We start from the raw sequence: 55,159 nt of genomic DNA, 5'->3' as shown, positions 1-55,159 counted from the left end.
ATTACGCTGGACGGTGTGCCGCTGGTGCATGATTTCGCGATCGCAGGCTCCTATCTTGTCTTCTGTGTGCCGCCCGTCCGTCTTAACGCGATTCCCGTTCTGCTGGGCATGAGCAGCTTTAGCGATGCGCTGGAGTGGAAGCCGAATTTGGGGACGCAAATTTTGGTGGTCGATCGCCACACGCTGACGCTGGTGAGCCGCAGCGAAGCGCCCGCCTGGTATCAGTGGCATTTTGGTCATGCCGAAATCGATCGCGATGGACAAATTGCTCTGACGATGGTGCGCTATGCCGACTTCGCGACGAATCAATATCTTCAGGAAGTGGCGACCGGAGAAACGCGCACGAAAGCACCCGGAGCGCTGTGGCGACTGTGCATCGAGCCGCATACGGGAAAGTTGCGATCGCAAGAAGTGCTGCTCGATCGCCCCTGCGAATTTCCCGTCACGCAAATCGCCCCAAATGCGAACCCGCTCACGTATTTGACGCTGCATCGATCGAACGCAGACGTGCAGCGCGATGTGTTTGGCTGTATCGGGCGGCTGAATCTGAACACGGGCGAACTCGTTGAGGCAGACTGCGGCGAAAATCGCTATCCGAGTGAGGCGCTGTTTGCTGCGGATATGCTCGATCCTGCTCAAACTTGGGTGTTGAGCTTGGTGTATGACGGTCGGTTAGATAAAAGTGAAGTGTGGATTTGGGACGACAACCGCCTGGGTGCTGAGCCGATTTGCCGCCTTGGACTGCCCGAAAAAATTCCCCTCGGATTTCATGGAACTTGGCAGCCCGATCGATCGTCACACATGAAGTTGTAATCAAGAAGGACGGGCGATCGATGAAGACTGTGTGAACCGAACCAGGAGTTACTGTAGTTGGTAGCACAACTGTCTTGAGATCGATCGGCTTAAACTTTAAGAAATCATTACACTTGAGATCGATCGTCTTTGGTGACAAGGGGTGAACGGGCACATGGATTCCTCAAACGCTTTTTCGCAGAAAATTCGTGCTGAAGCGGAAAGTGCCGCAGCTTCCTCAGACTGCTTCAGCACCAGTCCGGCAGCGTTGATGCCGCTGCTAAGAATTTTGGGAACGATTCCCCCCGAACGAGTTGGCCTACATGGAGAATATGACCACAGCGGCCTTGCTAAGCGAGTTTCTCGTTTGCTGAGCGAACAGTTTCAGCCAGCCGAAGTTGCACACCTGCGAATTTCACAGCGCGGAACGGTGGTTGTCATTGTGGGCAAAATTGCCAGTCCGCGCTTGATGGCGCGGTTGGTCAGTGCTGCCCTTGCTGTGCGTGGCGCTGCCGATGTCGAAATTAACGGCGTCAGCATGATTCGATCGCTGTGCGTTTCTGCGATCGAACCTGATTGTGAATTTTCCTCTCAGTCGTTTGCCTGCTGATTGAGTGTTGAAAATTCAGCGGTGCTTACACCAGCGGTAGCAACTTGATCCTCGTTCGCTTTTCCCACACGCTACTTTTTAGCTTCAACTGCCGATGTCCGACATTTATCACCCCTCCTGTCGGACATCGCGACCCAAAAGGTACGGTTCTAAGCTGTTCGTCGATCGAGTTCTCCCGGTATCGTCATAGATATCAAGCTGCCCTGCGCGATCGCGCAATTTGCTGTGTACAAGTGGTATTTGCCAACGCTAAGTGAACTGATCGAGCAAAGCGAACCGCTGTCGATCGCCGTCAAGCCTGCTTTACAGCAGCAGGTGCAGGCCGAACGCCGCTGGTATAGCGCGATCGCTGCCCTGCATATTTTGCTGCAAGAAACGCAAGCAGGCGTTTTGCTGGCTGGTCCCGTTCCCATCTTGGAGCAGGGTGCTTTGCTCGATCGCCTCTCGTGCTGGACATTCACGCCTGAGCCGCTGAGCTTGGCGACCTGGATGCCGTTTTTGCCGCCCGCCGATCGCTGCTCAGAAGTCGCCGCCACCCCTGCAACGCTGCCGCTGCTGGCCGACGATCCGCAGGCAGGCGAACAGTTTTGCGTCGTTCTGACACCGAGCTTTAGCGTCGCGCTGGCGTTTGGGGAAGGAGTGACGAATGCGCCCGCTTTTCGCTTTTCGTTTGACCCAGATGTGGTGTGGCAGGCATGGCGATCGCTGCGGTCGCGCCTGCTGCTCGCCCAGCCGCAAAGCGTCAGCCGTCTTGATGTGCTGGTCGATCAGTTTCAGCCGATCGCACCCGACTATCGACTCGTCACGCGCTTTAGCCATTTGCTGCTGACCTGCCTGCCCGACGCGATCGAGTGGGAATCAACGCCAGCATCCGCCGCACCTGCGGTTGAAACCAATTCCGATCCGCTCGACTCGGCGGCTGATGTCGAACTGTTGCAGGCGATCGCGCACGAAGTCCGCACGCCGCTCGCTACCATTCGCACGCTGACGCGCCTTTTGCTGAAGCGGCAAGACCTCAGCCCCGATGTCCTCAAGCGCCTCAAGCTGATCGATCAAGAATGCACCAAGCAGATCGATCGCTTTGGCTTGATCTTCCGCGCCGTCGAACTGGAAACCACGCCTCACAAACAATCGATCGCGCCGCTCGGTGCAATTTCGCTGACGCAGGTGTTTGAGCAAAACATCGCCCGCTGGCAGCAAACCGCTATGCAGCGCGGCCTGACGCTTGATGTGTCGCTGCCGCAAAAGCTGCCCCTCGTGGTCAGCGATTCCGCCATGCTGGATCAGGTGTTGACTGGCCTGATCGATCGCATCACGCAGACGCAGCCGCCCGGCGGCCACATTCAGCTTGAAGCAACCTTGGCCGGACACCAGTTAAAGCTGCAATTCCAGTCGCAGCCTGATATCGCCACGACAAATGGCAAATCGAAGTGGACGCCGACGCTGAAATCGATCGGCCAACTGCTGATGTTTCAGCCGGAAACCGGAAATCTCAGCTTGAACCTCAGCGTCACCAAAAATTTGTTTCAGGCATTGGGCGGCAAGCTGATTGTCCGCGAACGTCCGCAGCAAGGTGAAGTGATGACGATCTTTTTGCCGCTGGAAACTCGCCGAATCGAAGAATAGCGCAGTCAGTCCACCAACAGTGGCAATCCGCTCGATCGCAGCAGGTCAAACACGGCATCCATCTTCGCTTCTGGCGGCACAAACACAACAAATCCATCTCGCCCCCTGGTCAGCAAAACGCGATAGCTGTTCAGCCGCAGCCGCAGCGGGTCGCGCACATTTTTCTGACGAGAACTCGTGCGCCACTGACCTTCGCACCACAGCAGATCATCGCCCCAGCCGACGATCGCAAAATCCACCTCTAAACCCTGACAGGCAAACTCCGTCACCACGCTATCGAGCGCACGGCAGGACAACGGGGAATCCGGCGGATCAATGTACCAAGGCCCCGCTTTGAGGCGCTGCGTTGCCATGTAGTCGTTGGCAATGCCGTGATGAACCAGATTGCGGGCGCGAGAAGAGGCCAGCAGACCATAGCGCTTATCCGGTTGAGACAAGTAGCGATCGCGGCAGTATGCCTTTGCCGCCTCTAAATCTCTAGTTAGGTAAGCGTTGTATCCGGTCGCGCTTAGTCGCGGCATGGTTGCGGCAGCGGCAGCAATGTCGCCTGTCAGCAACTGCGCCACCCAAGTTTGCAAATCTTGGGCGAGATGGGTACGCAGGGAAGTCGTGAGATTAAACAGATCATCAGTGTGCAGGTTGGCATCCGGAACTGAAGTAAAGTAGCCCGCCTGCTGCGGCGAACAGTGAACCTGCCAAGGGCAAGCAGCCACTTCGAGGGCGCGATTCCACTGCTCTGTGCCTTCTTCTTCACCCACATGAATTTCTTGGCCTTCCCCAATTAAACCCAGGACAACGCACCAGTCTGGAGTTCGTTCGGCAATTCGCAAAACCGCCCCCGCAGCCGCGCTGGTAATGCCGTATTTCTCGGCCATGCGATCGGCATCCCAAGCCCGCTGTGCTTCATCAAACACGATAATTTGTTCGCGGGGTGCTTTTTGTTTACGGACTTCGTGATCAATATAAAAATTGCGAATTGACTGCACAAAAACGCGACTTTTCAAGGCATATTGCAGCACGGTAATCAGCGGCGCATTGCCAGATAAAAAGACGGCTTTTTGATCGATCGAAGTTTGATAAACAAACTGAAGGCCGACCAGCGTTTTTCCTGCTCCCGGTACGCCCGTAACCAAAACGAGATGCCGCTCTCGGTTCGCTTGGGCGCGATCGACGACTTCATTGAGATACGCGATTAAATCAGGAATTCTGGCACTGTGAGCGCGTTTAATATTTGGCAGCGGTTCCTGCTCAAAAATGGATTTCGCCGCCTGAATAATCGTCGGCAAGGGTTCATAGTCCGCCTGCACCCAAGCTTGCGGATCGATGTTGCCGGACGCCGCGATTGCGCCTTTCCCATTCAAATCATTCAGCAGTTTCGCAATTTCATTGGGATTGAGCATCAAAATATCGCCGCGCTGTTCGCTCGGTTTCTGGCGACGAGTCGGCACAACGATCGCCTGAATGGGACAGCCCACCGACTGGCTGTGATACTGACTTAAATCTCGTGCATAAGCCGCCACCTGATCTAAATCCGCCGCGCTTGCCGTTGACTTTTGCTTAAACTCAAAAACGAAAATTCGATCGTCCGCCAGCAATACTAAATCCGGTCGCCTGCCGCCTTCTCTGGGCAATTCGTATTCAAAAATCAACGTCCAGTTTCTATCACGTAAGTTGACCAGTTGCGATCGCAAAATTTGATAGCAATCTTGCCAGGCCTGCTGCTGCGTTGCGGTCGATCGCTGTCGGTAAAGCTGCTGGTAGTTCGTTTCGATCGCCGCCAGCCAATCGGCTTCATCCGTATCGAGAAACTGAGCGATCGTGCCCATCCAGCCGTAGGGCAACGATTGAAGGAGAGAAAGCTGATTCATATCAGCAGTGTGCCGATCGATCGCTGGACTTGTCATCTACCGAACAGCCACTTTGCTTCAGCTTGGAGCGAGTCTGACCAGCATGATCAGCTGATCCAGCGCACTTTCCAGCATGGCAATCCAGCGATCGCTATCCTCAAGCCGTTTGGCGCGGGCTTGCTGCTCTAGGGCAGCGGCGGCAGTTTGAATTGAGGTCGCGCCAACGTTGGCACTTGCCCCTTTGATGTGGTGAGCGTCGCGCTCGATCTGCCAAAAATCTTCTTGAGCGATCGCCTGCTTTAGGTGCGCGAGATAGGCAGAGCTATCTTCAGCGAATACTTGCAGCAGTTCCCATTCAAATTCAGTGCTGTCGTCTGAAAGGCGGTGCAAATGTTCCCAGTCAATTTGCTGCCGCAGCGCGTCGAGGTCAGGTGGCTGCTTAGACGGAGCGGCATCGGGCGGGCGGGTAGAGTCCTGCCAAGCGCGGGAGTTGGGGCGCGAAGCAGGATGATTATTTTCTGTCATCCCAGTAGCGATCGCCTGCGTTTGGTCTTGTCCAATTGTCATTTCACGTATCGTCAGAAACCGTCAGAAACATGGCTGTTGGCTCTCATGGCTGTTGGCTCTCATGGCTGTTGGCTCATGGAAAGATTGGCAGCAGCAAAGTTTGTGAGGTCTGCCTCAGCATTCCCAAAGTGCCGAGGCGATCAACGCTCCGATCGCAAAATTTCTCAGATCTTTACACGCTTTTCCAGTTTTGTCAGGTTCTCAAGGCAAGACGACCGGAAAATTCAGCCATTTTGCTGAATCGCGCGATCGGTTCAACTGACTTATTTGGCGATCGCCTCAAACTGCTTTTCCCAAGCGGTCTGATTGCCTTTGGCGACCTGCACGATCGGCGACAGAGCAATGATTTGGCAAACCGCCCAGTTGACAAACGACATTGGAAAGCGCATTGGACGAGCGATATCGAGAAACAGAACAACGCGGTAGTCGTTCGTTTCATTCCAAACTTCATGTGGAAATGTGTCATCAAATATTAAACTTTTGCCTTCTTCCCAATAGGCCATTTCACCGTTGATGCGGATGCGACAAGCGGTTTTAGGTTCGGGAACTTTTAGACCCAAATGATAGCGAATCAAGCCTTTGTGCTTGCCGCAGTGTTCAGGAATGTGCTTTCCGGGCGCAAGAATTGAGAAAAAGGCCACCTTGAGACCCGGAATTTTTTCGAGCAGCTTGGTCGTTTCCGGACAGCGATCGCAATTGTGCTGCGATCGAAACCCAAACGCGCAAAAGAAATAGGTTTTCCAGCGATCGTCATCCGCGATATTGGCTTGACGTGGCGAAATATCTTGAAAATTTGGCAGGTCTTTGGCGTGAGGCATGACGCGATCGAGTTCGGCGCGAATCACGTGCCAGTTTGCTTCGAGATCGTTTGCCCAAGGAAACTGTTCAACCGTGAAAAAAGTGGAGTTGCCGACTTTGGAATAGTGCGGCACCTGCGCTTGCAAAAAGTCGATCGTTTGACGAATCAGTTTCATGAACCGTTTAGCAATTCAATCTATAAAAATAACGACAGCCGAAAAAAGTGACGACAGCCGAAGCCGCTTTGCTCCAATTTGCACTGCGGCTGGCTGCAAAATATTTTAGAGTTTGGCAGGCTAGCGGTCTTGAGACAGCAGCGGACGCACGACCAAAAAGCCCGCCCCAAACGCCGTAATCACGATCGCTGCAATAATCAACACCAACCACACTCCGCTCATTTCGCGCTGGGACGGTTGCGATCGATTGCGCGATCGCGGTTCCGCCTGCTCAATCACATAGCCCCGCTCTCCCCCAGGCGATGCGGTTTCGGGACGCCACGATCGCGGCGATCGCGCGTTGGCGGCTTCGGGCGACTGCGGCGGCAAATTCCAGCTTGGCTGAAACGCTTCGGCAGACTGTCGCAAATTGATGGCCGACTGAGCAAGCTGCTCAATTTCCTGCCGCAAGTGCTGATTGTGGCGAGCAAGCTGCTGATTTTGCGTGTTCATCGAATCGAGCAGCGTTTTGGTCGCTTGCAGTTCGGCAGCAAGTTCTCGATACACCGTGATGGGCACCGAGGGGGCATAGCCTGCGCTCGCAGTCGATCGAGCGGTAGTTTGGGCGACGGCATCAGACTGAGGTTGAGATTTCATTGCAGTTCAAACGGTTGAAGCGAGTTTCGTGGTCAGTTTTTACAGAAATTAGACAGAGAATGCCTTAGAAGGCGTCGCAAATGACAGCAATTTAGCACTGAATTGTCAAAAAGCATGAGAGAAATCCGCAAATTTTGCAAAATTCAGCCAAGCGGCCAGAATCACAGGCAATGTCGGCTGCAAACTCAATGGCAGAAACCGCATTGCTCTCTAGATTTGCCTGTTGACCGAACATGAGATTAAGAGCGCGATCGCCGCACCAATCAGATTGCAGCAAATCGTTACCAAAAGCAGCTAGCATGGCGATCAACAAGGTGTTAGGAAGGTTAAACTGCCCCCAACACCCGCTCCCCGACCCCCGACATCCCCAAAAATGCTTCGCCTCCGTCGCCTGCTCTTAACCTGCCTGCTGATCGTGTCGATCGCCCTGAGCGGCTGTAGTCCGGCTGCATTTCGCACCGAGGCCGCGCAGATTCCGCGCTTGGTGGTCAGCGGATTGTCTGATCCCAGCACGTTTAATCCGGTGACAAGTACTGAAGTCAGCGATGTGTTTGGCTTGATTTATGACGGGTTGCTGTCCACGAATGGCGAGACGGGCGAGCTAGAACCGGGATTGGCCGAAGCGTGGGACGTGTCGCCCAATCAGCTTCGGATTGTGTTTACGCTGCGTGAGAATTTGAAGTGGTCGGACGGCGAGCCGTTTACGGTTGATGATGTTGTTTATTCGTTCAATAACATCTACTTCAATCCGAAGATTCCCAGCAGTTCGGCGGATATTTTGCGGATTGGTGAGCAGGGACAGTTTCCGCAAATTCGCAAGCTGGATAACCGTCGATTTGAAGTGATTACGCCCGAACCGTTTGCACCGATCGTTCGCTTTGTGGGCGGCATTGAAATTCTGCCCAAACACATTGTTGAACCGCTGGTGACTCAAACGGATGCTCAGGGTGCGCCGCGCTTTGTCAGCGCATTGGGAACCGATACGCCACCTTCACAAATTGTCGGGACGGGACCATATCGAATGGTGGAATATACTTCGAGCGAGCGCATTGTTTTAGAGCGAAATCCGTTTTACTGGCGCAAAGATGCTCAGGGAAACCAACAGCCGTATATCGATCGATACGTCGTGCAAATTGTGGAATCAGTAGATGCTGGATTGGTGCAGTTTCGATCGGGTGGACTGGATTTAATCGGCGTTTCAGCCAACTATTTCGCTTTAATGAAGCGGGAAGAACGACGTGGCGGCTTCAGAATCTATGAAGGTGGCCCCTCGCTGAGTTCTAACTTCGTGATGTTCAATCTCAACCAAGGTCGGCGCAACAATGTTCCCGTTGTTGATCCAATCAAATCGCGCTGGTTTAACACGCTGGAATTTCGACAGGCGATCGCCTATGCGATCGATCGTCCCCGCATGATTAACAACACCTTCCAAGGCTTAGGAACGCCGCAAACTTCACCCATTCCAGTTCAAAGTCCTTACTATCTTTCACCAGAAGAAGGCTTGCCTGTATACGAATTTAACCAGGCCAAAGCGAAAGAACTGTTGCAAAAAGCAGGCTTCAAATACAACGCGCAAGGACAACTGTTGGATGCAGACAATAACCGCGTCAGCTTCTCGCTCACGACGAATGCTGAAAACAGTTTGCGCGTCGCGATGGCCGCACAAATTAAGCAGGATTTGTCAAAAATTGGCATTGATGTCAACTTTACGCCGATCGCCTTTAACACTTTGGTAGACAAGATGGGCAACACGTTCGACTGGAACATGATCCTCTTGGGCTTCAGCGGGGCAGGCATCGAACCGGATGGCGGACGCAACGTTTGGTCGGTGAACGGTCGCCTGCACGCCTTCAACCAAAGTCCCGGTGAAGGTCAAGCACCGCTCGAAGGTCGGGTCGTGGCCGATTGGGAAGCGCAGATCGATCGACTCTACGTGCAAGGCAGTCAGCAGCTCGACGAGAACAAGCGCAAAGCAGTTTATGCCGAAGCGCAAAAGCTGATTTTGACACAAGTGCCGTTTATCTACCTGGTCAACCCGATTTCGATGAGTGCCGTGCGCGATCGCGTCGAGGGAGTGCGCTACACGGCGCTGGGCGGTTCACTGTGGAACATTTATGAGTTACGGGTGCAACAAGATTAACATCCGTAAATTTAACAATTTGTTAATTGATTTTGGCCGTTTTTGCTAATAGCGAAACGCAGATTTCTTCGCAACAATCATTCACAGTAATTCTGGACGAGCTTGGCTAAGCTGGAAGAATACTTCCCCAGGATGATTTATGACCGCTGCATCCCTTACATTCGATCGCCCTCGCTGGCAAACTGTCATCATCTTTGCTTTAGGTTTCTGGTTCAGCAGCAGCTTATTTTTGGATTTGATTGTGATGCCCACAATGCTGGTATCTGGCATGGGTGCAGACCCCAATTTCGCCACCGCAAGCTACTCGATCTTCTGGCTGTTCAATCGGCTGGAACTGCTGTGCGCTGCCGTTGTGCTGACAGGTGCACTGATCCTGCATCGCACGCGCGTTCTGCATCGTCCCGGTGTTGTTTGGGCGATCGCCCTACCGCTGTTGCTGCTGACGATCGCGGCCTTCTACACCTACGCGCTCACTCCGGCGATGAGTTCGCTGGGGCTGGAACTGGATTTGTTTAATCCGGCGACGCAGGCTCCCGCTGCAATGAATCAACTGCACGAAGGCTACTGGTCGCTAGAAGCGCTGAAGCTATTTGCCTGCGGTGCTTTGCTGAATTTCTACTATCGCACACAGGGCTAAATTGCTGGCGATCGCCAGAATTTGATTCAAAAACCGCCCCTTCAATTCTCCATCTGCGGAAGATTGAAGGGGCGGTTTTTACAGCAGTTGATGAGGCGAATGATTAGGCAAATACAAAGATGTCTCGGCGCGTCAGGTTGAGGTTGCGATCGAGGCTGGCGATTTGAGTTTGGCGCGTTCTGCCCGATCCGTCTGAGTCAAAAAACAGCGCACCGCGATTGGGGTCATAGATGAAGCGATCGCTGCGATCGGAGGCACTTGCGCCAACATGAAAGCGACGAGCGCTGAGCGTTCCACGACCGAGATTGCGCCCAAACCCTTGCTGCGACACGCCGATTGTATCTTGGCCGACGCTAAAATCTTGAATGCGATCGGGACCTTCGTCGCGAAACTCAAAGCTAAAGCGATCGCGCCCAGCCTCACCGATCAGCGTGTCGCGGCCTCTGCCGCCCAACAGTTCATCCTCACCGTTGCCGCCCAACAGAACATCATTGCCGCTAAATCCCACCAGGCGATCGCTTCCGCCCAAGCCCAACAAGCGGTTGCGGAAACTGTTGCCGCGCAAAATATTATCGACGCTGTTGCCGCGAGCGTTCAGCCGCCGATCAGCAATCAGCGTCAGATTCTCCAGATCGCGCGAAAGCTGAATGCTAAAAGGCGATCGCACGGTGTCGATGCCGTTGTCAGGTGCTTCAATGATGCTGTCAGCGCGGTTGGTGAGGGTGTAAACGTCATCCCCTGCCCCGCCATACAAGCTGTCGATTCCCGCTTGCCCATCCAGCGAATCACTGCCATTGCCGCCAAACAGCGTGTCGTTGCCGTTTCCACCGAACAACGTGTCATTGTCGTCACCGCCATCTAATAAGTCATTGCCGTTATCGCCCGTGAGCGTGTCATTGCCGCTATCACCCGTAAGCGTGTCATTGCCGTCATCGCCAAAGACAACATCATCGCCCGCCCCGCCATCGGCAATGTCATCGCTGGCGTCAGCGCGAATCACATCCCTGCCACCAACGCCAAAAATTCGATCAGGTTCAAAGGTTCCTTGCAGGACGTTGTCGTTTTCGTTGCCGATAATTTCTGCCATTCTGCCTAACTTTTCACTCCTCACTCAGAAATGGCTTATTCTTCGTTCACGCAAGCCATTCACTTCAAGGCACTATACCCTCGATCGCGCAAATTTCACGTAACAATTCGCAAATTCTCAATCCGCTTTGGGATCGCAACGAATCTCCACCAAAAAGCCATCCGGATCAAAGAAATAAATGCCGCGTCCGGTCGGTCGGCTGACAGGTCCATGATCGATCGCAATCTGATTCGATCGCAGCACTTCAACCGCCGCATCAAACAAGTCTGGATCAATATCAAAGGCTAAATGTCCTGCCCGTGTAAACACTTTGTCTGGATTAGGATCAGGCGGCTGCAATTCCGGTCGCCAAAACAAATCGATCACCGTGCCATCAGGCGTGACAAAATTCGCTGCTTTTCCCGCTTCAAACAGTTCCTTTAACGTTTCGGGAACTTCTTCACCTTGCAGTTCTCGCAGTCCCAACACTTCCCCATAAAAATGACGCGATGCCTGCATATCTTTGACGTTCAGCGCGATGTGATGCACCCGCCGCAACATGCCGATCGCCAACGTAGATGATATTTGCATCGTTTCCGCTCCCAAAAATCGCTATTGTTCAAAATTATGACGTGGAGCGCGATCGATGGAAAAACCGCAGGTTGAAGTCACCACTTGGTATTTGGAAATGAAGTCACCCGCTCAACTGCGTGCGGCTTTGGTCGATCGCCCGGATCTGACGATCATTCGATCGCAAATTCCCCTGCCTGCCTTTAGCCGCTGGCTGTATGCAACGGTCGGCGAACAATGGCACTGGCGCGATCGACTCGGCTGGAGCGAGGACAAATGGATGGCATATCTCGATCGCCCCGCCCTGCAAACCTGGGTCGCATATGTGGCGGGAACGCCAGCCGGATATATCGAACTGGAGGCGCAAGCCGAAGGCAGCGTCGAGATTGCTTATTTCGGCTTGCTGCCCCCATTCATCGGTCAGCGCATTGGCGGGCATTTGCTGACCGTTGGCATTCAAAAAGCTTGGCAGATGGGGGCGCAGCGCGTCTGGGTGCATACCTGCTCGCTCGACGGTGAATTTGCGCTGAAAAACTATCAGGCTCGTGGCTTTGAGCTTTACGACACGCAAATTCACCGTGAGGCGATCGACTCAACTACAGTCGCCAAACGCGCAGGCGATCGTTCAGCCAGTCCGTATTCACAAAATAGCGTCCGTCCGGGCTGAAGCTGAGCAACGGCGGGAATGAAGAATTGGCAGCGAGATTATGCAGCGGGCGATTTGTTCTCAGATCGCGAAGCTGAATGTAGTTGCGAAAGCCGATCGCCATCCGCTGTCCGTCGGGATGAACGGCGAGTGACTGAATCTGAGCCGTTCCGGGCGTTTGCAGTAAGTTACGGGTGAGTGTGCCGCTGCGGGCGTTCCACTCTTCCAAACGATTTCGCTTGGCAACATAAACGCGCAATCCATCGGCACTGATGGCGATCGCAGTCATTCGCTCGGTTGCACCAGCCGGAAACGTGACGATCCGCCGACCGCTGTTCAAATTCCAAACCGTCGCCGTACCCGTGCTGCTTCCAGCAACGAGAATGTAGCCGTCCGGCGTGATTGCTGTGTGCGTCGCCCAATTGCCGCCGATATAGCGGTGCTGCTGCGTGGTGAGATCCCACAGGCGAATGCCAAAATTGCCGTTGAAGCCCGTCGCATCGATCAAGGTGCGGTTGTTGGCGGCGATCGCCACTCGTCCCTCGCCGCGCGACGGATAGGACAGCGTGGTTTTCACGGTTCCGCCAAAGTCGCGCAGTTGAATCGTGCCGTCCGATCGACTGGTGACAAGCGTTTGTCCATCCGGCGACACGGCCACCCAGCTAAACCAGGTATTATCAACATCCGAATCGATGCGGAGGTCTTGCACCAGTCCGAGGTCTTGAAAAACGCGAACCGTGCGATCGCGTCCGCTCGTAACGAGCGTGCGGCTGTTGGGACTGAAGGCAAAGCTGGCGATCGGGCCATCATGGGCAAGTACGGTGCGAACAAGCTGCGGACGAGCAGCAACAGGCGTGGCGGGAACAGGCTGCGATCGAGCGCTTTGCGGCAGGATGGCGGGTTGTGCCAGTCCCAGCAGAGCGGTCAACAAGCAGAGTTGCCCCAAGCGTTGAGTTTTCATAGCAGTGACAGGGGGTCGAAATTTAGTTTTCAGCAGGCGGATTGCCGTTCGACACTGCGATCGAACAAAGCGAATGAACTGGCATCGATCGACATTGACTCAATCACCTGATAGATCAGCGATTCAAGCCGTTCCGTTTCTTCACTGTGCAGCAAGTAGGCTAAGCTGTGTGACAATGTTGAAATTTATGTAACAAGGTGGTGCAGAATTGCCGTTCGGCGTAGCGCGATAATGTAGTCGGGCGGCTCGCTCCTTCGCCTCCTCTGGGCGAAGGAGCGAGCCGCCGCATAAAGCATTGAGTCCTAGCTTGGCGAGAGAGACATGAAAATTCTGGTGCTAGCTTGGGAGTTTCCGCCGCGCATTGTCGGCGGCATTGCGCGACATGTCGCCGAGCTATATCCGGAACTGGTGAAGCTAGGCCACAAAATTCACCTGCTGACGATCGAATTTGGGCAAGCCCCCGCCTACGAAGAAGTTGATGGCATCTGCGTTCATCGCGTTCCGGTCGTGGGCAGCTCAAACTTCTGGCAGTGGATCGGCAACATGAACGAAAGCATGGGGCGACACGGCGGAAAACTGCTGCAAGAAGAAGGCCAGTTCGACATGATTCATGCACATGACTGGCTGGTCGGAGATGCCGCGATCGCCCTTAAACACATTTTCAAAACGCCGCTGGTTGCCACGATTCACGCGACGGAATGTGGACGACACAACGGCATTCACACGGACATTCAGCGCTACATTCACGGCAAAGAAATGCAGCTTGCCCACGAAGCTTGGCGCGTCATCGTCTGCACAAACTACATGCGCTTGGAAGTCGAGCGCGTGTTGCGATGTCCCTGGGACAAAATCGATGTGGTTTACAACGGCATCTTCGCCCAGAAAAAACAGCGTCATCCCGACTTTGACTACTGGGAGTTTCGCCGCCGCTTTGCCAGTGATTCCGAAAAAATCATCTACTACGTCGGACGCATGACCTATGAAAAAGGCGTTCAAGTTTTGCTCAATGCCGCTCCTCGCGTTTTGCGCGAAATGAACGGAGCCGCAAAGTTTGTGATCATCGGTGGCGGCAATACCGAATCGCTGAGGCGGCAAGCGGGGTTTCTCGGCATCTGGGAAAAATGCTTCTTCACAGGCTTCATGTCCGATTCGGATCTCGACAAATTTCAGACGATCGCGGACTGCGCTGTTTTCCCCAGCCTCTATGAACCGTTTGGCATCGTTGCCCTGGAAAGTTTTGCGGCTCGCGTCCCCGTCGTCGTTTCGGATGCAGGCGGTTTACCGGAAGTTGTGCGCCACACCAAAACAGGGATCGTGACGCAGACGGGCAACGCCGACTCGATCGCCTGGGGCATCCTCGAAGTCCTCAAAAATCCGAGTTATGCCCAGTGGCTCGTCGAAAATGCCTACGAAGACCTCGATCGCCGCTTCCGCTGGGACAAACTCGCGCAGCAAACCGAAGCGGTGTATGGTCGAGTGCTGCATGAGCGATCGCAAATCGATTGGTAGTTTCTGCGTGTTAGCCGCAAGTTGGTGATGGGAATGTTAAGAGCAGCATTCTCAAAGGGGAGCATTAAATGGCAAGCGCAGGGCTGAACAAGTGGATCGTGAGCGGCAATTTGGCGGCAGATGCAGAAGTGAGAACGGTTGAGTTACGCAGCGGTGAAACGGCACAGGTGGCAAAAGCAACGCTCTACGTGCGCCGAGTGCGCGATCGCAAAGAATCCTTTACGGTTTCGCTCAGCATTTGGGAGCGATCGATCGCGTGGCGCAAACTGCAATACCTCAAGAAAGGCTCGCTGATCATCTGCACAGGCAGCATCGACATCAATCCCTACATTTCCAGCAAAGGCAACCTTCCTAAAGCAGGCTTAGAAATGAACGTGCTAGACATCGATCTCGACATTGTGCGCGACGGCAGCGAGGCGGAAGCAGGTGAGGCGATCGCCGTGTAGGAGCATCAGACCATCCTTGATTGAGCCAAGCCCACAGCCACAGAACAATTACAGTCCGTTTTTGGCAATGTGATTGGCAACATCGCGGACGCACTGCCGAATCGCCCGTTCATTGCCGCTGTAGTCCAGCGAAATGCTCATCACGTAGGTTTCACCAGCAATCTTCATCGCCAGCGTGGTTCCCAAAACCTTGGAGTTTTGTCCGGTTTTTTCACCCAGCCAAATTGCCGATGTGGGCTTTAGTCCGTCGTGGCCGAGAACCAAATCTTCTTGACTTGCCATCGCATCGATCAGCACTTCATCACCCGGATGCTGCTGCTGATAAATTTGGCGCATCATCTCGGTCAATTCGTCCATTGAAATTTCGTTGGGGCCAACGCCAGCATTAGCGGGATAGGTCGATTCCCCGACTAGCTTGGTATTGACGCGAGTGATGTCGAAGCCGCGATCGCTCATGATTTCGTTGATGCGATCGCGGCCAACATATTCAATCAGTTGATTGGTGGCGATGTTGCTGCTTTGATTAATCATGCGCTGAAGAATGCGTCGGAGCGGATATTCTGCTCCGACCCAGATATCCGAAGCGTCCTCGGTATAGTTGCCGCGAGCCACGAGAATTTTGTTATCGAGATTGATATTTTCCGCGTGGATTTTCTCCATCAGCGCGACGGCAACCGGAACTTTGATTAAGCTGGCAGGGCTGGCAGGCGGAACGCCTCCATTCAGACGGCGGCACTCACCTTCCAAATGGCAAACGGTAATGTGAACGCTGTCGATCGGCAGTCCGGTTTTCTCGGCGATCGCTTCCAAAAAGCTCGATCGTGCCGTGTCGTAATTGTAAGCAGCGTGATTCAGGTACGTTTGATATTCTGCCTGCTTCGCTTTGGCGTCATCTGCGAGCAGCGAACTCGGCGTGACTGACTCAAGCGAATTGACCGCCTGCTGCCATTGAGCATGGATGTCGCCTAGCGTTTTTTCCGATTCGTCTCCGGCTGCATTCGCCTGTTGCGTCAGGACTTGCGCCTGCTCGGAAGCTTGAAAGGCTTGGTTCCAATTTTCTTTTGCCGTTTCTTCGACACCGATGCGAATTTCGATCGCTTGCAGCATTTGCAGCGTTTTCGTGGGCGTTGAAAACACCCCTGCGCTGGTGAGACTGGGAATCGATCCGGGCTGTCTCAGTTCAGCCTGGAGGCGATCGCGCATTTGGTAGAGGTCATCCAGCGACTGAATTGGCGGAACCTGCGGCAGCGATGTGTACGGCGTTTCGATCGGCGGCGCAAAAGCACGCTTGGTAGGAAAGAATACGGCGACTAGCATACCCAAGCTGGCCGGAACAAGCAGCAGCGGCCAATAGTTGCGACGCTTCTGAAGGCGAGTGCGGCGCTTATGAACCGGACGGCGATGCAGGCGGTGTAGTAGCATGTTTCAGTCAGCTTAATCAAACTCAATATACGGCGATTTTCAAAATTCGCAAGTGTATCTCACGATAAACGGGCGAAAAGCCTGGAAAACCATTGGACGATCGGAAAAGCCAGCCAAAATCCACTAGAGTAAAGGGTGAAAATGACGCAGCAAAACGACTCCGCCTCGGATGGATTTGACCGTAGTGTGAAGCATTAAGGCGTGAGCATAGCAGAATTTGGCTGCAATAAGGTGTATTTGTTGAAGCATTGAGGTTGCCAGATGGGATCGATTCGCGAGTTGCATCAACAACTCCTGACAAAAGAGCGCTCTGCGGTGGAAATTACTCAAGCCGCGATCGATCGCATTCAGGCACTTGAACCGAAGCTGCACAGCTTTTTGTGCGTCACGGCAGAGCGGGCGATCGAGCAGGCCAAACAGGTGGATGCCCAAATTGCCGCAGGCGAGGCGATCGGACTTTTGGCGGGAATTCCGATCGGAATCAAAGACAACATGTGTACGCAAGGCGTTCCCACCACTTGCGCCTCACAAATTCTCAAAAACTTCGTGCCGCCCTATGAATCGACGGTGACACAAAAGCTCAATGCCGCAGGCGCAGTCATGGTCGGCAAAACGAACCTGGACGAATTCGCGATGGGCAGTTCAACCGAGAATTCGGCCTTTCAAACAACGGCAAATCCTTGGGATCTCACACGCATTCCTGGCGGATCGTCGGGCGGTTCGGCGGCGGCAGTGGCAGCGGGCGAATGTGCGATCGCGCTCGGTTCCGACACAGGCGGCTCGATTCGTCTGCCTGCCTCGTTCTGCGGCGTGGTCGGCATGAAGCCCACTTACGGCCTAGTGTCGCGCTACGGACTGGTGGCTTACGCCTCATCGCTCGACCAAATTGGCCCATTTGCTCGCAGCGTTGAGGATGCGGCGATTTTGCTGGGCGCGATCGCCGGACATGACCCGAAAGATTCGACCAGCCTCAAAGTCGAAATTCCCGACTATGCCGCCAACCTGAAGCCCGACCTGAAACCGGGATTGCGAATTGGCGTGATTCGCGAAACCTTTGGCGAAGGCTTGGAGGGCGCGGTTGAGGATGCAGTGCGGAAGGCGATCGAGCAATTCGCCAGCATGGGCGCAGAAGTGCAAGAAATCTCCTGTCCCCGCTTTCGCTACGGCTTGCCCACCTACTACATCATCGCCCCGTCTGAAGCATCCGCGAATCTCGCCCGCTATGACGGCGTGAAGTACGGCCTTCGCACCGAGGAAGCCGACAACCTCATGTCGATGTACACGCAAACTCGCGCTCAAGGCTTTGGCGCTGAAGTAAAGCGGCGAATCATGGTCGGCACGTATGCGCTTTCAGCGGGCTACTACGATGCCTACTACCTGAAGGCGCAAAAGGTGCGGACGCTGATCAAGCAAGATTTTGAGCGGGCATTTGAGCAAGTCGATGTCCTCGTCTGCCCGACTGCACCGAATACGGCGTTCAAGGCGGGTGAACGGACGGAAGACCCGATCAGTATGTATCTGACCGACCTGATGACGATTCCGGTGAACTTGGCGGGACTGCCTGCGCTGAGTGTGCCCTGCGGATTTGACGCTCAGGGAATGCCGATCGGTCTGCAACTGATTGGAAATGTGCTGCAAGAAGAGCAGCTGTTGCAGGTTGCTTATGCCTATGAGCAGGCGACCGAGTGGCATAAACAGATGGCGGCGATCGAGTAGCGATCGGGTGGAGACGCAAGTTGCGTCTCCACCCGATCGCTGAATCGTTAATCTCCGCGAATTTCTACCAATTTCTCGCCAGATTGCAGGAACGCTAATGCGTCCGGTAAAGTCGAGTTGAGAATTTCGCGCAGTCGAGCATTTGACGTATTTCCACAAGTCAACCAAATAATTTATGGGGGCGCTTCAAGCCGTTCAACCAAATCTACAAAATCGCTATCTTTCGTCAAAAAGATAACTGCTTGGGCTTTTGCCGCCTCAAAGATTTCTAGATCTTCAGCATCCCTCAATCCAAGGGCGCGCAGGGTTACTGCGGTAATTCCAAATGTGTCTGTAATCCAAGTTGCGATCGCAGGCGACAAATGGGCATCAATCCAAATTGTGGTCACGCAACCAAGACGGGATGATTCAGTTTCCGTGAAGCATAAGCAAGCGACGCTTTTAAATCATCCATTTCTAGATCGGGTAGTTCCTCCAGAATTTGTTCAGCGCTTAACCCTGCTGCAAACAAATCTAAAACATCAGACACGCGAATTCTCATTCCTCGAATACAGGGACGACCCCCACACTGTTTTGGATTGACCGTGATTCGTTCAAGCAGTTGTGACATCTGATAATTTGACATTTGATACAACCTTCTAAGGAAAATACCTGATGGGATTGGCGCCACATTCAGCAAATTCCTTCCAATTTTCATCCGTGACTCCCACGTACTGAATATGGTTTAGGTAGATTTTGTATCTTCCTTCCCATTCTGTAGCCTCCACCCCAGCATGGGTTGCTATGTACAACGAATTTGTATTATCTTCATCATCGCGGCGATAAATGATTACGCGATCTATTGAATGGTTTGGATTAAGATCCCAGTTTCCTGTTGAACCTGTGTTATCTGAATTAATTTCCAGATCGATACCACGAGTAAAAATAACTATCACCTTTTCACCAGGCTTTATAAAATTTCGCGCCTTCACAAACAAAACCTCATAGATAGAATTTCCAGCACTTGCTCAAATCGTACCGAGTTATTTAAAAAACTAAGTATGTCTTCGACACTATCACAATCTGAACGGTCTAACAAACAATTTATGTCGTGACTAAAGCAGGTATTTGTCTGCTGCCGCTGGACGCTTCCCCAGCAGTCTTGCAGTAAAGATGCCGCCCAAGAAGCCGAAGAGGTGGCCTTCCCAGGAAATGCCGTACTGACCAGGGAGGACGCCAAAGATCATGCCGCCGTAGAGGATGGCGACGAGGACGGAAAATCCGATCGCCACAAAGCTGCGCTCAAAATAGCCCCGCGCCAACAGAAAGCCAAAGTAGCCAAAAATAACGCCGCTGGCGCCGATGTGCAAAGCGGGTGCGCCAAATAGCCAGGTTCCCAGGCCGCCCAGCAGAGCCACGATCGCCGTCACGATGAAAAAATCGCTGGTGCGTCTGAGCATGACCAGCCAGCCCAAAATGATGAACGGAATCGTGTTGCCAATCAGATGCGGAATGTTGCCGTGCAGAAGGGGCGCAAACAAAATGCCGCGCAGTCCGATGATCGTGCGCGGAAAAATCCCGAACTGATTCAGCCAGCCGCCCAAAAACAAATCGACAATTTCGATCGCCCAAGCGAGGGCAACCAGTCCGCCGATGATCGCAACATGCAGCTTGAACTCACGGGCGATCGCTTTCATTTCACCGCTGCTCATGGCATCCCTCTGACAAGAAGTAATTCAGTTCTAACATCTGCGTGTGAAGGTGGAGTGACAAACGCATCACTCCACATCCCGCTTCAGCTTCGTCAGCCTGTATTTCGCATTCCGGCTGCGATGCCGTTGATCGTCAGCAGTGCGCCTCTGAGCAGTTCGCCGCGACTGTAGCGCGATCGCACCACGCCCGTTGCCGCACTGGATTTGTGCTGCCGCAGTCGCTTCAGCAGCGAGACTTGCAGGAATCCCAGAGGGACGATCGTGCCGTTGCGAAGCTGAACCGATCGCTGCAAGTCCGGGTCGCCATCCAAGAGGCGCGTGTGTCCGGTGATCGTGAGGACGAGATCGCGGGTGAGGTGGAATTCGTCGGAGATTTGGGCGAAGAGGCGATCGAAGCGATCGACATCTTCAGCGGGCGTCAGTTCGCGGACGTAGTGATTGGCGATTTGCAAATCGACTTTGGAAAGCGTCATTTCGCACTTAGAAATCGCCATTTTGAAGAACGGCCACTTGTAGTAAAAGTAGCGCAGCAGCTTCAGATTTTCTTCCGGGTCTTCGTCCAGAAATGCCTGAATCGCCGTGCCAACGCCATACCAAGAGGGCAGCAAGAAGCGCGTCTGCGTCCAGCTAAACACCCAGGGGATCGCTCTGAGGCCAGAGAGTTCTTTTTTGCCGCCGCTGCGACGGGCGGGACGCGAACTGATTTGTAGCTGACTGATTTCTTCGATCGGCGTCACCTGATGGAAAAAATCGATAAAATCGGGCTGTTCGTAAATCAAGGCGCGGTAGTGCTGGCGCGATCGCGCTGCCAATTCTTCCATCACCTGATGCCAGGGTTCGATGTCGTCAAAGCCGTTGCGGAGGACGCTGGCTTGAATCACGGCACTGGCGATCGTCTCCAGGTTATACAGCGCCAGTTCCGGCAGCGTGTATTTCGAGGCGAGAACTTCCCCCTGCTCGGTGATTTTGATGCGACCGCTGATGCTGCGTCCGGGCTGGGCGAGAATCGCTTCATAGGCGGGGCCGCCGCCGCGACCAACTGAGCCGCCGCGACCGTGAAAGATGCGGAGCGAAATGCCAAATTCGTCGGCAAGCTGCTGAAGGGCTTGCTGGGCTTTGTGGATTTCCCAATTGCTGCTTAAGAAACCCGAATCTTTGTTGCTGTCGGAATAGCCCAGCATGATTTCTTGCAGCGCGGGTTCCGATCCGCCCGAATAGCCGCCGGACAGATAGGCGCGGTAGAACGGTAGCTCAAACAAATTCCGCATCACGGTGGGAGCGCGTTTGAGGTCTTCGACCGTTTCAAACAGCGGCACAACATGGATGGCGCTGGCTCCCGTTGCCGGATCGTAGAGTCCGGCTTCTTTTGCCAATAGCAGCACTTCCAACAGGTCGCTGCTGTAATTACTCATGCTGATCACGTAGGTCTGGCAGATTTCGACGCCAAACTCTTGATGCAGGCGGCGCACCATGCGGAAGGTTTCGATCGCCTCGTTCGTTTTGTCTGAGAAATGTAGCTCAGCCGGAATCAAGGGACGGCGGGTTTGCAGTTCGGTTGCCAGCCAGAGCGATCGCTCCTCCTCAGTGAGATCGTTGTACGGCTTGTGCAGGATTTGCAGATACTCGACGACTTCGTTGAGCGTGTCCGAGTGGCGACTGCTTTCCTGGCGAATGTCGAGGTGCGCCAGATTGAAGCCAAAAATTTCGACCTGACAAATCAGCTTGTCGAGTTCTTTGCAGCTTAATCCGGTTTCTTCGAGGCTGCGCTGAATCAGGCGCAACTCGGCCAAAAATTCTGCACCCGACATGAAGTGCGTAGCGGGATTGGGATCGATCGATTCTTGCAAAATGTCGCCCCGAAAAAGCTGCTGCGATCGATCGAGCGTGTTTTCCAGCCGCTTTTGAATGTAGGCCAGCTTCAGCCGATAGGGTTCTTGGCGGAAGCGGATGGCGTGCTGCTCGTAGACATCGGGCATCTGCATCTGCTGCTGCTCCAGCGATTCGAGCAGTTCCGGTAGGACATCGCTCCAGTGCAGCGAAAGGCTGAGCAGATTCGAGAGATGCTTCACCGAGTCGATGTATTTGCCGACGACGAGATTGCGCTGATAGCAAGCGGTTTTCCAGGTCACGTCGGGCGTCACGAATGGATTGCCGTCGCGATCGCTGCCCACCCACGATCCGAACTTGCAGAAGTTGTAGCTGGGCGGGCGGAGGCGCGGAAAGGTGCTTTGCAGCGATCGCCGCAGTCGATAGTAAAGCTCAGGGATCGCGTCGAACAGCACTTCCTGGAAATAGTGCAGCGTGTAATCGACTTCATCCAAAACGGTCGGCTTGAACTGGTGCAGTTCATCTGTGCGCCACCAGAGGCGAATTTCCTCGGTCAGTTGGTCTTGCAGCGATTCAGTTTCCCAAGACGACGAGAGGCCGATCGCCCGCAAACTTTCTTCTGCTTGATCCAACTGCCGCAGAATTTTTGCCATCCGCCGCTGCTTGTCGCGAATCGTGTGGCGGACGATTTCGGTCGGGTGGGCGGTGAAGACCAAGCGGATGTCAAGATTGTCAATTAAATTTTGGATTTGTCCGGGCGGCACGTTCAGGTGTGCCAGCTTGGGGAAAAGCGTGTGAAAAGTTCCAGCTTCGCGGCGGGGCGGATTTTGCAAACTTTTCTCCAGCATATCGACCTGAAGGCCGCTGCCCTGCGGTTCAACGTCTGACGAGAACAGCATTTGCTCGATCGGATTCATGTCGCTGGCGGCTTCGTAAGCAGCGCGATATTGCTGCTGCTGGCCGCGCTGTTCGTAGTGCTGCTCGACGATGTTAATCAGTTGAAAATAAAGCGCAAAGGCGCGGGCGGCGCGAATCGCTTCGTTCAAATCGAGATTTTCGATTAGCTTGACAGCTTCATTTTCGATCGAGTCGGGGGCTTGACCTTCGGGGGAGGAGAGCGATCGCAACTGCTTAAGCAAATCCACCAGCGACTGGCCGCACTCTTGCTGCAAAACCGCTTCCCACAAATCTTCAACGACCTTCAAACGGTGGCGCAGGAACAGATCAGATGCAGCAGTGGAAAGGTCATCAGCCGATTCTTTCTCGATCGCCGTGTCAGAAAGAAATGCTTCATCGGACGAGTGGAGGCTAGAACTCATGAATCTGTCCTGACAAAAATATGCGTAGATGGAGGGGTTTGAGCAAATCAGAAGATGGCACGGAGCGGCAAATCAAGAGCGATCGAAATCAGTGGAGGAATCGAGAAACGGCAGGCGATCGCCCCGCAAAATTTCTTCACTTGCTTCGCTGGCGGATTTGACGAGATTGGCGATCGTTTTGCCCGCCAGCAAACCGATTAGCAGCGGTGCAGTTGCAAGACTGAGCAAAATTTCATTGGGAATTGGGCGTTGAGAAGTCGGCATTGGCAGGTGGTGAACTATCTATCTTGTGGCAAATCTGCGGATGAAATTTGTATCGAAAGTACCCGTTTTTGAAAACACTACCTTTGAGCGGGCAGCGCTTCTCGCTGAAGCGACAGATTTGCAATGGCTCTATTGTCACATACGGGTTTCAAATCAGGGCTGTCGATTCCAAAACCGAAAGTGCCCAGGTTGGTAGAATGAATGCTGGCAATTTGGCACAACACCCATGACCCTACACTCCCTCCAAACCGCGCTGGCTGAAAAAACCGCCCTCAAAATCATCAGCGGCTTGACGAATTTCGATTCCGATCGCGTCGCTGCCGTTGTTCGCGCTGCCGACCAAGGCGGAGCTACGTTTGTCGATATCGCCGCCGATCCTGAACTGGTCAAGCTTGCCAAGTCGCTGACCGATTTGCCAATCTGCGTGTCTGCGGTTGAGCCAGCTCAGTTTGTCGCTGCTGTTGCAGTGGGAGCCGACCTAATCGAAATCGGTAACTTCGATGCCTTCTACGCACAAGGGCGCAGATTTGAAGCCGAAGAAGTTTTGGCGCTGACGCAAGAAACGCGATCGCTCCTGCCCAACGTCATGCTGTCCGTCACCGTACCGCACATTTTGACGCTCGATCGCCAAGTTCAACTCGCAGAACAGCTTGTTAAAGCTGGAGCCGACCTGATTCAAACCGAAGGCGGAACCAGCAGTGCGCCCGCCCACGCCGGAACGCTTGGCCTGATCGAAAAAGCCGCACCGACATTAGCCGCTGCCTACGAAATTTCTAGAGCCGTCAGCGTTCCGGTTTTGTGCGCCTCCGGCTTGTCGAACGTGACGGCTCCTCTGGCGATCGCCGCAGGTGCGTCGGGCATCGGCGTGGGTTCTGCGGTCAATCAGTTAAACAGCGAAGTGGCGATGGTGGCTGTTGTGCGGAGTTTGGTCGAGTCGATGCGGTTTGCGGCTGCACCCGCTCACAACTACCCGCGCTAAGTCACGGCTCTCAAGTTTGCAGGGCGATTTGCTTTCACAGCGATCGCTCTGCCGCCGTCAAATCCTCTGGCCTGATGTCGCGTCTTAGCACCACTCCGGTTGACGAGCGAATCAGGCGCGGCAATGTGCGCTGGTCGATCGTTTCTTGCGTGAGCGGATCGATCGTCGTGTAGATTGTTTCTGCCGTTTCCAGCCTGACATCGATCGTTGTTAGCGTTTTGCGCGGCGGCAAATTGCCGTTCAGCAAAGCTCTTGCACCGCTGCCAAGTAAGCCACAGTAGAGCAGTTCCAGCCTGCCCACGTGACCCGGATAGTAAGCGTGATTGTGGCCGCTGATGTAGGTGTGGACGTTGTGACGTTCGAGCAGCGATCGCAAGCTTTCTGCCGAATTCAAAAATTCTCCGGGGGCATCGCGCCCAACGGCAACCGCATACAGCGGCAAATGTCCGATCGCAATTCGCAGCTTGGCGGCTTGGGCGGCAGGCGAAGCAAGGCTGCGATCGACCCAGGCTAATTGCTCTGGCGGAATTTGGGCAGAAGACGCATCCCAGACTAGAAAGAAAATGCCGTTCTGCTCAAAGGTGTAGTAGAAAGGAAAGCTGGCGCGATCGACAAACCGCAAGCCGGGATCGTGAGCGTTCCAGTAGTTTCTCGCCTCAGTGCGATCGCGCTCGAAGGTGTAGCGGCCATTGGCGATCGCGCTGGAAGCGTCGTGATTTCCTAAAGTGAAACCGAACGGCAATCCGGCTTGTCGGAGTGGATTGGCGACGTGGCGATCGAAGCTTTCCCACATGGCGCGAATTTCAGCGGTGGTGAGGCTAGTTTTCTGTCCGGCCACCATGTCGCCGCCGCACAAAACGAGGTTTGGTCGCCACTGGGTAATTAAGGAAATGGCGCGATCGACTTCCGGTTCATAGTCGGTCGAACCGTACTGGCTGTTGAGATCGCTAATCACCGCAATCCGCATCGTGTCAGGCGCGATCGCGGGACTGGGCGCAACTTGGGCGATCGAGTCGCTGCTGTCGCGGATGCAGGCGGACAAGCTGGCGGCGGCAAGCAAAAGGACGTGGCGACGCTTCATCGATCGAGCCGAAAGGACATGACCAGCATAGAAAAAAACGGGACAGAATAATCTGTCCCGCTAGTCTCTCTTCGTGGTGTGTGCGGTCAAATCTGGTTACTCGGTCGGGGCAGGATAAGCGCCCGGACGCACATCGATCGATTGGTCTTGGCCGTTGCGCCGAATCGCAATTTGCACATTGCCACCGACTTGACTGTTTTCGACGATGCGCTGAACATCTTCCGATCGAGCGATCGCCTCGCCGTTCACCTGCCGAATTACATCTCCTGCTTGCAGTCCTGCTTGGGCGGCGGGTGAGTTTGGCACAACGCGAGCAATCAGCACACCTTGATCTTCAGTCACGTTCAAGTCGCTGCTGGAATCGCTGTTAATCTCCTCCTTCACTTCGGGCGAAAGCGTCACCATTTCCACGCCGAGGTAGGGATGTTGAGCTTTGCCAGTAGTTTCAAGCTGCTGGGCGATGCGCTCGATCGTATTCGTCGGAATCGCGAAGCCAATTCCCTGAGCATCCGCACGAATGGCCGTGTTCATGCCGATCACTTGTCCACGCTGGTTCAGCAAGGGGCCACCAGAGTTACCCGGATTGATCGCAGCGTCGGTTTGGATGAAGGCGACGCGGCGATCGGGCACACCGACCTGACCGCTCGATCGCCCTGTGGCGCTGACAATTCCGGCTGTTACGGTGTTGTCAAGGCCGAGCGGATTGCCGATCGCGATCGCCCATTCACCCGGACGCACCTGATCAGAATTGCTCATCTGCACAGTGGGCAAATCGTTTGCGTCGATTTTGACCACTGCGACATCTGTCACCGGGTCGGCACCCACAACTTGGCCTTCGAAGCTGCGTCCGTCTTTGAGCGTGACGCGAACCGTGTCTGAACCGTCCACAACGTGAGCATTGGTGATGATGCGTCCATCACCGGAAACGATGAAGCCAGAACCCACGCCGCGCTGGACTCGTTCTGAAGGCAGGTTGGGAATCTGGTTGCCAAAGTAGCGGCGCAAACGCGGATCTCGAAGAACGTCTGGCACTTCCGTCTGAACGGTGCGCGTCGCGTTGATGCGGACAACCGCAGGTCCAACTCGATCGACCACGTTCGTCACAAAATTAGGATCGGCTTGAGGCACGATCGCAGGCGGCACTTGAGCGATCGCCGCAGTTGAGGACGAATGAAGCGGTGAATTCGGATTCCAAGCGAGATAAGAGCCGCCTGTTGCCAAGCCTGCACCCAGCAGGACAAGTGAGAGAAACTGAGCAGAACGGTTGGGGGAAGAATATGAAGTCATTGCAGTGGCGATCGAAGAGAAGTCGTGAAGCAAGCATTTGCAAGGTTGATATTCATTAATCTATCGATCGAATTTGTCACTGGTGTGACAGCAAGGCTACGGCTTGACGACAGTTTTAGCAGCGGCACTCAAACAAAAAAGGGGCGCTACGGCTGTAGAACCCCTTCAAGAAATGATGGAATATCCCAAGATTAGATGCGACGCAAATCTGTGTAGTTCGTCAGCAAATCATCCGAGGAAAGCGTGTCGCCTTGGGCCTGCGGCGTCCATAAGACTTCAACGGCCATCAGCTTATCGCTGGAGACTGCACCTAGCTGGCTCAAAGCGCGACGGGCATCATCAGCACCGTTGATGGCAGGAAGCTGAAGTTTGCCTTGGGCAGCAACCAGCAGAGTCACAACAATGAACTCACCCGGCGAATCAGAAGTTTGCGCCAGCGCACCGCCCGCTGCGGGCAGCGTTCCAGCAGGGGAAGTTCCGCGTAGCTGATTGTTGTAGTTCGTCACGGTTTCTTCCGCAAATTTGCTGCGTTCGGCAAGCGCAAGACGATTGAATTGAAGTTCAGCGGCTTCCAGACGAGCTTGCTGCGTTTCGCCTCCGGCATAGACCCAGTATTCGGGATGACGCAGCAGGGCAAGCGTCGTTTCTTGCAGCACTTGGGTCAGACCCGCAGAGGTGCTGGTGTCAGCCGTTTGCGCGATGCGATCGAGATCTGTCTGGAGCGATCGCGCCTCAGACAGCAAACCAACCTGCACCTTGGCAACGGAAACAGCAGGCGAATCGTAGCCGCTGCCGTCGATTCCGTCATTGCTCACGGCATTGCGGAAGCTGCGAAACAGGAAGCTGGCGATCGACAAGAAGATCAAGATCGTAAACAGGCTACCAAAGCCACCAATTCCAACAAACGGGAAGATGAACGGGAAGCCAAACCCACCACCCGGATAGCCGTAGCTGGGATAGTAGCCATAGCCGCCACCTGGAGGCGCGTAGGTGCGCGAAGGCGGAGAGTAAGTGCGCGTCGGAGCGCGGAAGCTGCCGCCTCCGATGCGACCGCCGCTGCGGGCTGCTAGTGCGCCATCGGCATGACCAAAGACCAGCACGATCGCCAGCGTCACGGCCAGCAGTGGCTTCAGCAGCGGTTTAATTTTTTGTAGAAAGGTTTTGTGCATGGCGTATGCCTCTTTATGAAATCAGCAGATGCTGATCAAAGGACGTGATCGCGATCGCACTTGTTAATAAACGTTACAATCTGAAATCACTCTTCTACTTTATCGCCTTCTTTCCGACAACAGAAGCGCACAAAGGGCAGATTTTAGCCAGATTACCGTACCTGACGCCAAGATCTATCCGCCCTCTGTCAGTTGAGGAAGGGCGATCGAGAGCGTGGAACAGAATTCGTCAAAGCCGCTCGATCGTCCTACTTTTTGGTGCGACCCGCTGTGGCATCCACCGCTTCAATTTGTGACAGGCGGAAGGTGACGAGCTTATCCCAGTTGCCGCCTTCAAACAAAACGGCTGCTTTGCCATCGCTGATGCGCTGCACCAATCCTTGAAAAGCGTAATAAGTATCGTTTACGTCCGTCACACGAACGGCAGCACCGGGAAGAATCATGGTGATTTTACGGTTAGAGTTTGTTTTTTAGCTTAGAGCATTCCCAAGCGGAGAGCGATTAGAATTTCAGGCGTTGACGATAGTTGTAGACCGATTCAACCAGCCCGATCGCCACGAAATTAGTCAAGAGAGCCGATCGCCCATAGCTCAGCCAGGGCAGCGGAATTCCGGTAATCGGAGCAAGGCCGATCGTCATGCCAATGTTGACCAGAACTTGAAACACAATCATTGTCAACACGCCGATCGCCAGCAGCGAACCAAAATTATCTTTCGCATTCTGAGCAATAATCACCAGCCGCAAACAGATCAGCCAAAACGCAATCAAGACGGCAAATGTTCCGACAAAGCCGAGTTCTTCGCCGATCGCAGAAAAGATAAAGTCGGTGTGCTGTTCGGGAATGAAGCTGAGTTGCGTTTGCGTGCCGTTGTTGATGCCGCGTCCCCACAAGCCACCCGCCCCGATCGCAATCCGCGACTGAATCAGGTGATAGCCGCCGCCCAGCGGGTCTTTATCCGGATTCAAAAACAGCAGCAGGCGGTCTTTTTGATAGTCCTTGAGAAATCCCCAAGCGATTTGACCGAGCTTGCCTGACACCAAGTTGACAACGGCTGCCCCAAGCGCTCCGTAGATCGGCCAGGGCAGCGATCGCCAGCCGATAAAAATCATCAGCGCAACCCAGGCGAACCAGGCAGGCAGGTAAACGTTAAACACGATCGCAGAAACCAATGGCGAAATCAGCAGCAGCAGCCAGCCCGGATTTGCATTCGCCCAATAAAGCATTCCCAAAACGATCGCGCCAAAAACCAGCGACGTGCCCAAGTCTGGCTGTAGAAATACGAGTGCCCAGGGAACAGCAGCGATCGCCAAGGTTCTGAGCAGATCGAGCAGGGTAGAAGCCGTCCGCTCTTGCAAAATGCTTGCCAGCGTCACAATTAATCCGACTTTGGCAAATTCCGAAGGCTGCACGTTGAAGCCGCCGATCGTCAGCCAGCTTTGCGCTCCGTTTGCGCTCGTCCCCAAGAAGATCACAACCAGCAGCGAAATATTCGTGATTGCATACACAAGCCAGCGCCACTGAATCAGCAATTCATAGCGCCAGCGCGACAAAGCGATTGCAATCACCAGCCCGATCGCGCCCATTGTCAAATGCTGCCACCAGTAATCGACCAGGCCACCATGTAGCTGTGTGCTGCGAATTGCCACGCTGCCCATGACGGTGAGCAAAACGGGCAGCAAAAACAGCCAGGGGTCGATCTCTTGCCAGGGTGCAAATAGTGACTTCCAGTTGAAGCGAACGAGCGACTTGTTCAGCATGAAGTCCAGTGTTGAAGTAAATCGTTTTTCATCCTAACTGGATTTACGGCGATCGCGTAGCGCCTCCGGTACGGTATCGCGAAGCTGCATCCGTTTGGAATGTTGACAGTCAGCGCGAGCCGCCTTAGATGAGTGCGGAGACCGAGACACGAGCGGCGATCTGTTGAGCAACTGCGGTCAGGGCTTTGGCCGAAGCCGAATCGGGCTGATCGAGAAGAACGGGAATTCCAGCGTCGCCGCCTTCGCGCAATGCCATTTCGATCGGGACACGACCCAGCAGCGGCAAACCGAGTTCCTTGGAAGTGCGTTCGCCACCACCAGAGCCAAAAATGTCGTACTGGCGATCGGGCATGTCCGGCGGCACAAAGTAGCTCATGTTTTCAACAATGCCCAAGACCGGAACATGCATATTTTGGAACATCCGCAGGCCGCGACGGGCATCTTGCAAGGCGACGGTTTGCGGTGTGGTCACAATTACTGCACCCGCCAGCGGTACGGCTTGGATGAGGGTAAGCTGAGCATCTCCGGTTCCGGGCGGCATATCGACCAAGAGATAATCCAGTTCGCCCCACATCACCTTGTAGAGAAACTGGCGGATACGAGCGTCGAGCATCGGACCTCGCCACGAAACAGGCTGATCGGGATTGATCAAAAAGCCCATCGAAACCAGCTTGACGCCGTAGTTGAAGGCGGGTTCGAGCAGTTCACCTTGCGGCGTATTTTGCACCATGACGGGTGCGTTGCTCAATCCCAGCATCGTCGGCGTGTTGGGACCGTAAATATCCGCGTCGAGCAGGCCGACTTTTGCGCCTGCTTGGGCGAGGGCGACAGCGGTGTTGACGGCGATCGTACTCTTTCCGACACCCCCCTTACCGCTCGAAATTGCCAGAATATTCTTGACGCCTGCAATTCCGGTACGATCGGGCAAGCCTTTTTGCTGCGGGGTTTCTGCCGTCACGTCTACCGTCACTGTTTCGACTCCGGGCAGCGTTTTGACAGCGCGTTCGCACTCCTCAACGATGAACTGACGCAGCGGGCAAGCGGGCGTAGTCAAAACCAGCGTGAAGCGCACGTTTCCGTTTGCGATCGCCACGTTGCGAATCATATTCAGTTCTACCAAGCTCCGCCGGAGTTCGGGATCTTCGACAGGACGCAGCACCTCAAGCACTGCGGCAGCATCAAGCGTTTTTGAGATCATGTTTATTCAGTCCAGCTTCAGTCTAGGAGAGCGCATCTGCATCTAGTTTGATCTTACCGCTCCGCTCGATCGCGACTCGCCAAGTCAGTCGTGTAGATTTTCAATCGTTGCAATTGGATTAGCAGGTCGTCGATCGCGACATCAGAAATACGAGCAGCACGGCTCCAAGCAGGTCGCGCATTTGCGAGGGGCGATCGCTTTTCTGATGCGCTTGTTCGGCAGCATGAGCTAGTTCGCTGGCAACTCGCTCAGCAAACGGGCGAATAACTGACCAGACCAAGGGCGACAGCCAGCCGCGCAGCGTCACTGAATAGGAAACTCTCGTGCCGCACAAGGTTGACTCAACGCGATACGTGACGCGCTCTTCAACGCCCGGAAGCGCAAACAGACGAATGCTGAGCAGTTCGTGAGGCGAAACATTCTCGACAAAAATCTGAATCGGAATTGGAATCAGGCGCGTTACAGCGCGATAAATCAATCCAGGTTTGGGCAGCAGACCGTTTGGGGCATTGGTGCGAGCGAGCAGCGGATGCCAGGAAACGTCGGCCAAATTTACTACTGTTCGCCACAGTTCATCTACCGAAGCAGAACTTAACACCTGATAAGTGATTGCAAGCGGGCGAAATCCGCTGAAATACGATTGAATGAACCGAGACCAACCGTTTTGCATTAGCCCCTCCCACCAAGAAGCGATCGCACCCGCCCACCACCGCTTGGCTATGACAGCAACGACTTTAAGGCGGCTAGACCCCCTATTGTAGTCGAAGTCGATCGAGCCACAAAATCGCGGACAGCGAAGCTAATCCGTTTGGGATCGCTCTGCCGCAGCCAAATTGTCAGCAGCGTGCTCAAGGCAAGATCCAGCATAGTTCTGAGTTTGAACGATCGCCCATCCATCTTTTGGCATAGCAGCGATCGCCTTGGCGTTCTGTTTCGGTAAGATCAAAAAGTTAATAACTCGCACTCGCGCAGTTCAATTTTTGTAAAGCGATCGTCATACCGCTGCCGGAAACACAGTAGTAGTAATAACTGTGGCGATGCGTGGCCGCAAGCTCAGTTCGCAGTTTTCACCGATTCCATGACCCAATCTTCGACTCCTACCCTTACTTTCTCGGCTGTTCCGCCCGAAGATTCGCGCCAGCGGGTGAGCAGTTTTCTCAAAACTTTACAAGACCAAATTTGCCAGCGGCTTGAACTCCTCGACGGCGAAGCGAAGTTTCAAGAAGATAGCTGGGTGCGTGAAGAAGGCGGCGGTGGGCGATCGCGCGTGATGAAATCCGGTCGCGTTTTTGAGCAGGGCGGCGTCAACTTCTCGGAAGTGATGGGCAAAGATCTTCCGCCGTCCATTCTGGTGCAGCGTCCCGAAGCGGCGGGCCACCCTTGGTACGCAACCGGAACCTCGATGGTGCTGCATCCGCGCAATCCTTACGTTCCCACCGTTCACCTCAACTATCGCTACTTTGAAGCAGGACCTGTCTGGTGGTTTGGTGGCGGCATTGACCTGACACCTTATTATCCGTTTGCCGAAGATGCCTGTCACTTCCACCGCACCATTCAGCAAGCTTGCGATCGCCATCACCGCGAATACTATCCGGCCTTCAAACGCTGGTGCGATGAGTATTTCCATCTCAAGCATCGTCAAGAAACACGCGGGGTCGGCGGCATTTTCTTCGACTATCAAGATGGTCGCGGCCAGCTTTATCACGGCTCCAATGTGAACGGCGAAGCACAGCAGTACAGCGATCGCGTCGGCGATGTTGGGGCGCGTTCCTGGGAAGACTTGTTTGCATTCGTGCAAGACTGCGGCAATTCGTTTTTGCCCGCCTACGTGCCGATCGTAGAGCGGCGTGGCGACATGGAATATGGCGATCGCCAGCGCGACTTTCAGCTTTATCGGCGCGGTCGCTATGTGGAATTTAATCTGGTGTACGATCGCGGCACGATTTTCGGACTGCAAACCAATGGACGGACAGAATCCATTTTGATGTCGCTGCCACCTTTGGTGCGCTGGGAATACAGCTTTGAACCGGAACCCGGCTCTCCCGAAGCTGAACTCTACACCACTTTCTTGAAGCCCCAAGATTGGGCAAACTGGACGGCTTAGATCCAGTCGATCGGCGTTAGCTCTTGTGAAAAGCTGGGCATATTGAATGTTGACAGCGATGGTGTAGCTGCACCGTCGCTGTTTTTTCAACCTCAAACCGATCGTCCGTAAGCGATCGTGGTATGGCATTCGTCCTGAAGAGTGGCACATCAAAGATGGATGTGACAAAATGGCGATCGGTAGGTACAAAAAGTTTCAAGGTTTCATCGTCTAGCTGGGTGCTTTCAGAATTTTGTAACCCCCACAGGGAACCAACCATCATGGAGCAAACGACACATCTCACCCCAGACGGCAAAACGGTCATCGTTTTAACCCCGACCGGACGGCTGGACATTACAACCGCATGGCAGTTTCGGCTGAAGCTGCAAGAGTGCATTTCCAAGGTTAGCCCCCACATCATCGTCAACCTAAAGGAAGTGCCGTTCATCGATAGCTCTGGCTTGACTTCGCTGGTGGCTGGAATGCGAGATGCAGATAAGGTAAAAGGCAGCTTTCGCATCTGCAATATTCATCCAGAATCGCGCTTGGTATTTGAAGTGACGATGATGGATTCCGTCTTTGAAATCTTTGACACTGAGGAAGAAGCACTCGAAGGCGTGCCGCGCACGATGGCAAGCTAGCGCATTCAATCTTTCTAGAGCCGCTTGAGCGTCGAGAAGCTGTGGATGACCGCGATCGTCAAAGCAACACCAAAAACCGTCAGGTTAATTGCATTCGCTGCTTCGGCTGAATGCGTAAGCTGGTTTGTGGCAGCAGCAGTTAGGGCGATCGCAACGCCCACTCCCAGCAGGCCATAGCCTGCGGCTCGATTTGCAGCATACCAAATCAATTCGCTTGAAAAAGTCTTGGCAACTCGAAATCCATACCAGCGATTGGGCGGCACTTTCTTCAGAATTAGTGGAAGACTCAAGCCGATAAACAGCAAGCCAGTCAGTAGCCACAGCAACAAGTGTTTTGCATGGCTGACCCCCATTAAAAAGCTTCTGCATAGTTGCGATCGTATCTCCAATGAAACGGCAAAAACAGCGTTTTCATTCGTTGAACTGCTCCACGTTCAAAGCAATTGAACTGCTCTTGAACCATGCTGCAATAAATTTTCTAGCTGACATTTCGAGTCGGCAAGTCAGCGGATTCGCCAGATTTTAGAACGACAAGGCTTGATGGAGCGGCTTGTTCCTGATGATCAGGATGCCAAAGCTGCCGATAGCGATAAAGTGAACTGCCGCTGATGCCGTATTGCGTTAAGGCTTGAAAGCGAGCAGTAATTGCATTGGGCAGAGCGTTCTTTGCAATCAAATCGGTCATTGCATTTTGAATGCGAGCTTGAGCGTCTTTAGACTGCTTGCGGTTCCAAGTGTCTCGCTTGACTTCGCGAGGATTGGGCTGCACAACCATTCCGTCTGCTGCCTCTTCCGCTTTCGGCTGCTTGGGCAAACCGTAGTGGTAGTACGGACTGTTTTCGATGCATCTTGCCCACTCTGCGGCACGATCGCCAATTTCATGCTGATGCTGACACCACTGCGCGAAACCGGGAAGCGATCGCGCCGTCGCCACAATGTTATCGATCAGCGCTTGCCCGATCAGCGGTTCACCACCTGACAAAACGTGATTAAAAATATAGCTCCGCATGGCAATTCTGCCGAGTAAATGATTCGTTTGTCCGCTATCTGTCCAGCCCGGATCAATTTCGGTGTTGAGGTCTTGCAAAAACTGCTCTGCCCGCCGCGAAACGCGATAGCGCTTCTGGCGGTTTTTCTGCATCAGCTGATCGAACAGGCACACATCAATTTCATTGCGCTGTTCGGCACATCGCCACTGGCGAACGAAGCTGGCGCGGTCGCTCCAAATCGGCTGCAAATCCGAATTCAGTAAATTGGAGCCGACCTGTAGCGGTAAACGATGCGCGTGATACAGGCGTGGAACGCTATCGGTAGTGTAGGGACGGCGATTGGGAAAAACCTCAAGCTGTCCAGCCCTGAGCCGGAAGCCCGCTGCTTCTAGCAGACTCGACAGCACGATCGCCACCTGCCACGATCGCTGCTCGTTTGCAAACGGTAAATACAGGTGAATGCCGCCGCTATAGCTAGACGTGCAGGCGATCGCACTCACCAAACCAATTCGCTCTAGTGCCGCCATAATTCGTCCGATCGCAAACGGGTCTTGGCGCGGATGGTAGTGGCTGGCGATGTCAATATCCAGCAGGCAGTAGCGCGTCGTGGAGCCGAAGCGGACACCATAAAGCAAGTTTCCCTGCTGAATCTGGCGATCGCTGAGCGGATAGCGGCTTTCAGTTCGCCAGTTGGGTTTACAGTCAGGCTGCGAATGATCGGCGTAAATAAAATCGAAACGTTGCGGAAATAAAGCAAGAAATTCGTCAGATTCCTCGACGAAGCGAAGGGGGGGAGATGGAAGACAAATCATGGATTTGCCTCCAAGCAGAAGTGCGGACGACAGCAGAAATTGGGCGACGCAACGCCGCGATCGATGCTAAACTTTTTGTGCATAAAAATCCGTTCCCCGGCTGATGCTGGGGCAATGTGATGGACTCAAACCCTTTCGCTGACTGTGGTAGGGAGGCGGCGGGGTTTTTTATTGGGCTGTTTGATTTGAGCGGTAATCGACGTAACCGAAACTTGTAACCGAACCTTTGATGCACAGAAGTTAGCACCAATGTTTGGCAGGTTCAATGGGGGTCGATCGACAGATCCGCCGGAGTTATAGCTAGACCATACGCGGGAGTTACAGGACAAATCTGTACGCGGGAGTTACAGCCAAACCTGCAAACCATACGCGGGAGTTACAGGACTGATCTATCACTAGCGAACGATCGAGCGATCGAAAAATCTGCCCAAAAGCATACGCGGGAGTTACAGCGCGATCGTCTGTTCATACGCGGGAGTTACAGGGCAAATCCGACGCCAAAGTTACAGGCGATCTTGGCAAAAACATACGCGGGAGTTATAGTCAGGACTTCCAGATATAGCGTTTTGAAAATTACAGGCTTAATAAGACGCTATAGATAGCGCAGCTAGATCGGATCGATCTGGGGCATCTAGCGGTACAATTCCTCCTACCCATCTGCTCGATCGAGAGTTTTGTCCTGTGAGCAACCACGAAGAACCGACGTTTCCCGTTGACGGCCAACTCCTGATGGTGTTGCCCAGAGCCGGAGCCTCGCTAAAAAATCCGGATGTCCAACTGCCGATTTTGCGATCGGACGAGGACGGCTACTATCTGGAAATGCGGGTCGAGGCCGATCCGGGCAATCCCAGCGAGGTAGCCGTGACGCGGCGCGTTCCGCTGGAAAATCTCTCAGCCGAAGAATGGGAAGAACTCAAGCGCCAATATGCTGACCTTGACTTCCAGTCCTGCACTGATCAAGGCGTCAGCAAAGGACTAGAGAAAATTCAAGACCGACGCATACAGCGTCTCTTCATGGCCTTGCTGACGTTTCTCAATCCGCGCCAGGTGTCGATCGTTCTATTTCTCTACCGACTCGCTGCACAGCAGGGAAACGGGGCGATCGTCTCTTTTCGATCGAACGATCTGCTCGAAAGTTTGGGCTACACGCGCACGAAAGATGGAGGATTTGCATCGAAATTGCGATCGCAACTTAATCGCGATCTAGTTGCTTTGCACCGTACCGAGCTTGTTTTGGCTCAATCGTTGCGTAAGGGAAACAGTGTCGGTGCAAAAGTGATGATCAAAAGCGTTTTGCGAATTAAAGACTACGAAATTGACAACGTTCCTCGCGATTTCGATCTGGCAAAAGCCGCAGATTACACCTATGAACTTGCAGATGCTTACACAGTTTCACTGGAGTTTTTTGAAGGGCCGGGACGCACAGGCGATTATGTTTTATTTGCCAACAGCATCGACATCACACAGAAACTGGGAAGCAATGCAAAGAGCGACTACAAAACCAAACTGCTAATTTATTTAGCAAGTCGAATGAAGTGGGATGCAATGCAGGACGGTGGATATCTGCACATTTCAAAACAATATCTGTTCAAGAATCTTGACCTATTGGGAAGTAATTCTTCTCGAAACAATCAGATTTTTTGGCGGACGGTCGATGAATTGCAGCAGGAAGGATACGTTATTTCTGCTCAAGAACTGCCTGGAAAGAAGCGCATTGCCACGATTCAGTTTCAGCTCAACCTGGAAAAGATGCAAAGCCACACCAGCGATCGCGGTATTCCAGAGCGACATCGAATCCCCAAAAATTCGTAGAAGCTTCTTTAGGCTGTAATTGTTTTGCTGAAAGCCGCAGTTAGGCGATCGACCTCTGCTTAAAATAAGCGCCAGACTGGAATACATCCAATCTGGCGCTTACTAAACTAACCTGTTGTCAGGCAATTACCTAGTCCAAAGCGTCTTTGATGCTGTCCACCGTGCGCTGAACGGCATTTCTGGCGCTATCCACTGCGTTTTGAGTGCGATCGGCATCTTCTTCTGCCCGCTTTTGGATGCGAGCCGCATCACGCTTGGCTTTGCCAGCGATCGCGCTGTCGTCATCGGTGGCGTTATCGACTTTGGCCGCATTGTCTCTAGCAGCTTGCTGAACGAAGTCTTTGGTATCTTCAATGAAGCCTTTAGAGCGACCTGCTTCTTGCTGATATTTATCGTTGGCTGCATCGACCGGGTTGTCTGCGGCCATTGCGGGGAGTGCGCCTTGCCACAGGAGGACGATCGCGGCCAAGCAAAGCATTGCGTTTGCGATCCAGCGTCCTACCGTTGAAAGCGGCTTAGTAAAATAATGAAGTTTCATAGGATGAAATCCCTTGAGGTTTAGCAACTCTATTCCTACTGCATTGCGTGTGTCAGTCAAATCGCTCTCAGGACAGAGCTTGACTGCTACTGCTTTCAGTAGATCTGAGATCACTAGCGATCGATTAAATTATTTGAATCAGCTTTATGTTTTAATTTGAAGATTGGTTTGCAAGCAGCGAATTTTGATCAACTTAGGTTTGAAAAATCGACTCGATCGCCAGTTGAAGCTCGATCGGCTACACCTCAAGAGGTAAAACACAATGTTTTTGGTGACAGGCGCAACTGGAACTTTGGGGCGACGAATTGTGCGCGTTTTGTGCGAGCAATCTGCTTCAGTGCGGGCATTTGTGCGGTTGTCGTCTCGCTATTCAGAATTAGAGCAGCGAGGAGCCGAAATATTGATTGGCGATTTGCGGCAAGAGCGCGACATCACCAAAGCTTGTCAGGGTGTGCAATACATCATCAGCGCTCACGGTTCCAACGAAGCCAGCGGCAGTGCTCAAGAATTGGACTATCGCGCCAACATTGACCTGATTGATGCTGCCAAAGCAAATGGCGTTGAGCATTTTGTGCTGATCTCGGTCTTGGGCGTCGATCGCGGCTATGAAGATGCTCCGGTCTTCAAGGCCAAACGTGCCGTTGAAATCTATCTGCAAAATAGCGGTTTGAACTATACGATTTTGCGGCCTTCGGGCTTTGCAGCCAATCTAATTCCCCTGGCCGAAAGGTTTCGGCAAACAGGAATTTATCTGCTGGTTGGTGATGCCGAGACGCGCACTTCGATCGTCAGCACCGACGACCTTGCCGAGATTGCCGTCAAGTCGGTTTCTGCCCCTGGAGCTAAAAACCAAGCGATCGCGGTCGGTGGTCCCGAAATTCTCCAGCGGCGCGACATTCCCAAGATTTTTGGCCGCATTTTCAACACGGAACCGATCGTGATCAATGCGCCGTTGGTGGCGATCGACGGCATCCGCACCTTGGTTGGCTTCCTCAACCCAGAAGCGCAGCGCAGCTTGGGAACCTTTCGCACACTGCTTGCCAACGAGTTCTACATCACGCCCGCTGAAGTGCAGCGCCTAGAGCAAATTTATGAAATGCGGCTGGAAACGCTTGAGACTTTTCTGCGGCGCTATGTCAGCCTGTAAAACAACAGGGCGATCGCGATCGCGACACTCGCTCCAATCAGCGTATTGAGGATGTTCACCAGTTCATTCGTTAACCAGTCGAACTGATTTTGTAAAGTTGCGCCGATCACGCTTTCAAGATTGGTGGCGACAAAAGCGGCAACGAGACAAATTGCAATTCCCGTCAGGTCGATTAGGCCGACTGCCCAGCCGACGATCGCAATCACTAAGGAACCGACTATGCCTGCGATCGTGCCCTCCAAACTCACTGCGCCTTCCGTCCCGCGATCGACCGCTTGCAGCGTCGTAATCAAAAATGTTCGTTTGCCGTAGGCTTTGCCGACTTCGCTGGCGCAAGTGTCCGAAAGCTTGGTGCTGATGCTTGCCACATAGCCCAGCAGCAGAAAAGGAACGAGTTGGGGTTGCGTTGGCGTGAGGAGGTAGGCGGCGATCGCGCAGATCGTTCCAGTCAAAGCCGAACCCCAAACGTTTTCTGGCCCTCGTGCGCCCGATCGCTTTTCGGCAATGCCCGCCGCTTCCTTTTCCGCCATGCCGATGCGCGTCACGCCCGACCCGACCAAAAAGTAAACCATCATCACAACGTATCCCGACCAGCCCAGCGTTCCCCACAGCAGCACGCCCAAAATTCCAGCGTGAATCAGTCCGGCAGGCGTCAGCAATTTTTTAGGAGCAATGACCGCGATCGCCAGCAGAATCGAGTTGAGGGCGATTGCCACAATCCAAGCATTTTGCAGTAGAGACATAAGGCTTCTCGTGCAACGCCATTACTTTAGCGTAGGTCGGATTGGGCGATCGAAGTTGCGTCTGCCTCAGCCGAAGCCTGATTGCTCAACTTCAAACTATTCAGCGGGAAAGGGCGTACAGCCCTCTGTGCAAGCTGGATAGCTCGATCGATAGGTCGTTTCGCGCTTGCCAAACAGCGCATAGCGATTGTCGCGCACCTGTTCATAGACGCGATCGCCCACTGCTTTCAATCCGGGAATGGCGCGATAGGCGGAAACGATCGGAGCCGCGATCGGCAACAGTTGAGCAATCTCTTCAGAGGCCACTGCTCCCTGCCAGCGCTGCGACGGATTTTCGGCATTGATCAAGATGACGCCAAGTTCGCAATCTTCGGGCGTGATGTTGAATTTTGCCAGTTCTGCTGTGTCCTGCATGGGCATGTAGGAGAAGCGATCGCCGCGATCGATTTGCTCCAGTGCCTGAACCAAATTGCTACAGAGATTACAGTTGCCGTCGTAAATAACGTAGTAAGTCATAAATAGGAAAGAAATGCGCTTCAGTAATTACCCTTATTTTATTCAGCCAAAAGTGCAGTTGTGAATGATAGGGGCTTATCGATGTTGAGGTTGGTTGTTTTGAGAGATGAGGAAGCGATCGCGCTTGACTTGACCAGCAATTGTGTTGAATGCGACATCGAAAAATCAGCTTGAAAATTTCTACTGCTTTTCGGTAGATTCAAGGTGTACTTAACCTTTCCTTTACTTGGGGGCGATAACATGTGAGGCGTTTAGCCAACTTGTATCGCACCCAATAATCTCATGCTGTTCAAATTTCGTTTCAAGCGGCTGACTCGCGCAGCAATTTTGGCCTTTTTGACTTTTTCCCTGATTGCCTGCGGTGGCGGAAACAACACCACAACGACGGAATCCCCTGCCGCTGGCGGTGGCACGACAACCGAAGCTCCGGCGGCGAGCAACCTGAGCGGATCGATCGCTGCCGACGGATCGAGTACGGTTTTCCCCGTCACCGAAGCAATGGCCGAAGAATTCCAAACCGCCAACTCTGGCGTTCAAGTCACGGTGGGAACATCGGGAACGGGCGGCGGCTTCGAGAAGTTCTGCAACGGTGAAACGCAAGTTTCTAACGCCTCGCGCCCAATCGAAGCGGACGAAATTGCCGCCTGTCAGCAAAAGGGCGTTGAATTTGTCGAAGTGCCCGTTGCGTTTGACGCGCTTTCGGTCGTGGTCAACCCCGAAAACGACTGGGCAGAATGCTTGACGGTTGAAGAACTGAAGACAATTTGGCAGCCGAGCGCCCAAGGCCAAATCTCCAACTGGAGCCAAGTTCGCGATGGCTTTCCCGATGCGCCGCTCGCCCTGTTTGGACCCGGAACCGACTCCGGTACGTTTGACTACTTCACGGATGTGATCAACGGCGAAGAAGGCGCAAGCCGAGGCGACTACACGGCCAGCGAAGATGATAATGTCCTCGTGCAGGGTGTCGCGGGCAACCGCAACGCCCTGGGTTACTTTGGTTACGCCTTCTATTCCGAAAACCGCGATCGCATCAAGTCGGTTCAAATTGACAGCGGCAACGGTCAGTGTGTCGCTCCCACCCCGGAAACCGTGCTGGACGGTACTTATCGACCGCTGACACGCCCCTTGTTTGTTTACGTCAGCAAGCAAGCGCTGGAGCGTCCGGAAGTGAAAGCGTTTATGGATTTCTATCTGGATGCAGCCAACAAGGGCTTGGTTGAAGAAGCAGGCTATGTGCCCTTGTCGGATGCGATCGTGACAAAAGCCAAAGCACGTCTGGATGCAGGCACAACCGGAACCATCTTCAAGGAAGGCATTGAAGAAGGCGCAAACATCGAAGAACTGCTTTAGGTTGAGGCTGGTTCTGGCGATCGCCGCCTGACCGTTTGATGCAGGCCAGTTGTTCGCGATTGGCCTGCCCCTGTTCCCCCCTGTCGCCTCGGTGAAATGAGTTTATGGCACAAACGCTTCCTTCTAATCATGCGGATGAAGCTCGGTGGCAACCGAATCGTTCTGCCAGCAAGCTGAGCGAACAGGCGATCAAGCTGATCTTTGGCTTTTTCGCACTCGTCTCGGTTTTGACTACGCTGGGCATCATTCTGACGCTGATTTTTGAGACGATTCGATTTTTTAGTCAGGTTCCGGTTTGGCGCTTCCTCACCGATCGCCAGTGGACACCGCTGTTTGCTGATCCGCAATATGGCATTTTTGTATTGATTGGTGCGACATTTTTGACGACGGCGATCGCCCTGCTCGTCGCGCTACCGCTGGGTCTGCTCGCCGCCATCTACATGAGCGAATACGCTTCTCCGAAAGTTCGGAGCTGGCTCAAGCCTGCGCTGGAAGTGCTGGCGGGCGTTCCGACTGTGGTGTTCGGCTATTTTGCGCTGCTGTTTGTGACGCCAATTTTGAAAAATTTCATTCCGGGCTTAGAGAGCTTCAACGGCCTCAGCGCGGGTGTAATCATGGGCTTTGCAATTTTGCCCACTGTTGCCTCGTTGAGCGAAGATGCGATCTATGCCGTGCCGAGCAGTTTGCGGCAAGGATCTTACGCGCTGGGAACCACCAAGCGCGAAACGATTACCAGTGTCGTCGTTCCGGCTGCACTCTCTGGGATTGTCGCCTCGTTCATTCTGGCGATGTCGCGAGCGGTCGGTGAAACGATGATCGTGACCTTGGCCGCCGGACAAAATCCGCGCCTGACGCTTGATCCGCGCGTGTCGATCATGACGATGACTTCGTTTATCGCACAGGTGGCGGGCGGCGACGTGCCCACAGGTTCGCTGAAGTATGACACGCTGTTTGCCGTTGGCACAACGCTGTTTTTGATTACGCTGGTGCTAAATCTGTTTAGCTTCTGGTTTGTCCGTCGCTTCCAGGAGAAGTACGAATAATGACTCCGATCGACCCCAATGCTCGCCTAGAGCGAAGTTCACCTGCTGCTGGCCGCTTTCAAGCTTCGATTCAACAGCGCTATCGGCTCGATCGGATTTTTCAGATTGCCTGTTTAGCGGCGACGCTGACCGGACTGCTGGTACTGGCGCTGCTGCTGTTTGATGTGTTGTCGGACGGACTGCCGCGCTTGAACTGGCAGTTTCTCACTAGCTATCCTTCGCGCCGTGCCGAACGCGCCGGAGCGCTGTCTGCCTTGGCCGGAACGATCTGGCTGCTGCTGATCACAACGGCGGTGGCGTTTCCAGTCGGCGTGGGAGCAGGCATCTATCTAGAAGAATTTGCATCGAGAAAATCCTGGCTGACTCAAGCGATCGAAGTCAACATCAACAATTTGGCTGCGGTTCCCTCACTGATCTACGGTCTGCTTGGCCTTCAGGTGTTTGTCCGCCTGATGCAGCCGATCACCGGAGGCCGCAGCGTTTTGGCGGGTGGTTTGACGCTGGCTTTGCTCGTTTTGCCCGTGATCATCGTGGCAACGCGAGAAGCGCTCAGAGCCGTGCCCGACAGCCTCCGACAAGCCGGATTCGCCTTGGGCGCAACCAAATGGCAAACGGTGCGCGAACATATTTTGCCGCTCGCCCTTCCGGGCATTTTGACAGGCACAATTTTGGCGCTGTCGCGAGCGATCGGAGACACCGCAACCCTAATCGTGATCGGGGCATTGACCTTTGTGACCTTCCTGCCGGATGGATTGCAATCACAATTTACCGCCTTGCCGATCTTGATCTTCAACTGGACATCACGCCCGCAAGCGGACTTTCACGCCAATGCCGCAGCCGGAATCATCGTCCTGATGGTCGTTTTGCTGACCATGAATTCGATCGCCGTCTATCTCCGCAACCGCTTCCAGGGCGCAGGCAGACGCTAGAACTCTGTCGATCGGTAGATGCCTCTCATGCTCACCTCTGCTTTCGACTACGATCTTTAGTAGCAGTTAAACCCCAAAACCAGTTATGCAAACGAATTCTTCGACGGCGACGCAACGAGATATGACGGTTTTCAATGTCGAAAACCTGTCGGTCTTCTACGGTTCGTTTGAGGCGGTGCGGCATGTCAACCTCGACATTCCCACCAATCAGGTGACGGCGTTCATTGGTCCGTCGGGATGCGGCAAATCAACCGTCCTGCGCTGCTTCAACCGGATGAACGATTTGATTCCAAGCTGTCAGGTCAAAGGCCGCATCACGTTCAACGATGTGGATTTGTACGACAAGCGCGTTGATCCGGTCGAGGTGCGGCGGCGCGTCGGCATGGTGTTCCAAAAGCCGAACCCGTTCCCCAAATCGATCTACGAAAATATCGCCTTTGGAGCCAGAATCAACGGCTACCGAGGCAATATGGATGAGCTTGTGGAGCGATCGCTCCGTCAAGCGGCCATCTGGGACGAAGTGAAAGACAAGCTCAAGCAAAGCGGCCTCGCCCTTTCGGGTGGACAGCAGCAGCGGCTTTGCATTGCGCGGGCGTTGGCGATCGAACCGGAAGTTCTGCTGATGGACGAACCTTGCTCTGCCCTCGACCCAATCTCAACGTTGCGCGTCGAAGAACTCATTCACGAACTCAAGCAGCAATATACGATCGTGATCGTGACGCACAACATGCAGCAGGCCGCTCGCGCCTCAGACATGACCGCTTTTTACAATGCGGAAGCGGGCGATCATGGCGCGAAGTTTGGCTACCTGGTTGAATTTGCTCCGACCCAGGAAATTTTCAACAATCCCAAGCAAACCGCAACGCAAGATTACGTCAGCGGTCGTTTCGGCTAAATTCGCTGCCTTGAATTCTGCCCCAGCGATCGCGTTTTACAATGAAGTAAAGATTTGTATCTCGATCGAGCGGCATGATTTCTCAACAGGCAACAGCAAAAACCTGGAACTGGCGCGGCTATCCGATCGCCTATCAGTCCGCAGGCGAAACGGGCGCGGCTGTCGTTTTGATTCACGGCTTTGGCGCATCTTGGGGACACTGGCGCAAGAATATTCCGGTTTTGGCGGAAAACTGTCGCGTGTTTGCGATCGATCTAATCGGTTTTGGCGCGTCTGCCAAGCCCGAACCCGATCGCGAAATGGCCTACACCTTCGAGACTTGGGGCGCACAGGTGGCGGATTTTTGCCGTGAAGTCGTGCAGGATCAAGTCTTTCTCGTGGGCAACTCGGTCGGCTGCATTGTGGCGATGCAAACCGCTGTCGATCATCCCGACTTGGTGCGGGCTGTGGCGATGTTGAACTGCTCGCTGAGACTGCTGCACGATCGCCATCGCGCTACGCAACCTTGGTTTAAGCGCATCGGTGCGCCGCTGTTGCAGCGAATTTTGTCGGTACGGGCGATCGGTCACACTTTCTTTCGTCAAATTGCCAAGCGCAATACGGTTCGCAAAATTTTGATGAAGGCTTACGCACATCCCGAAGCCGTTACAGACGAACTCGTGGATTTGCTGATGGCCGCTGCTGAAGATCCCGGAGCCGCTGACGTATTTCTTGCCTTCACGCGCTACTCGCAAGGGCCACTGCCCGAAGATTTGCTGGAAGTGTTGCCCTGTCCGGCTCTTTTACTCTGGGGAACCGAAGATCCTTGGGAACCGATCGCCCTCGGTCGCAACTTCGCTCGATTCCCCTGTGTTGAAGAGTTCATCGAAATTTCGGGCGCGGGTCACTGTCCGCAAGACGAACGCCCGGAACAGGTCAACCCGATTTTACAAGGCTGGATTGCTCAGCACGCTTAAGTTATTTGCCGCGATCGCGCTCCAAATCGTAAATCACTTTCTCGGCGTACCAGTCCGAAGATTTACCGGGAGTCTTGAACGACGCCTGTGTGAACAGACGTTGAGCAGCGGGGCGATCGCCATGCAGAGCGCGAACCAGCTTTTGCTGCAAAGGCCGACTGACGCGATCGAAGCTCACAGCCGCAAATCGATCGGGCTGGGCTGACGGTTTGCGGTTGCCATTGCGATTCACCGCCGCACTGAGGCCAATGCCGATCGCCGCACTGCCGCCGAGTGCGATCGCCAGGACTGCCTCGCGATTCACTTCAGCAGATTGATGAATAGACGATTGAGTTTCTGGCGTGGCCGAGACGGGATGAAAGGAGAGGGTGAACAGACTGCCTGCGATCGCACCCATCCACAACGAAGCTTGAGCCACAGTTCGAGACAGCGAAGCAGGATAAAGCATGTGAGGGTTGCACCAGTTTCTACACTTCTATTGTGAAGTGAAAATATGACAATTTTGTGACAGTCCGATTTCTGCCTTGTCGCGAATCATTCCCTTTCCGCTGAAGGTTGAGGTCGCGCCACTATTCCCATCAGCAACACTCGGTCTTGCTTGGGTGCAATGGTTGTCAACGCGACGCAAAGATTGTCAGCATATGCTTGTTCTAAATCCGCTTTGGTGCGAATGAAATGCACACGACGATTGCAACTGTGACAAAAGCGCTGATCCGGTTCGTCAGTTGCTTCTAAAGCCTCCCAAAGTTTCGGACATTTGTAGCTGAAATTGCAGTTAAAGATGCGATCGTTTGTGTTCATGAAAATAACCCCTAAGCGAATGAGGGCATCTGTTGCAGATGCCCTTGTTTGCAGCCTCAATCTTCTAAAGGTGGCTGAGTTTCTGGCACAACTGCGATCGAAGAATCAGCGGACGGCGGTTGCAAAAGCTGTTTGACTTGCGCGATCGCCGTTCCCAATTTGCCATCTTCCAGCAGCGTATTAATCAGCGATAAACCACTGGTTGACAGCAGCAGTTTATTCACATCTGAAACGCCATTACCATTACCGTTTGCACCCGGAAAAGCGTAGATGCGAGCATCGCCTAAAACGCCCGGTTGCGGAGCGAGCGCCTGAACGATTTCGGGGAGGCGCTCGGCTAGTTCCGGCCAGATTTGCCCGATCACGTCTGCGGTCAGATTCGGCGTACTGATGACGTTGCGGGCATCAAGCTGCGCCTGAATGCCTTCGGCTTCCGCCAGTGCTTTGTCGCGATTTGCTGCGGCCAAGGTGCGGATAGCTTCAGCTTCGAGTTCAGCGGCTTGGCGGGCGATCTCAGCTTGACGACGACGGCGGAAGACATCGATTTCAACAACGTTTTGATCGGCAATGCGACGCTGCTCGGCTTCGCGCTGAGCGGCGATCGTAGCCAGTTAGCGATTGCGCTCTGCAACTTCCACCTCAGTCGCCGTTTTCACCGAAGCTTCCGCTTTGGCGCGTTGAGCTTCGGCCTGAAAGCTTTCGCGGCGTTTGTTGGCGATCGCGATCGCGACATCTTCCTGCGCCAGTTTTGCCAGTCGTTCTGATTCTGCGATTTGCACTTGCGCGTCGAACGTATTGGAATCGATCGTGCGCTGGCGAGCAATTTCGGCAACTTCGGCTTCTTGCTGCTGCACAGCTTTGGCAACTTTCAAAAGTTTATTGCGCTCTTCCAGTTCAATATCTGCATCGATTTGGCTTTGGCGAATGCCCAACTGACGGCGAATTTCTTCTTCCTCAACGGATTTTTGCTGCAAAATTTTGGTGCGCTGCGTAGCAGCACTTTCGCGTTCTTTCGCTTCTTGAATTTCGCGATCGCGCTGCGCTTTCAACGCCTCAACCTGAAAGTTTTGCTCTAGCCTTGCGGTTTGTTTTTCCTGTTCAATTTGCAGCGATCGCTTTTGGGCATCAAGTTCTTTTTGTTCGATCGCGACTTGCGTACTCAGTTCAACTTCGCGCTTTTGCTGAATCGATCGCTGAATTGTTTCAGTCCGCAGTCGCACACCTTGGGCATCAAAGAAATTGTTGGTGTCGTAGGTGTCGCTTTCTTGAATTTCGGAGATTGCAATGTTGTTCAACGTCAATCCAACTTTGCCCAGATCTTGCTGTACCAGATTCAAAACTTCCTGAGCAAAACCGAGTTTATCCGAGTCAATTTCGGCCAAGCTTTTCGTTTTTGCTGCCGCTCGAATCGCATCATCAGCGCGTTTTTCTAAAGCGTTTTTGATGTCATCAGGCGTAATTTTGCCGTTCTGAGAAAGTCGTGCTGCTGCTGTCAACACATCTTCCTCTGACGCGCTAATGCAAACGTAGAATGTGACGCGCATATCGGCACGCAGATAATCTTGGGTGCGGACGGCGAGTTTTCCCGTCCGCTCAACGTCGATCGAAATTTCTCGCAACGGCACTCGCGTCAGTTCATGAAATCCAGGTAAAACCACACAGCCACCGTTCAAAATCACGGTTTTGCGCTTCACAAACACGCCGCCCGTCCGTACAAATGCTTCGTTGTTCGGTGTGATCACGTAGACTCGCGTGTATGCCCAGACGCTAAGCAGCAACAACAAAACCAGCGTTCCAATCAGAACAGGAAACACGGTCAAACCACCGATCGCGCCTGCCTGAGTCGTGACGGGAGGCGCAGATTCTTGAGTTGATTGTGTGGACTGCGTGAAATTCGTCTCGGTGAATTGCGATGTGGAAGCGATCGGCAACGATTGAATGAAGGTAAGCCAAAACAGCATAGGAATGACCTGCCAAAGAAGGGTGAATTAAGAATTGCGAGATAGCCAGCGGTCTTGATCCGGACTGTCGCGAGTGATGACGATGTAGCTTTGGGCAGCGCGCTCGATCACGATCACCTTGTCGCCGCGCTGGGGCATGGCGATCGCCCATTCCGGTAAAACCGCATTGACCGTAACGAGATTGCGAGCCGGATCAAGCACGTCCACCTGTCCGACTTTGCCTTCTCCGACGAGCGGAATGCGGGCGGTGCTGACCGTACCGATGCAGCCGACGAGTCGATCGCCACCCACATCTTCGCCAAACGAAGCAAACACCTGACCGATCGGCTGAGCGAGCAAGCTGCCTGCGGCGATCGCGCCCGCCCCCGCAACGCCCATCACCACGCCCGCCAACCAGTTAGACGGCGTCCCGACCGTCACGTTGAGCATCCATCCGAACAGTCCCCACAAGCTCAAGTCAGTGGCAAGCAGAAGGACAAGTGGTGCTTTGCCGATGCCGAGCCAGCCGAGCGTGGAAGCGATCGAAAAATCGCCGTCTGCATCCACATCAGCATCAGCATCCACGTCTGCATCCACATCGAGATCGGCATCGTCGCCGCCGCCGCCGGAAAAAATGACGAACAGGTACAGCAGAACGCCGCTGCCGAGCAAAATCCAGTAGGGTAAATTTGCAAAGTCGAAAATCATCTGTCGGAAGAAGGATTGTGGAGGAGAAAACCAAGCTTCAACCTAGATTCTTAGTGCCCTAAACCGCCGTAATAGAATGAATCTGTAGCAATTTGTAAAAATTACACGTAGCTGGAGGCAAGATGAACTTGAAACGAATTGGGCATGTTGCGGTGTGTGTGCAGGATATCGATCGCGCTGCGGAGTTCTACCAAAATCTGGGAATGAAGCTGGTTTGGAAAGACGCAGATTGGGCGTATCTCAAAGCCGGAGAAGATGGACTCGCGCTGCTTAGTCCGAGCTACAAGCAGGCGGGGCCACATTTCGGATTTGTGTTTGACGATCGCGCCGAAGTCGATCGCGCCTACGAAAAACTCAAGGCCGAAGGCGTTCACATCACGGATTTGCACGAACATCGCGACGGAACAGCTTCGTTCTACGGTCGCGACTCTGAAGGCAACTGGTTTGAATATCTCTACGAACCTGCTCCGGTTGCCAGCGCAGTTTAGTCAAACAACCCGCATTTCTATTGGTCTAGCGATCGAGTTTCGGAGGGGCATGATATCACCGTGCCCCTCAAGGCTCGGTGTTTCTATGACTCAATTGCAGTAGAGCAAACTGCGGTAAAACAAATTGCGGTAGAACAAGAATTAAGTTTTGGATTTACTGTTGCTGATTGTTCGATTTGAGCAAAATGAACTGAGTGAAAGAGGTTTTCGATCGATGATCAGCCGTCCACCCGACAAACTGTCTCAAGTTCGATATTTTGCCCGAATCAGCTTAAAAATCATTCTGATTTCTACGATCGCTTGCGGCGTTTTTGTTCATCTCGTTTCACCTTTGCGCGATCGAAGTTTTGTGCCGAATAGCGCGAATGCGGGATCGATCGTGCTGCCCGGTGTGACTGAAAGCAATTGGATTTTTGGTGCAGGGATTTTAGCGGCTTTGCTTGCAACAAACGTGACGCTGCTTGGCATCGCAAACTGGCTCGGTCATCACCCGCTGATTGATATTTTTCAGCCACGCATTCGCCTCAAGCGGATTATTTCCGAAGTGATTGTCTGGTCGATCGTTGGGTTCTGTTTGTTTTGGGGACTGTGGTTTGTATTTTTAATTTACCTGATGGCTCAATGGCTAGTTGACTAAGCAAATTAGCTATCCATTTGCTCAACCAGCAGCCAATTTCCCGATCGGTTCACTCGCCCTTGCAGTCGCACTCGCCCCGCTGCCAAAGTTTGAAGCTGGCGATCGATTTCGGCTTGCAGCGTCACCACTTGCAGCACGGTTTTATCAGGCAAAATTAGGCGATAATCTTGCTCGCCTTGCGGCTCAAATTCACCTTCAACAATTGGAGCGGTGGAAGGCGGCAAAAACGGCGCGGCGGGGCAATTGCCATCGATCGAATATTCGTCCGGCGCATCCAAATAATGACGCTGCCAGCGCAGCCAGTCGGGATGCTGAGGCGGCAAATTCAGTAGAGGAGTAAGGGCAGCAGGCGCGATCGCATCTTGCAGCAAAGCGGCCTGAAGCGAGTCGCTACGCGAGTCTGAACGCACATTCAACTCTCGCGGCTGACAGTTTTGCTCGATGCACAGCGCCGCCGCCATGCCCGCCGCCTGTCCGATGTTCAGCACGATCGGCTGGAGGCGCGTCGCTCCATTGGCAATGTGCGACACCGAAATATTCTTCTCGCAAACTAAAAGCCCGTCCGTGCTGGCCGGAACCAGACAGCCATAAGGCAGCGCGAACGGCGTTCCTGTCCAGCGTCCACCCCAGCGCATTGATTTGGGCTGAAGCGGCAGCTCAAAACCGGGATAGTGATGATCGTTGGCGTAGTTGCCGACTGCGATCGCCCCTTCCGTCCACGCCGCCACTCGTCCACCGGATGCCGGAAGAATCTCTTGTTCGCGCACCGTCACAAGCCCCTGAACCCGCCGACTTTCGCGATAGTAAGGATGCAGCGCAAACGCGCCACCGCCGATTTTTGCAGCCGGAAAGGTGTCAGTTGCCAGTCCGAACTGCTGACCGAATTCAGCTTGAATGAATCGCGCAAAATTCTGACTGTGCCAGCAAGCTTCCTGATGAAACTCCAGCCGATCGATCGGGTCGAGCAGGCGATCGATCGTTTCGCCGTAATCATTTCCGCACTGCGGCCAGTTGATCATGAAGCGATTGTTCGGCAGACGACCGTAGTTGATGAACGCTTCGGGCGAATAGCCTCGCCATGCCTGCGTAAATCGATCGCTTCCATCCAACGGCGAAGCCGGAATTTCTGATGCATTCGAGTCAAATTCTTGCAGGACAACGACCCAGGTTGGCGACTGAACGGAATAGCGCTGCGTTAGTTCATTCGGCTCAGCGGGCGCACTCGGTTCGTTTGTCTCCGACTGCCATTCCCAACTCCAGCGGTGGGGAATTTCGGCTAAGGCCAGCAAATCCCCCAGTTCCGTGCCGTCGAGAACGATTTGCGCCTCGATCGAATATTCGCCAAAGCGCACTCCGGTAATTCGAGCGCTCGATCGCCTCACCTCCAGCGGAACCTGATTGGCAATCCAGTGGAGGTTGGGGAGCGATCGCACCCAGTCGGCAAAAATCTCCGCTCCAACACGCGGCTCATACGTGAAAAAGCTCACCCAGGCGTGATCGAGTCCTCCAGGCTGACGGCGGTTGAGTTCACGCAAAAAAGTGCCCCAGATTCCCGTTTGCAAAGCGGCGAGTTCGTTGCCATCCGGTGCGCTGACGCCTGCGGCTGTCAACATGCCGCCCAGCCACTCGAATTCGCTTACCAAAATGGTTTGTGCGCCGCGTCGTGCCGCCTGAATCGCTGCTGCCGTGCCGCCTGCGCCGCCACCGACAACGAGAACGTCTGTTTGAAGATGCTGCATCACAATATTGTCGGGTATTGTCGGATGCGATCGCACCATTCGCGAATTTTTCAGGAGCGATTTGGTGGAAACGGTTTGGCAAACGTAAATGCTTCAGGCGAACCGCCATATTGCGTTAAATGTTCGAGTTTGGCTTTCGCCTCTTCCACTGTTGGCAGCTTGCCAGCCGGAATCCACCACATTACAAAATGTTCACCCGGATATTTCTCAAACCATTGCCGCCGCCGCACAAAAAATTCACCGTGCAGCGTTTGATAGACATAAGCTTTTAGCTGCTCAACGCTCTGCCAAACCGACAAATTCACCAGCATCTTTGGATCAGAATAAGCGCGAATTTCGGTTGCATTTCCTGCTGAAGTTTGCAAGCGCCAAACAAAACCCGGACTGCGATCGGCAACTGCATTCACCTCATCTAGCGCATTCGCAAATTCAGCCATGATTGGATCTTCCAGCGGCGCTTTCATCAAAGCAATGTTGATTTGCGCCAAATAGTAATCTTGCAAATTCGATCGATTTTCGGTTGAGATCATTGCTTGCGCCTCAAAAGCGATGGCCTGAAGTATCCAAAAACTAAGGCAAGTTTGTCTTGGACGATATTGACATCGTGCGATAGTGTCCTGGCGTGATGCCGAAAATTCGTTTGAAGTGGCGAGTGAGATGGCTTTGATCGGACATGCCAACTGCGATCGCCACCTCCGCAACCGCCATTCCCTGCTGCAAAAACTGCTTCGCCTTCTCAACTCGAATTTGATTGAGATAGGTATATGGTGGCATTCCAACCGCCTGTCGAAAGATGCGAGTTAAGTAGGAGCGATCGAGCCTCGTAATCTCTGCAAGCTGGTCTAGTGAAACATTAGAGCTAAAGTTGTCATGAAGATACTCTTTCACTAAACGAACTGCATTGTGTTCCTGATTTGACTGAATTGATCGAATTTCAACATCTGCATAGTGCAGCAAAATTGCAGAGAAAACTTCAATCAGTCGAGATTGCTGCTCAATTGGTTCGATCGACTGCCCCAGCGCGGCATGAAGCGATAAAATCTGCGGCGCTAAAGTTTTGCACAACTGCGCTGGTGAAATAAGGCAAACGTTTGATTTGAAGCTCGATCGCAATTTGCTCAATCAATTCAACACTGGGATAGAGCATTCGATAGGTGAGCGGCATTTCTTCAGCCGAAAAGCCTGTATGTACCTCGTCTGGATTCATCAAGACAATGCTTTGTGGGGGTGCTAAATAAGTTGTGCCCTGGTAATTGTTTCCTCCGACTCCTGCTTCAATCACGCCGATCGAATAGCTCGAATGGGAATGCCGAGCATAGTGATAGTGAATGGCTTTGGCTCGAAACAATTCCAAGTTATGAAATTCTGGGATCAGCCAAAATTTTGTAGTTCGATCGCTCATGTTAGAAGCCTTCGCGCTTGTGATTTTCCTCTCTCGGCGCAGGAAAAGATGGTTCGCTTCAATTAAACCGCTTCCTGGGACGCGATCGCGTGAACTACTCGATCGGTCTAGCGCTTTCTTGCGATCGTTCGCTAGAATGAATAGCTGCTGAAAACTCTTTTTCTCTAGAACCCGCTGTGGCAAACATCAAGTCCGCACAGAAGCGTGCAAAAATCGCAGAGCGCAACCGTCTCCGCAACAAATCTCAAAAATCGGCTGTCAAAACGCTGATGAAGAACTACTTCGCCGCCGTCAGCGAATATGCCGCCAACCCGACGCCCGAAGCCAGCCAGAACGTGCAAACCCGCATGGCAGCGGCCTACAGCAAAATTGACAAGGCCGTGAAAACCGGAGTTCTGCACGCCAACAATGGCGCTCGCAAAAAGTCGCGTCTTGCCAAAGCGCTCAAGCGGCACGAAGCCCAAACCACGACTGCTTCCTAGTCGATCGAATGCAGCTCATTGATACGCACGTCCACCTCAACTTCCCAGATTTCCAACTTGACCTCGACGCGATCGCCCAGTCTTGGCGCGATACGGGTGTGGTTCAGCTTGTGCATTCCTGCGTGACACCGCCTGAATTTGCTCAAATTCAAGCGCTGTCGCGCCGATTTGCCGAACTGTACTTTGCGGTCGGGCTGCATCCGCTGGATGTGGGTCAGTGGACGGACGCAACGGCAGCAGAAATTTTGGCTTTGGCGCAGTCTGATCCCAAGGTCGTTGCGATCGGTGAAACCGGACTGGATTTCTTCAAGGCTGAAAATCAAGCTGACCAGCAGAACGCTTTTGCCGCTCAGCTTGCGATCGCCCAGCAGTTAAATCTGCCCGTGATCGTTCACTGCCGCGATGCTGCCCAAACTGCAATTGAGATGCTGCGCGATCGACCCGACTCAAAAGGCGTGATGCACTGCTGGAGCGGCACACCTGAGGAGACTTGCTGGTTTCTCGATCGCGGCTTCTACATCAGCTTTAGCGGCATCGTGACGTTCAAAAATGCGATCGAGGTGCAGGAATCGGCCAAGCTGGTGCCGGACGATCGACTTTTGATCGAAACCGACTGCCCGTTTCTTTCGCCCGTCCCCAAGCGCAAAGAGCGGCGCAACCAGCCTGCTAACGTGATTCATGTGGCGGAGCAGCTAGCGCGGTTAAGAGGCGTAGACGTGGAGGCGATCGCGACTCAAACGACGGCAAACGCTCGGCAGCTATTTGGCCTTCCAGAAATTGCCTGAGAAAGTTTCCGTCAGTGCACAGATTGCAAATTCTGCGCCATAATGTTAAGGAAGGTATGCGGTTGGCGGGTATGTGGAAGTTGGCTAGGATGCTGGGTCAATGCCTTGAGGGGGCGACGGGCAAGTCAGCATCGATTGCAAAGTCATCTTTCACTGAACATCACTCCGTTCTGATTCTGCTCGATCCGCGCACATTGCAACAATTTGTTTAGCTCAGGAGCCTGCTCAACTGAAGTCCCCCGCCATCTCGAACTAAATATTCTTTTTCATCAGTCCTTGCATCGTAAGGTCTGAATTCGCATTGACATCTTTAGCGCTAGCACTGTAAAATCTGGGGCTTGCCCCCCGGAGCGTGACTCGTCTGAGGAGACGCATGACTAATCTAACTCAAACCGCACCCGTTTTCACTCTGCCAGATCTAGTCGAAATTCAGCGGGCGAGCTTCCGCTGGTTTTTGGAAGAAGGCTTGATCGAGGAGCTAGACAGCTTCTCCCCCATCACAGACTACACTGGCAAGCTTGAACTCCACTTTATCGGGAAAGACTATAAACTCAGACGACCCAAGTATGGCGTAGACGAAGCGAAACGTCGAGACAGCACTTACGCCGTGCAGATGCACGTCCCGACTCGCCTGATCAATAAAGAAACGGGCGAAATCAAAGAGCAAGAAGTGTTCATTGGGGATTTGCCCTTGATGACCGATCGCGGCACGTTCATCATCAACGGAGCCGAGCGCGTCATCGTCAACCAAATCGTTCGCAGTCCCGGCGTCTACTACAAGTCGGAAACGGACAAAAACGGTCGCCGCACCTACAACGCCAGCTTGATCCCCAACCGGGGCGCATGGCTGAAGTTTGAAACTGACAAAAACGATTTGGTCTGGGTTCGGATCGACAAAACCCGCAAGCTCTCCGCCCAAGTCCTTCTCAAGGCATTGGGTTTGAGCGATGCGGAAATTTTTGATGCGCTGCGTCACCCCGAATAT

61 protein-coding genes (2 of these 61 running past the window's edge) are annotated in these 55,159 nt (G+C 53.6%); 24 read left to right on the top strand and 37 right to left on the bottom strand.

Translation table 11 applies throughout. From position 1 onward, the window contains the following. The 3 genes from H6F67_RS23825 to H6F67_RS23815 all read left to right on the top strand — a co-directional run. A protein-coding gene (locus H6F67_RS23825; protein ID WP_190769130.1) for a carotenoid oxygenase family protein crosses the window boundary here: on the top strand, positions 1-813 show its 3' portion. 618 nt of this gene lie to the left of the window's left edge; only the last 813 of its 1,431 coding nucleotides appear in the window; its start codon lies beyond the left edge, outside the window; its stop codon occupies positions 811-813. 154 nt (positions 814-967) lie between these two features. After that, positions 968-1,402: a hypothetical protein gene (locus tag H6F67_RS23820; RefSeq protein WP_190769129.1), complete on the top strand. Its 435-nt coding sequence runs from the start codon at positions 968-970 to the stop codon at positions 1,400-1,402. A 225-nt stretch (positions 1,403-1,627) separates the two neighbouring features. Then, positions 1,628-3,028: a sensor histidine kinase KdpD gene (locus tag H6F67_RS23815; RefSeq protein ID WP_190769128.1), complete on the top strand. Its 1,401-nt coding sequence runs from the start codon at positions 1,628-1,630 to the stop codon at positions 3,026-3,028. 5 nt (positions 3,029-3,033) lie between these two features. Here H6F67_RS23815 and H6F67_RS23810 read toward each other — a convergent pair whose 3' ends face one another. From H6F67_RS23810 to H6F67_RS23790, 5 genes are all read right to left on the bottom strand, one after another. Then, positions 3,034-4,932, bottom strand: coding sequence for a DNA/RNA helicase domain-containing protein (locus tag H6F67_RS23810; protein ID WP_190769127.1), 1,899 nt, complete (start codon positions 4,930-4,932; stop codon positions 3,034-3,036). Positions 4,933-4,953: 21 nt separating this feature from the next. Then, complete coding sequence (locus H6F67_RS23805; protein ID WP_190769126.1) at positions 4,954-5,442, bottom strand: Hpt domain-containing protein; 489 nt, start codon at positions 5,440-5,442, stop codon at positions 4,954-4,956. A 263-nt stretch (positions 5,443-5,705) separates the two neighbouring features. Then, on the bottom strand, positions 5,706-6,416 hold the full coding sequence (locus H6F67_RS23800; protein WP_190769125.1) for an aspartyl/asparaginyl beta-hydroxylase domain-containing protein: 711 nt from the start codon (positions 6,414-6,416) through the stop codon (positions 5,706-5,708). Between the two features lie 120 nt (positions 6,417-6,536). Continuing rightward, a complete protein-coding gene (locus H6F67_RS23795) occupies positions 6,537-7,052 on the bottom strand; it encodes a hypothetical protein (RefSeq protein WP_190769124.1) in 516 nt (171 codons plus the stop codon). Positions 7,053-7,143: 91 nt separating this feature from the next. Then, on the bottom strand, positions 7,144-7,353 hold the full coding sequence (locus H6F67_RS23790; RefSeq protein ID WP_190769123.1) for a hypothetical protein: 210 nt from the start codon (positions 7,351-7,353) through the stop codon (positions 7,144-7,146). 72 nt (positions 7,354-7,425) lie between these two features. Between H6F67_RS23790 and H6F67_RS23785 the strand changes: the two genes are divergently transcribed. Further along, complete coding sequence (locus tag H6F67_RS23785; protein ID WP_190769122.1) at positions 7,426-9,192, top strand: ABC transporter substrate-binding protein; 1,767 nt, start codon at positions 7,426-7,428, stop codon at positions 9,190-9,192. Between the two features lie 139 nt (positions 9,193-9,331). Further along, the gene (locus tag H6F67_RS23780) at positions 9,332-9,829 is read left to right on the top strand and encodes a hypothetical protein (RefSeq protein WP_190769121.1); all 498 of its coding nucleotides are present in this window, start codon (positions 9,332-9,334) and stop codon (positions 9,827-9,829) included. Between the two features lie 103 nt (positions 9,830-9,932). Here H6F67_RS23780 and H6F67_RS28245 read toward each other — a convergent pair whose 3' ends face one another. Beyond that, positions 9,933-10,916 carry a calcium-binding protein gene (locus H6F67_RS28245; RefSeq protein ID WP_190769120.1) on the bottom strand — a complete coding sequence of 328 codons (984 nt, stop codon included), beginning with the start codon at positions 10,914-10,916 and terminating at the stop codon, positions 9,933-9,935. 117 nt (positions 10,917-11,033) lie between these two features. Further along, positions 11,034-11,486, bottom strand: a complete 453-nt coding sequence (locus H6F67_RS23770) for a VOC family protein (RefSeq protein ID WP_190769119.1) — start codon at positions 11,484-11,486, stop codon at positions 11,034-11,036. Between the two features lie 55 nt (positions 11,487-11,541). Here H6F67_RS23770 and H6F67_RS23765 point away from each other — a divergent pair, with 55 nt between their 5' ends. Beyond that, positions 11,542-12,132, top strand: coding sequence for a GNAT family N-acetyltransferase (locus tag H6F67_RS23765; RefSeq protein WP_190769118.1), 591 nt, complete (start codon positions 11,542-11,544; stop codon positions 12,130-12,132). On the opposite strand, the gene H6F67_RS23760 is transcribed toward H6F67_RS23765, so the two are convergent. Continuing rightward, positions 12,062-13,072: a WD40 repeat domain-containing protein gene (locus H6F67_RS23760; protein WP_190769117.1), complete on the bottom strand. Its 1,011-nt coding sequence runs from the start codon at positions 13,070-13,072 to the stop codon at positions 12,062-12,064. The two genes, H6F67_RS23765 and H6F67_RS23760, sit on opposite strands and share 71 nt — an antisense overlap. 29 nt (positions 13,073-13,101) lie before the next feature. Further along, a complete protein-coding gene (locus H6F67_RS23755) occupies positions 13,102-13,248 on the bottom strand; it encodes a hypothetical protein (RefSeq protein ID WP_190769116.1) in 147 nt (48 codons plus the stop codon). A 145-nt stretch (positions 13,249-13,393) separates the two neighbouring features. Between H6F67_RS23755 and H6F67_RS23750 the strand changes: the two genes are divergently transcribed. Beyond that, complete coding sequence (locus H6F67_RS23750; protein WP_190769115.1) at positions 13,394-14,581, top strand: glycosyltransferase family 4 protein; 1,188 nt, start codon at positions 13,394-13,396, stop codon at positions 14,579-14,581. A 68-nt stretch (positions 14,582-14,649) separates the two neighbouring features. Next, the gene (locus H6F67_RS23745; RefSeq protein ID WP_190769114.1) at positions 14,650-15,027 is read left to right on the top strand and encodes a single-stranded DNA-binding protein; all 378 of its coding nucleotides are present in this window, start codon (positions 14,650-14,652) and stop codon (positions 15,025-15,027) included. A gap of 48 nt (positions 15,028-15,075) precedes the next feature. On the opposite strand, the gene H6F67_RS23740 is transcribed toward H6F67_RS23745, so the two are convergent. Beyond that, positions 15,076-16,449 carry a serine hydrolase gene (locus H6F67_RS23740; RefSeq protein WP_190769113.1) on the bottom strand — a complete coding sequence of 458 codons (1,374 nt, stop codon included), beginning with the start codon at positions 16,447-16,449 and terminating at the stop codon, positions 15,076-15,078. A 261-nt stretch (positions 16,450-16,710) separates the two neighbouring features. Here H6F67_RS23740 and gatA point away from each other — a divergent pair, with 261 nt between their 5' ends. Next, a complete protein-coding gene (gene gatA, locus H6F67_RS23735; protein ID WP_190769112.1) occupies positions 16,711-18,165 on the top strand; it encodes an Asp-tRNA(Asn)/Glu-tRNA(Gln) amidotransferase subunit GatA in 1,455 nt (484 codons plus the stop codon). Between the two features lie 173 nt (positions 18,166-18,338). On the opposite strand, the gene H6F67_RS27895 is transcribed toward gatA, so the two are convergent. From H6F67_RS27895 to H6F67_RS23705, 6 genes are all read right to left on the bottom strand, one after another. Further along, a complete protein-coding gene (locus H6F67_RS27895) occupies positions 18,339-18,554 on the bottom strand; it encodes a DUF5615 family PIN-like protein (protein WP_313926948.1) in 216 nt (71 codons plus the stop codon). Continuing rightward, the gene (locus H6F67_RS23725; RefSeq protein WP_190769111.1) at positions 18,551-18,775 is read right to left on the bottom strand and encodes a DUF433 domain-containing protein; all 225 of its coding nucleotides are present in this window, start codon (positions 18,773-18,775) and stop codon (positions 18,551-18,553) included. The genes H6F67_RS27895 and H6F67_RS23725 overlap by 4 nt, the downstream gene beginning before the upstream one ends. A gap of 28 nt (positions 18,776-18,803) precedes the next feature. Next, the gene (locus tag H6F67_RS23720) at positions 18,804-19,136 is read right to left on the bottom strand and encodes an HNH endonuclease (RefSeq protein ID WP_190769110.1); all 333 of its coding nucleotides are present in this window, start codon (positions 19,134-19,136) and stop codon (positions 18,804-18,806) included. A 123-nt stretch (positions 19,137-19,259) separates the two neighbouring features. Further along, the gene (locus H6F67_RS23715; protein WP_190769109.1) at positions 19,260-19,856 is read right to left on the bottom strand and encodes a rhomboid family intramembrane serine protease; all 597 of its coding nucleotides are present in this window, start codon (positions 19,854-19,856) and stop codon (positions 19,260-19,262) included. Positions 19,857-19,948: 92 nt separating this feature from the next. Continuing rightward, complete coding sequence (gene ppc, locus H6F67_RS23710; protein ID WP_190769108.1) at positions 19,949-23,002, bottom strand: phosphoenolpyruvate carboxylase; 3,054 nt, start codon at positions 23,000-23,002, stop codon at positions 19,949-19,951. A 72-nt stretch (positions 23,003-23,074) separates the two neighbouring features. Next, positions 23,075-23,266 (bottom strand): hypothetical protein, encoded by a 192-nt coding sequence (locus H6F67_RS23705; protein WP_190769107.1) that lies wholly within the window; start codon positions 23,264-23,266, stop codon positions 23,075-23,077. Between the two features lie 226 nt (positions 23,267-23,492). Between H6F67_RS23705 and H6F67_RS23700 the strand changes: the two genes are divergently transcribed. Continuing rightward, the gene (locus H6F67_RS23700; RefSeq protein WP_190769106.1) at positions 23,493-24,245 is read left to right on the top strand and encodes a DUF561 domain-containing protein; all 753 of its coding nucleotides are present in this window, start codon (positions 23,493-23,495) and stop codon (positions 24,243-24,245) included. A 34-nt stretch (positions 24,246-24,279) separates the two neighbouring features. Here H6F67_RS23700 and H6F67_RS23695 read toward each other — a convergent pair whose 3' ends face one another. The 7 genes from H6F67_RS23695 to H6F67_RS23665 all read right to left on the bottom strand — a co-directional run bounded on the left by H6F67_RS23695 (position 24,280) and on the right by H6F67_RS23665 (position 31,408). After that, positions 24,280-25,326, bottom strand: coding sequence for a metallophosphoesterase (locus H6F67_RS23695; RefSeq protein WP_190769105.1), 1,047 nt, complete (start codon positions 25,324-25,326; stop codon positions 24,280-24,282). Positions 25,327-25,422: 96 nt separating this feature from the next. Continuing rightward, positions 25,423-26,613: an HhoA/HhoB/HtrA family serine endopeptidase gene (locus H6F67_RS23690; RefSeq protein WP_190769104.1), complete on the bottom strand. Its 1,191-nt coding sequence runs from the start codon at positions 26,611-26,613 to the stop codon at positions 25,423-25,425. A 191-nt stretch (positions 26,614-26,804) separates the two neighbouring features. Continuing rightward, entirely contained in the window at positions 26,805-27,782 is a 978-nt protein-coding gene (locus H6F67_RS23685; RefSeq protein WP_190769103.1) for a DUF1517 domain-containing protein, read from the bottom strand. A 248-nt stretch (positions 27,783-28,030) separates the two neighbouring features. After that, the gene (locus H6F67_RS23680; protein WP_190769102.1) at positions 28,031-28,225 is read right to left on the bottom strand and encodes an NAD(P)H dehydrogenase subunit NdhS; all 195 of its coding nucleotides are present in this window, start codon (positions 28,223-28,225) and stop codon (positions 28,031-28,033) included. A 58-nt stretch (positions 28,226-28,283) separates the two neighbouring features. Next, positions 28,284-29,540, bottom strand: coding sequence for a rod shape-determining protein RodA (gene rodA, locus H6F67_RS23675; RefSeq protein ID WP_190769101.1), 1,257 nt, complete (start codon positions 29,538-29,540; stop codon positions 28,284-28,286). A gap of 124 nt (positions 29,541-29,664) precedes the next feature. Beyond that, positions 29,665-30,738: an Mrp/NBP35 family ATP-binding protein gene (locus H6F67_RS23670; protein ID WP_199304596.1), complete on the bottom strand. Its 1,074-nt coding sequence runs from the start codon at positions 30,736-30,738 to the stop codon at positions 29,665-29,667. A 118-nt stretch (positions 30,739-30,856) separates the two neighbouring features. Further along, positions 30,857-31,408 (bottom strand): SRPBCC family protein, encoded by a 552-nt coding sequence (locus H6F67_RS23665; protein WP_242020763.1) that lies wholly within the window; start codon positions 31,406-31,408, stop codon positions 30,857-30,859. A gap of 408 nt (positions 31,409-31,816) precedes the next feature. On the opposite strand from H6F67_RS23665, the gene hemF reads away from it, so the two are divergent. Both hemF and H6F67_RS23655 read left to right on the top strand, forming a co-directional pair. After that, a complete protein-coding gene (gene hemF / locus H6F67_RS23660; RefSeq protein WP_190769100.1) occupies positions 31,817-32,842 on the top strand; it encodes an oxygen-dependent coproporphyrinogen oxidase in 1,026 nt (341 codons plus the stop codon). A 260-nt stretch (positions 32,843-33,102) separates the two neighbouring features. After that, positions 33,103-33,462: an STAS domain-containing protein gene (locus H6F67_RS23655; RefSeq protein WP_190769099.1), complete on the top strand. Its 360-nt coding sequence runs from the start codon at positions 33,103-33,105 to the stop codon at positions 33,460-33,462. A 14-nt stretch (positions 33,463-33,476) separates the two neighbouring features. Here the strand turns inward: H6F67_RS23655 and H6F67_RS23650 are convergent, their stop codons facing one another. After that, positions 33,477-33,791, bottom strand: coding sequence for an SdpI family protein (locus tag H6F67_RS23650; RefSeq protein WP_190769098.1), 315 nt, complete (start codon positions 33,789-33,791; stop codon positions 33,477-33,479). Between the two features lie 149 nt (positions 33,792-33,940). After that, a complete protein-coding gene (locus H6F67_RS23645) occupies positions 33,941-35,263 on the bottom strand; it encodes a hypothetical protein (protein WP_190769097.1) in 1,323 nt (440 codons plus the stop codon). 681 nt (positions 35,264-35,944) lie between these two features. On the opposite strand from H6F67_RS23645, the gene H6F67_RS23640 reads away from it, so the two are divergent. Further along, positions 35,945-37,075, top strand: a complete 1,131-nt coding sequence (locus tag H6F67_RS23640) for a hypothetical protein (RefSeq protein ID WP_313926942.1) — start codon at positions 35,945-35,947, stop codon at positions 37,073-37,075. Between the two features lie 130 nt (positions 37,076-37,205). On the opposite strand, the gene H6F67_RS23635 is transcribed toward H6F67_RS23640, so the two are convergent. Then, positions 37,206-37,613, bottom strand: coding sequence for a hypothetical protein (locus H6F67_RS23635; protein WP_190769096.1), 408 nt, complete (start codon positions 37,611-37,613; stop codon positions 37,206-37,208). A 262-nt stretch (positions 37,614-37,875) separates the two neighbouring features. On the opposite strand from H6F67_RS23635, the gene H6F67_RS23630 reads away from it, so the two are divergent. After that, positions 37,876-38,760 carry an SDR family oxidoreductase gene (locus H6F67_RS23630; protein ID WP_190769095.1) on the top strand — a complete coding sequence of 295 codons (885 nt, stop codon included), beginning with the start codon at positions 37,876-37,878 and terminating at the stop codon, positions 38,758-38,760. On the opposite strand, the gene H6F67_RS23625 is transcribed toward H6F67_RS23630, so the two are convergent. Together H6F67_RS23625 and H6F67_RS23620 are read right to left on the bottom strand one after the other, a co-directional pair. Next, positions 38,745-39,503, bottom strand: a complete 759-nt coding sequence (locus H6F67_RS23625; RefSeq protein ID WP_190769094.1) for a TIGR00297 family protein — start codon at positions 39,501-39,503, stop codon at positions 38,745-38,747. The genes H6F67_RS23630 and H6F67_RS23625 overlap by 16 nt on opposite strands. A 96-nt stretch (positions 39,504-39,599) precedes the next feature. After that, positions 39,600-40,019, bottom strand: a complete 420-nt coding sequence (locus H6F67_RS23620) for a thiol-disulfide oxidoreductase DCC family protein (protein WP_190769093.1) — start codon at positions 40,017-40,019, stop codon at positions 39,600-39,602. 282 nt (positions 40,020-40,301) lie between these two features. On the opposite strand from H6F67_RS23620, the gene H6F67_RS23615 reads away from it, so the two are divergent. The 5 genes from H6F67_RS23615 to H6F67_RS23595 all read left to right on the top strand — a co-directional run bounded on the left by H6F67_RS23615 (position 40,302) and on the right by H6F67_RS23595 (position 45,192). Beyond that, positions 40,302-41,369 carry a PstS family phosphate ABC transporter substrate-binding protein gene (locus tag H6F67_RS23615; protein ID WP_190769092.1) on the top strand — a complete coding sequence of 356 codons (1,068 nt, stop codon included), beginning with the start codon at positions 40,302-40,304 and terminating at the stop codon, positions 41,367-41,369. Positions 41,370-41,473: 104 nt separating this feature from the next. After that, a complete protein-coding gene (gene pstC, locus H6F67_RS23610; RefSeq protein WP_190769091.1) occupies positions 41,474-42,412 on the top strand; it encodes a phosphate ABC transporter permease subunit PstC in 939 nt (312 codons plus the stop codon). Beyond that, positions 42,412-43,341, top strand: a complete 930-nt coding sequence (pstA, locus tag H6F67_RS23605) for a phosphate ABC transporter permease PstA (RefSeq protein ID WP_190769090.1) — start codon at positions 42,412-42,414, stop codon at positions 43,339-43,341. The genes pstC and pstA overlap by 1 nt, the downstream gene beginning before the upstream one ends. An 85-nt stretch (positions 43,342-43,426) precedes the next feature. Continuing rightward, a complete protein-coding gene (gene pstB / locus H6F67_RS23600) occupies positions 43,427-44,236 on the top strand; it encodes a phosphate ABC transporter ATP-binding protein PstB (protein ID WP_190769089.1) in 810 nt (269 codons plus the stop codon). Positions 44,237-44,310: 74 nt separating this feature from the next. Then, positions 44,311-45,192 (top strand): alpha/beta fold hydrolase, encoded by an 882-nt coding sequence (locus H6F67_RS23595; RefSeq protein WP_190769088.1) that lies wholly within the window; start codon positions 44,311-44,313, stop codon positions 45,190-45,192. Between the two features lies 1 nt (position 45,193). Here the strand turns inward: H6F67_RS23595 and H6F67_RS23590 are convergent, their stop codons facing one another. The 5 genes from H6F67_RS23590 to H6F67_RS23575 form a co-directional block, all read right to left on the bottom strand. After that, positions 45,194-45,610, bottom strand: a complete 417-nt coding sequence (locus H6F67_RS23590) for a hypothetical protein (protein ID WP_206753934.1) — start codon at positions 45,608-45,610, stop codon at positions 45,194-45,196. 116 nt (positions 45,611-45,726) lie between these two features. After that, complete coding sequence (locus tag H6F67_RS23585) at positions 45,727-45,993, bottom strand: hypothetical protein (protein WP_190769086.1); 267 nt, start codon at positions 45,991-45,993, stop codon at positions 45,727-45,729. A 56-nt stretch (positions 45,994-46,049) separates the two neighbouring features. After that, entirely contained in the window at positions 46,050-46,505 is a 456-nt protein-coding gene (locus tag H6F67_RS28400; RefSeq protein WP_313926973.1) for a flotillin domain-containing protein, read from the bottom strand. Positions 46,506-46,604: 99 nt separating this feature from the next. Further along, a complete protein-coding gene (locus H6F67_RS23580) occupies positions 46,605-47,954 on the bottom strand; it encodes an SPFH domain-containing protein (protein WP_313926938.1) in 1,350 nt (449 codons plus the stop codon). Between the two features lie 27 nt (positions 47,955-47,981). Further along, complete coding sequence (locus H6F67_RS23575; RefSeq protein WP_190769085.1) at positions 47,982-48,641, bottom strand: OB-fold-containig protein; 660 nt, start codon at positions 48,639-48,641, stop codon at positions 47,982-47,984. A gap of 122 nt (positions 48,642-48,763) precedes the next feature. On the opposite strand from H6F67_RS23575, the gene H6F67_RS23570 reads away from it, so the two are divergent. Further along, on the top strand, positions 48,764-49,129 hold the full coding sequence (locus H6F67_RS23570; RefSeq protein WP_190769084.1) for a VOC family protein: 366 nt from the start codon (positions 48,764-48,766) through the stop codon (positions 49,127-49,129). A gap of 214 nt (positions 49,130-49,343) precedes the next feature. After that, complete coding sequence (locus H6F67_RS23565; protein WP_206753933.1) at positions 49,344-49,766, top strand: hypothetical protein; 423 nt, start codon at positions 49,344-49,346, stop codon at positions 49,764-49,766. Positions 49,767-49,771: 5 nt separating this feature from the next. Here the strand turns inward: H6F67_RS23565 and H6F67_RS23560 are convergent, their stop codons facing one another. The 4 genes from H6F67_RS23560 to H6F67_RS23545 are packed head-to-tail and all read right to left on the bottom strand — an operon-like array spanning position 49,772 to position 52,907. Continuing rightward, entirely contained in the window at positions 49,772-51,544 is a 1,773-nt protein-coding gene (locus tag H6F67_RS23560) for an FAD-dependent oxidoreductase (RefSeq protein WP_242020762.1), read from the bottom strand. Positions 51,545-51,555: 11 nt separating this feature from the next. Further along, the gene (locus H6F67_RS23555; RefSeq protein WP_199304595.1) at positions 51,556-52,035 is read right to left on the bottom strand and encodes a DUF3291 domain-containing protein; all 480 of its coding nucleotides are present in this window, start codon (positions 52,033-52,035) and stop codon (positions 51,556-51,558) included. A gap of 40 nt (positions 52,036-52,075) precedes the next feature. Continuing rightward, positions 52,076-52,570 carry a helix-turn-helix domain-containing protein gene (locus H6F67_RS23550; protein ID WP_190769082.1) on the bottom strand — a complete coding sequence of 165 codons (495 nt, stop codon included), beginning with the start codon at positions 52,568-52,570 and terminating at the stop codon, positions 52,076-52,078. After that, a complete protein-coding gene (locus H6F67_RS23545; protein WP_190769081.1) occupies positions 52,500-52,907 on the bottom strand; it encodes an AraC family ligand binding domain-containing protein in 408 nt (135 codons plus the stop codon). The genes H6F67_RS23550 and H6F67_RS23545 overlap by 71 nt, the downstream gene beginning before the upstream one ends. 176 nt (positions 52,908-53,083) lie before the next feature. Here H6F67_RS23545 and rpsT point away from each other — a divergent pair, with 176 nt between their 5' ends. The 3 genes from rpsT to rpoB form a co-directional block, all read left to right on the top strand. Further along, positions 53,084-53,389, top strand: a complete 306-nt coding sequence (rpsT, locus tag H6F67_RS23540) for a 30S ribosomal protein S20 (RefSeq protein ID WP_190769080.1) — start codon at positions 53,084-53,086, stop codon at positions 53,387-53,389. An 8-nt stretch (positions 53,390-53,397) separates the two neighbouring features. Continuing rightward, positions 53,398-54,174, top strand: coding sequence for a TatD family hydrolase (locus tag H6F67_RS23535; RefSeq protein ID WP_190769079.1), 777 nt, complete (start codon positions 53,398-53,400; stop codon positions 54,172-54,174). Positions 54,175-54,547: 373 nt separating this feature from the next. After that, positions 54,548-55,159, top strand: partial view of a DNA-directed RNA polymerase subunit beta gene (gene rpoB, locus H6F67_RS23530; RefSeq protein ID WP_190769078.1) — the 5' portion only. The gene runs 2,688 nt beyond the window's last position; only the first 612 of its 3,300 coding nucleotides appear in the window; the start codon lies at positions 54,548-54,550; its stop codon lies beyond the right edge, outside the window.

Origin of the sequence: Microcoleus sp. FACHB-1515, from assembly GCF_014696105.1 — a bacterium.
In the GTDB taxonomy this organism is placed as follows: Bacteria; Cyanobacteriota; Cyanobacteriia; order Elainellales; family Elainellaceae; genus JAAUTJ01.
The sequence above is the reverse complement of the archived record's forward strand: the minus strand, read 5'-3'. Positions and strand labels throughout refer to the sequence as shown.

What these genes read in the sequence shown, in the direction of transcription:
- H6F67_RS23625 (WP_190769094.1), bottom strand. Translation starts at nt 39,503, where the DNA reads ATGTCTCTACTGCAAAATGCTTGGATTGTGGCAATCGCCCTCAACTCG.
- H6F67_RS23820 (WP_190769129.1), top strand. Translation starts at nt 968, where the DNA reads ATGGATTCCTCAAACGCTTTTTCGCAGAAAATTCGTGCTGAAGCGGAA.
- H6F67_RS23695 (WP_190769105.1), bottom strand. Translation starts at nt 25,326, where the DNA reads ATGAAGCGTCGCCACGTCCTTTTGCTTGCCGCCGCCAGCTTGTCCGCC.
- H6F67_RS23760 (WP_190769117.1), bottom strand. Translation starts at nt 13,072, where the DNA reads ATGAAAACTCAACGCTTGGGGCAACTCTGCTTGTTGACCGCTCTGCTG.
- H6F67_RS23690 (WP_190769104.1), bottom strand. Translation starts at nt 26,613, where the DNA reads ATGACTTCATATTCTTCCCCCAACCGTTCTGCTCAGTTTCTCTCACTT.
- H6F67_RS23685 (WP_190769103.1), bottom strand. Translation starts at nt 27,782, where the DNA reads ATGCACAAAACCTTTCTACAAAAAATTAAACCGCTGCTGAAGCCACTG.
- H6F67_RS23770 (WP_190769119.1), bottom strand. Translation starts at nt 11,486, where the DNA reads ATGCAAATATCATCTACGTTGGCGATCGGCATGTTGCGGCGGGTGCAT.
- H6F67_RS23750 (WP_190769115.1), top strand. Translation starts at nt 13,394, where the DNA reads ATGAAAATTCTGGTGCTAGCTTGGGAGTTTCCGCCGCGCATTGTCGGC.
- H6F67_RS23580 (WP_313926938.1), bottom strand. Translation starts at nt 47,954, where the DNA reads ATGCTGTTTTGGCTTACCTTCATTCAATCGTTGCCGATCGCTTCCACA.
- H6F67_RS23545 (WP_190769081.1), bottom strand. Translation starts at nt 52,907, where the DNA reads ATGAGCGATCGAACTACAAAATTTTGGCTGATCCCAGAATTTCATAAC.
- pstB (WP_190769089.1), top strand. Translation starts at nt 43,427, where the DNA reads ATGCAAACGAATTCTTCGACGGCGACGCAACGAGATATGACGGTTTTC.
- H6F67_RS23790 (WP_190769123.1), bottom strand. Translation starts at nt 7,353, where the DNA reads ATGCTAGCTGCTTTTGGTAACGATTTGCTGCAATCTGATTGGTGCGGC.
- rodA (WP_190769101.1), bottom strand. Translation starts at nt 29,540, where the DNA reads ATGCTGAACAAGTCGCTCGTTCGCTTCAACTGGAAGTCACTATTTGCA.
- H6F67_RS23565 (WP_206753933.1), top strand. Translation starts at nt 49,344, where the DNA reads ATGATCAGCCGTCCACCCGACAAACTGTCTCAAGTTCGATATTTTGCC.
- H6F67_RS23705 (WP_190769107.1), bottom strand. Translation starts at nt 23,266, where the DNA reads ATGCCGACTTCTCAACGCCCAATTCCCAATGAAATTTTGCTCAGTCTT.
- H6F67_RS23800 (WP_190769125.1), bottom strand. Translation starts at nt 6,416, where the DNA reads ATGAAACTGATTCGTCAAACGATCGACTTTTTGCAAGCGCAGGTGCCG.
- H6F67_RS23635 (WP_190769096.1), bottom strand. Translation starts at nt 37,613, where the DNA reads ATGAAACTTCATTATTTTACTAAGCCGCTTTCAACGGTAGGACGCTGG.
- H6F67_RS23740 (WP_190769113.1), bottom strand. Translation starts at nt 16,449, where the DNA reads ATGCTACTACACCGCCTGCATCGCCGTCCGGTTCATAAGCGCCGCACT.
- H6F67_RS23785 (WP_190769122.1), top strand. Translation starts at nt 7,426, where the DNA reads ATGCTTCGCCTCCGTCGCCTGCTCTTAACCTGCCTGCTGATCGTGTCG.
- H6F67_RS23620 (WP_190769093.1), bottom strand. Translation starts at nt 40,019, where the DNA reads ATGACTTACTACGTTATTTACGACGGCAACTGTAATCTCTGTAGCAAT.
- H6F67_RS23645 (WP_190769097.1), bottom strand. Translation starts at nt 35,263, where the DNA reads ATGATTTGTCTTCCATCTCCCCCCCTTCGCTTCGTCGAGGAATCTGAC.
- H6F67_RS28245 (WP_190769120.1), bottom strand. Translation starts at nt 10,916, where the DNA reads ATGGCAGAAATTATCGGCAACGAAAACGACAACGTCCTGCAAGGAACC.
- H6F67_RS23630 (WP_190769095.1), top strand. Translation starts at nt 37,876, where the DNA reads ATGTTTTTGGTGACAGGCGCAACTGGAACTTTGGGGCGACGAATTGTG.
- H6F67_RS23570 (WP_190769084.1), top strand. Translation starts at nt 48,764, where the DNA reads ATGAACTTGAAACGAATTGGGCATGTTGCGGTGTGTGTGCAGGATATC.
- H6F67_RS23700 (WP_190769106.1), top strand. Translation starts at nt 23,493, where the DNA reads ATGACCCTACACTCCCTCCAAACCGCGCTGGCTGAAAAAACCGCCCTC.
- H6F67_RS23585 (WP_190769086.1), bottom strand. Translation starts at nt 45,993, where the DNA reads ATGAACACAAACGATCGCATCTTTAACTGCAATTTCAGCTACAAATGT.
- H6F67_RS23780 (WP_190769121.1), top strand. Translation starts at nt 9,332, where the DNA reads ATGACCGCTGCATCCCTTACATTCGATCGCCCTCGCTGGCAAACTGTC.
- H6F67_RS23670 (WP_199304596.1), bottom strand. Translation starts at nt 30,738, where the DNA reads ATGATCTCAAAAACGCTTGATGCTGCCGCAGTGCTTGAGGTGCTGCGT.
- hemF (WP_190769100.1), top strand. Translation starts at nt 31,817, where the DNA reads ATGACCCAATCTTCGACTCCTACCCTTACTTTCTCGGCTGTTCCGCCC.
- H6F67_RS23560 (WP_242020762.1), bottom strand. Translation starts at nt 51,544, where the DNA reads ATGGTGCGATCGCATCCGACAATACCCGACAATATTGTGATGCAGCAT.
- ppc (WP_190769108.1), bottom strand. Translation starts at nt 23,002, where the DNA reads ATGAGTTCTAGCCTCCACTCGTCCGATGAAGCATTTCTTTCTGACACG.
- H6F67_RS23805 (WP_190769126.1), bottom strand. Translation starts at nt 5,442, where the DNA reads ATGACAATTGGACAAGACCAAACGCAGGCGATCGCTACTGGGATGACA.
- gatA (WP_190769112.1), top strand. Translation starts at nt 16,711, where the DNA reads ATGGGATCGATTCGCGAGTTGCATCAACAACTCCTGACAAAAGAGCGC.
- H6F67_RS23615 (WP_190769092.1), top strand. Translation starts at nt 40,302, where the DNA reads ATGCTGTTCAAATTTCGTTTCAAGCGGCTGACTCGCGCAGCAATTTTG.
- H6F67_RS23680 (WP_190769102.1), bottom strand. Translation starts at nt 28,225, where the DNA reads ATGATTCTTCCCGGTGCTGCCGTTCGTGTGACGGACGTAAACGATACT.
- H6F67_RS23555 (WP_199304595.1), bottom strand. Translation starts at nt 52,035, where the DNA reads ATGATCTCAACCGAAAATCGATCGAATTTGCAAGATTACTATTTGGCG.
- H6F67_RS23715 (WP_190769109.1), bottom strand. Translation starts at nt 19,856, where the DNA reads ATGAGCAGCGGTGAAATGAAAGCGATCGCCCGTGAGTTCAAGCTGCAT.
- H6F67_RS23795 (WP_190769124.1), bottom strand. Translation starts at nt 7,052, where the DNA reads ATGAAATCTCAACCTCAGTCTGATGCCGTCGCCCAAACTACCGCTCGA.
- H6F67_RS23655 (WP_190769099.1), top strand. Translation starts at nt 33,103, where the DNA reads ATGGAGCAAACGACACATCTCACCCCAGACGGCAAAACGGTCATCGTT.
- pstC (WP_190769091.1), top strand. Translation starts at nt 41,474, where the DNA reads ATGGCACAAACGCTTCCTTCTAATCATGCGGATGAAGCTCGGTGGCAA.
- H6F67_RS23665 (WP_242020763.1), bottom strand. Translation starts at nt 31,408, where the DNA reads ATGCAAAACGGTTGGTCTCGGTTCATTCAATCGTATTTCAGCGGATTT.
- H6F67_RS23765 (WP_190769118.1), top strand. Translation starts at nt 11,542, where the DNA reads ATGGAAAAACCGCAGGTTGAAGTCACCACTTGGTATTTGGAAATGAAG.
- pstA (WP_190769090.1), top strand. Translation starts at nt 42,412, where the DNA reads ATGACTCCGATCGACCCCAATGCTCGCCTAGAGCGAAGTTCACCTGCT.
- H6F67_RS23810 (WP_190769127.1), bottom strand. Translation starts at nt 4,932, where the DNA reads ATGACAAGTCCAGCGATCGATCGGCACACTGCTGATATGAATCAGCTT.
- H6F67_RS23575 (WP_190769085.1), bottom strand. Translation starts at nt 48,641, where the DNA reads ATGATTTTCGACTTTGCAAATTTACCCTACTGGATTTTGCTCGGCAGC.
- H6F67_RS23595 (WP_190769088.1), top strand. Translation starts at nt 44,311, where the DNA reads ATGATTTCTCAACAGGCAACAGCAAAAACCTGGAACTGGCGCGGCTAT.
- H6F67_RS23745 (WP_190769114.1), top strand. Translation starts at nt 14,650, where the DNA reads ATGGCAAGCGCAGGGCTGAACAAGTGGATCGTGAGCGGCAATTTGGCG.
- H6F67_RS23535 (WP_190769079.1), top strand. Translation starts at nt 53,398, where the DNA reads ATGCAGCTCATTGATACGCACGTCCACCTCAACTTCCCAGATTTCCAA.
- H6F67_RS23725 (WP_190769111.1), bottom strand. Translation starts at nt 18,775, where the DNA reads ATGTCACAACTGCTTGAACGAATCACGGTCAATCCAAAACAGTGTGGG.